Origin of the sequence: Cupriavidus sp. 2KB_3 (genome assembly GCF_052115685.1) — a bacterium.
Lineage (GTDB): Bacteria > Pseudomonadota > Gammaproteobacteria > Burkholderiales > Burkholderiaceae > Cupriavidus > Cupriavidus campinensis.
The window spans coordinates 1-57671 of record NZ_JBFRHD010000011.1; the positions used below are offsets into that span (position 1 = coordinate 1).

Below are 57671 nucleotides of genomic sequence, written 5' to 3' on the forward strand. Positions count from 1 at the left end.
CGCAGCGCCTGCTCCATGTTCAGCTTCGGCTGCCAGCCCAGCTCCTCGATCGTGTTGTCGATCTTCGGCACGCGGTGCTGCACGTCCTGGTAGCCCTTGCCGTAGAACTCGCCGGAGGACGTCTCCACGATCTTCGTCTTGCGCGCCTCGTCGGCGTACTCGGGGTAGTCGGCRGCCATCTTCAGCATCATCTCGGCCAGCTCGCGCACCGAGTGGATATTGGCCGGGTTGCCGATGTTGAAGATCTTGCCGCTGGCCACGCCGTTCTTGTTCTCGATGATCTGCATCAGSGCCGAGATGCCGTCCGAGATATCGGCAAACGCGCGCTTCTGGGCGCCGCCGTCGACCAGCTTGATCGGCTCGCCGCGCACGATATGGCCCAGGAACTGCGTCACCACGCGCGAGGAGCCTTCCTTCGACTCGAAGATCGAATCCAGCCCGGCGCCGATCCAGTTGAACGGGCGGAACAGCGTGTAGTTCAGCCCTTCCTCCATGCCGTAGGCGTGGATCACGCGGTCCATCAGCTGCTTGGAGCAGGCGTAGATCCAGCGCGGCTTGTTGATCGGGCCGTAGACCAGCGGGGAGGCTTCCGGGTCGAAYTCRTCGTCGGCGCACATGCCGTAGACCTCGGAGGTGGACGGGAACACCAGGTGCTTCTTGTACTTCACGGCCGCGCGGACCATCGGCAGGTTGGCCTCGAAATCGAGCTCGAACACGCGCAGCGGGTGGCGCACGTAGGTGGCCGGGGTGGCGATGGCCACCAGCGGCAGCACCACGTCGCACTTGCGGATGTTGTACTCGATCCACTCCTTGTTGATGGTGATGTCACCCTCGAAGAAGTGCATGCGCGGATGGCTCACCAGGTCGCCGAGGCGGTCGGAGGCCATGTCCATGCCGTAGACCTCCCAGTCGGTGGTCTCCAGGATGCGGCGCGTGAGGTGATGGCCGATGAAGCCGTTGACACCAAGAATCAGGACGGGGGGCAGCGGGGCGGTCGATGGCAGGGCGGGCATGCGGCGCGCGGCGGCCACGATGAGGCGGTGGCCGTCCAGCTCGGTGAACGCGCCCGGGTAGGGCGGCGCCACCGCGCGAATCAGGTTGTAGACGGCAGATGCCGGCTGGCGCCAGTCGATACGGCCGTCCTCGGGCTTGCGGCCCGAGAAGTAGCTGCCATCGGCGAGCCGGTTGGGACGCTTGGGCGTATGGCCGCTCATCATGGCCGGCAGGGCGCGCCAGAGCGTCTGCTCGGCGGCGACGGTGACCTTCTCGAAGACCTCGCCGGCGGTGTCGTCGGGCAGGATCGGCACGGCAGTCTGGTCGACGATATAGCCGGCGTCGGGCTTGGCTTCCATCGCGTGCAGCGTGGCCCCGGTCTCGGTCTCGCCGTGCAGCACGGCCCAGTTCACCGGCACGCGGCCACGATACTTGGGCAGCAGGGAACCATGCATGTTGAACGCGCCGTGCGGCGCGATGGCCAGCACCTCGGCCGGAATCATCGCCCGGTAGTAGAACGAGAAGATGACATCGGGCCGGGCGGCGCGCACGGCCTCGGCCAGGGCCGGGTCGGTCGGGTCCTCGCCATGCAGGAAGGGGATGCCCAGCTCCACGGCGGTATCGGCCACGCGGCGGAACCAGATGTTCTCGTCGGGCCGGTCACGATGGGTGATCACCAGCGCCACGTCCACGCCCCGCGCGTGCAGCACGCGCAGGCAGCGGTCACCGACGTTGTGGTACGCAAAGACTACCGCGCGCACGATTCCTCCACGGTGTTCTGGTCCTCCGGAGCCCGGAGCGGATCGCGCTCGAGCACGGCCTGGATGCGGTAGCGCGGGCGGTCGCGCACTTCCTGGTAGATCCGGCCCACGTATTCGCCAAGCAGGCCAATGCCGAACAGCATGATGCCGACGAGGAAGAAGTTCAGGGCGAACAGGGTGAACACACCCTGCACTTCCGAGCCGAGCAGGAAGCGCCGAATCAGCAGCACGACGAACAGGCCCGCCGACGAGATCGAAAGCAGCGTGCCGATGGCCGAGAACCACTGCAGCGGCACGATCGAGAAGCCGGTGACGAGGTCGAAGTTGAGGCGGATCAGCTGGTAGAGCGAATACTTGGACTCCCCGGCGAAGCGCTGCTCGTGGCCCACCTCGATCTCGACCGGATTGGACGAGAACGTGTACGCCAGCGCCGGGATGAAGGTGTTGACCTCGCGGCAGGCGTTGATCGTGTCGATGATGTTGCGGTCGTAGGCGCGCAGCATGCAGCCCTGGTCCGTCATCTTGATCTTGGTGATGCGCTCGCGCAGCTGGTTCATCGCGCGCGACGCATAGCGCCGGAACGCCGTGTCGTTGCGCTGGCGGCGGATGGTGCCCACGTAGTCGTGGCCCTGGCGCATGGCGGCCACCAGGCGCGGGATTTCCTCGGGCGGGTTCTGCAGGTCCGCGTCCAGCGTGATGACGATGCGTCCGCGCGTGTGCTCGAACCCGGCCAGGATGGCCATGTGCTGGCCAAAGTTGCCGTTGAACAGCACCACGCGCGTGACGTCCGGCCGCTTGTGGAACTGTGCCGCCAGGATCTGCGGGGAGCGGTCATGGCTGCCGTCATTGATGAAGATCAGCTCGTACGACTCGCCCATGGCGTCCATCGCCGGATAAAGGCGGTCGAACAGCGCCTGCAGGCCGTCCTCCTCGTTGTAGACGGGGACGACGACCGAGACCTCGACGGGGCTTAGAGAGAAAGGCGTTTGCATGTTTCGCTGAGAGTTGCGCATACCCGCTCCACGTCGGTGGCATGCATGGCAGGAAACAGCGGCAGCGTGACGATGCCGCGTCCGATGCGCTCGGCGTGGGGCAGCATGCCTTCGCGCCAGCCGAGTGAGCGGTAGTGGGTAAACAGGTGAACTGGCGGATAGTGGACGCCTGTGCCGATGCCTTGCTCGCGCAGCGCCTCCATCACATGACTGCGCGCTTGCGCCGGGCCGCCGCGCAGGCGGTCCGTGGGCAGTACCACCTGGAACATGTGCCAGTTGGTGGTGGCGCCGACGGGGTCCAGCGGCAGCGGCAGCTCGATGCCAAGCTCGGCCAGCCCCGCGTCAGCGGCGCAGCGGAAGTAGGTCTCGGCCAGCGCGGCGCGTTTGGCGGTGATGGCGGCCAGCTTCGGCAGCTGCGCCAGCCCGATGGCGGCGTTGACGTCGGTCAGGTTGAACTTGCCGCCTGGCTCCTCCACGTCCATGCCGTCCATGCCCGTGCGGATCACGCCTTGCAGGCGCAGGCGCTCGGCGCGCAGGGCTTCCTCTGGCGAGTTCAGCACCAGGCAGCCGCCTTCGACGGTGGTGATGTTCTTGTTCGCCTGGAAGCTGAAGCTGGCCAGGTCGCCGAACGCGCCGATGCGCTGGCCGTGCCAGCGGGAATCGATGGCCTGGGCGGCATCCTCGATCACGCGCAGCTGGTGCTTGCCCGCGATGGCGTAGAGCCGGTCCATGTCCACGGGCAGGCCGGACAGGTAGACCGGCATGATGGCCCGCGTGCGCGGCGTGATGGCGGCCTCCACGGCGTCCAGGTCGAGGTTGCGCGTGCGCGGGTCGATATCGACGAACACCGGGCGGGCGCCCACGGCGAGCACCACGTTGGCCGTGGCCACCCAGGTGATCGGCGTGGTGATGACTTCGTCGCCCGGGCCGATATTGGCCACGCGCAGGGCGATCTCCATCGTGGCGGAGCCGTTGGCAAACGTGCGTACTGGCCGGCCGCCGAACAAGTCAGACAGTGCCGCTTCAAACGCCTGCATCTTGGGGCCGGAAGTGATCCATCCGGAGGCCAGCACCTTGCCGACCTCGGCAATGGTCTCGGCGTCGATCTCGGGCCGCACGAACGGCAGGAAGGGCTGGGCTGAGGTAGCGGTCATGGTTCTTTGTGAGGCACGTGGGCGCTGGGCGCGCACGCTCAGGATCGGGCAATCAGGAAGACTCCGGCCAGTATCAGCAGGATGCCGGCCACGCGCAAGGGCCCGATCATCTCGCCAAACAGCCACCAGGCCGCCAGCGCGTTGACCACGTAGCCCAGCGAGAGCATCGGGTAGGCGATGGACACGTCCACGCGCGACAGCCCGACGATCCACACCGCCACGCTGACCACGTACAGCGTCAGGCCGCCGATCACCGGCCATTGTGTCAGCACGCGGAATGCGGTGGTGAGCAGCGTGGCGCGGTCCAGGGTGATGGCCCCCACGGCATTGGTGCCTGCCTTGAGCAGCAGCTGCGCGGCGGCGTTGAGCAGCACGCCGGTCAGGATGAAAGCAAAAGTCGAAAGCGTCATGACGCGGGCTTGGATTCCGGAGCGCCTGCCGGGGCCGGGGCACCGGACGGCGAAAAGTTGCTGACCACGACGCGCCGGCTATCGCGCGCCACCACATGCATCGGGACCTGCCGGGCCGACAGTTCGGCATAGAGGCCCGGGTCCATGATGCCCAGCGCGGGCTGGCCGTCGCGCCAGCGCGCGATGAACTGGTCCAGCGTGGGAATCCACTGGTCCGGGGCCTGCTGCACGCCAAATTCCAGCTCGTCGGGCTCTTCCACCATCGTCAGCGTATGTCCCAGGTAGAACGGCAGGGTATGGTCGAGTACCCGCACGCCGTACAGGGGCATATCGTCTTTCAGCACGGCGCGGATGGCGGGCACCAGGTCCACGCCGGACGCGCGCCGTCCCATGACTTCATGGCCCATCAGCCCGATGGTGCAGGTCAGGAACATCGCCAGCGCGCCCGCGGTAATGCTCGGAAACAGGCCGCGTGACTGCAACAGCTTGCGCGCCAGTATCGTGCCGCCCAAGAGTACGGCAAACGCGACTCCCGTGTACACGGCAAACGTGCGGAACACCTCGTTCGGGTTGGAGGGGCGATCCAGCGTGGCCACATATGGCGTGGCCAGCAGCCCTGCCACGGCCAGCACCATCAGCGCGTTGATCTGGCGCTGCCAGGAGCGCTCGGTGATGTCGTCCAGCGCCACGCCGGCCAGCATCGCCAGCGCAGGGAAGACCGGCACGATGTAACCGGGCAGCTTGGAGCCGGAGAGGCTGAAAAACACGAAGATCGCCACGGCCCAGATCAGCGCCATCAGCGCCGGCTGGAATGGCTTGCCGCCGGCCCCGCGTTCGGCCCCGGCGCGCTCGCGCACGGCGGTCCACATGCGCGGCGTCAGGCCCAGCCACGGCAGGAAGCCCAGCAGCAGTAGCGGCACGAAGTACAGCGAAGAGCCCTTGCGCGCATGCACGGTGGACGTATAGCGGTCCCAGTGCTCGTGGATGAAGAAGAAATGGGGGAATTCCGGATTGCGCGACGAAATCAGCCAGAACCAGGGCACCGTAACGACCAGCATGGCGACGATGCCGGACACCAGATGCAGGCGTCGCCACAGCCCCAGATCGCGCGTCACCAAGGTGTAAACCACGAGGGCGAGGCCCGGCAGCGCGATGCCGACCAAACCCTTGGTCAGGATGGCGACGCCCATGGCGACCCAGCAGGCCAGCATCCAGCCACGACGGGCGGCGGGCGTGGTGCCCGGATGCTGGGCAAGCATCATGCAGGCCAGCACGCACGCGAGCGCGCCGGACAGCGTCATGTCGAGGGCGTTGAAGTGGCCGGCGATGCTCCACATCGGTGCCGCCAGCAGGGCCAGCCCGGCCAGCAGGCCGGCGCGTGCGCCGAACCAGCGGGTAGCAGCGAGCACCGTGGCGCCCAGCCCGAGGATGCCGGAGAGCGCCACACACAGCCGCGCCTGCCAGTCGCCCACGCCGAAGGCCTCGTAGGCCAGCGTGGTCACCCACATGTGGAACGGGGGCTTCTCGAAGTACTTCAGATCGTTGTAGCGGATGGTCACCCAGTCACCGCTGGCGAACATCTCGCGGGAGATCTCCGCGTAGCGGCCTTCGTCCGGCTTGAGCAAGTGACGGGCGTCGAGCGTGCCGAACCAGACCAGCAGGATTGCGATGACGACCAGGGCAATCATGCCGACGGGCAGCCCGGCATAGCGCGAGGGCGTGGAACTACGCATAACTCTCCTGAGATTGCCGGCGAACCGGAAGCGATCTGGGCCTCTGGCTGTGCAGCAGACACCACACAACGCTGCAGGGCCGGATTCGGTGGACACGTATTCCCCGCCGCGGTGAGAACCTCGCGGTGGGGCGGCGGTTCCCCTGGAACGACCGGCCATGGCCGATTTGCTGCGCCGTCTGGCCACCAATTTGGCGCGCAATGTTAGCACGGCGTGCCGGTGCCGCCGCCGGCCAGGATTCCCCATGTGCCGGATTCGCGTAATACTGGCGGCTGTACCGCGCCACGGTCAGTCCTGCCAGGCCGGTTTGTCGAATACTCAGGAAACTACGATGAAAACGGCCCTGATGTCCGGTCTCTGTTTCAGTCTGCTAACAGTGGCGAATGGAGCACATTCACAGGCATCGGAGCCAACCGTCCAAGTTGCCCAGGCCACCGATGCCGCGCCCGTCGCCGGCATCTCCCCCGTGCCCATGCCCGCCGGCGCAGCGTTGTGCGACGCCCCCTGGTTCCGCTCCGGCTCCCGCGTGCAGATGGAGGGCGACGGCGAGATGCCGATGTCGATCACCATGACGCTGCGCGACGTCATGCGCACGGCACGCGGCTGCAGCGCCCAGCTTGAAGTGCGCTCCAAGTCAGCGCTGTCGGCGCTGATGGGCCCCCCGGTGGTAATGGACCAGGTGCACGAGATCAATATCGACCGCAGCAGCGCCACCATGCGCACGCGCATCGACAGCCGCAACGCGGTGATCAACGCCCGGGCGCGTTATGCGCGGATGTTCGGCGAGGCGTCCTTCACGGGCAGCGGCGTCTTCAACTATGCCGGCGTGGAGATCAAGGAGGGGGCGATGCTGGAGGGCGAGACCTTCCAGTCGAGCGTCTCGCTGAAGGTCTACCCGCTCGGCGCCGACGAAGTGGTGGGCACGATGCAGGCGCTGCATGCGTCGATCATCGTCGGCTCCCGCACGGTGGGGCGCCGCCAGATGATCAATACCGCGATGGGGCGCAAGGAGTGCATGCCCATCACGTATGAGAAGCGCACCTCGCTGGGCCCGCTGATGGTGGGCGACGAGATCCTGCAACTTGAGCCGAGCGTGCTGCACGTCACCGACTGGTACTGCCCGATGGAGGCCTTCGTGCTGCGCACCGAAGTCCGCCAGAACAACAAGGTCCAGCGCGTTGACGTGACCTCGCTGGAGATGCTCGACCCCGAGGCCACGGCGGGGCGCTGAGGCCCGCGTCCGGCCAATAAAAAACCCCCCAATGCCTTGGGGGGTCTGCTTCCGCACGGGAGGATCCGTGGCCAGCGTGGCCTGCAAGCGGCCAGTCAGTTGCCCTGCGTGGGCTTCTTGGTGGTCTTCTTGGCCTTGTCCTTCTTCGGCTGGCCCGACTGGTCCACCAGATCCGCGCGCGTGCTCTTGTTCGCGCCCTGGCTGTACGGGTCGAACTTGTCGCCGGACTTCGCACCCTGGCTGTAGGTGTCGAATTTCTCGCCAGCCTTCGCGCCTTGCGAGTACGGGTCGAACTGCTTCTTGTCCTGTGCGATGGCCGCCACGGAGGCGGTAGCCAGGCCCAGCGCAACTGCGGTGGCGATGATCTTGTTCATGGGATCTCCTGAATGGTGCCGCCTTCCGGCGGTTCGCGTTGTGCGGGCTTACCGGCCAGTAAACGGCATGTCAGCCACGCTCGGGGCAGTGTGTCCAAGCCCGGCGAAGCCGTCAACTCAGGGGTTTTCCGGGGGCGGCAGCAGTGTGCCGCCCCGTGCTGAATGGCCGAAAGTGCTTATTCGGTCACAGCATCAGAGGGGTGCTTCCAGGCCTGGATGACCTCGGCGGAGGGCGCCAGCGCGAGGTTGGTGCCACGCGCGCCGATCGGCTGCTGGAACCAGCGCTTTTGCAGCGCGGCGGCGTCCGGCGAGGCGAACGTGGCGGCCAGCGCCTGATCGACCAGCCGCTTCCACTCCGGGTCAGCCTTGGACATCATCAACGCGTTCTGCTCCACGGACAGCGCCGGGCCGACGATCACGAACTGCGACGGGTCCTTCGACTTGGCGCGCAGCCCGGCCAGCAGCACATCGTCCATGACGAAAGCCTGGGCGCGGCCCGTCTCCAGCAGCAGGAATGATTCGCCGTGATCCTTGGCGTAGACGTCCCGATAGCCATAATCGGCCTTCAGGCGCCGCACGTGGCGGTCGCCGGTGGAGCCGGCGCTGGTCACCACGGTCTTGCCGCGCAGATCTTCGAACGACTTGATGCCCGAATCGGCCCGCACCAGCATCCGCACGGTAGATACATAGTGCGAGACGCTGAACGCCACCTGCTTCTGGCGCTCCAGCGTATTGGTATTGGGCGCGCAATCGAGGTCCACCAGCCCGTTGACGACGGCCGGAATGCGGTTCTGCGGCGTCAGCGGCAGCCAGCGCACCTTGATGTCCTTCAATCCCGCCTTCACCCGCGCGGCCTCGGCAGCACGCAGGCACAGATCCACCGCATACCCGGCCGGCTGCCCCTTGTCATCGGCAAACGAGAACGGCAGCGCCGACTCGCGATAGCCGAGCGTAATCGTGCCGGTCTCGCGAATCTTGTTGAGGACCGGGCTATCGGCATGGGCGACGGCAGGCGCCACCACCCCGGCGAGCAGGGCAGCAGCGGCAATCAGGCGTTGCAGGGACGAAAACGAGGCAAACGGCGACATGGGTGGGATTGGGGTGCTGACGAAAGCGGCAAGGGTATACCCGGGACTGCGACGCAGGAAGGATATTCTCGTCATAAGCAAATGCCCGGTTTTGGGGAACGGGTTGCCCTAGGTCAGCTGGGAGCCGTCGTAGGCCATCAGCGCCCAGACCACGGCAAAGGGGAGCGCGCACAGGATGCGGGTCCGCATTCGGGCGCGCCTGGCAAGCAGGGACCAGAGGGCGAGGGTGCTGGTGGTCCATGTGGCGACGCACGCGATCAGGTAGTTTTGCTGTGATTTATACGCCCACATCGAAGCCGCCGGGCCTTCTGCGCCAAATGGGTACTCATGCGGCACGGTCCATGCGCTCCATATTTCGAAGGGCTCGATAAAGGCGATGAACCCGAGAATAGTCCCCAGCACGCATTTAATAGCGAACTTCCAGTTCCATGTTTTTGGCATAATACATAAACTCTTTTGCGAACGAATCCATCGAACTGGTCAGATCAAGGCAGCCCGCTGACCCTGGAAACCACCCGCCATGAATGGTGAAGCCGCTGCGTCCGTGTAACACCGTTCCCGGCAACGGACGCAGGCCTACACGTCTTCGCCCCCAGGCTATCGTGCAGCCTGGCCACCGTCCCTTGTCCCAGTTGATGTATTTCAAAACGCAAGCCGCGCGGTTAAAGATGTTGGTTTCCTCCCATTTCTGGAAGTCGCTTTGGAGGGCCAGATATCGTCCTTTGGGAATGGGTCCGCTATACCCGTCCGCCTGGTACTCCTTGGTATTGAATCCGGATTTCCCCGATGTGGCGGACCACCGCCTGCCATTCCCGTTTTCGATCCATTGCAGCACTCTCCCGTCGAATAACAGTCTGGCCCGCCTCATATCGATGCGTCGGGCAGTTCCTTCGAGATCCAGAAGTTCGATGATTTGCCGCGGTGTCGGCGTTTTGCCAAGCAGCCGATAACCAGATCTTTCGCGAACGAGATCTTCGAGGTCCCGCCGCAGAAAATGATTGTTTCTGATTTCGTTTTCCATGCGCTGGTCTCTAACACTAGGGTTGAACCAGCAGACGTTCTACCCCCGCCCTGCCTGAGCGGTCTATCAGACGCTCCCAAAACCCGTGCGTGGTTTGACTTCCATCATGGCCGGCGCGACGGATCGCCTAACCTTGTTACACCCGTAACCGTTCACCCTCATCCATCCCTGCACCAACAAGGTACAATCCCGCACCTTTGTATCGTTCTCATAACAAATGGGCACCCGTCCTTCTCGTTTGGCGTGCATAGACGCGCTGAAGGCGGTCAGCTCACAGCTGATCGTGTTGCACCATCTGGCCTTCTACGGGCCGATGTCCGATGCCGCGCAGTCCCTCGCCCCGGGGCTGATCGGCTGGCTGGCGGACTATGCGCGCATTGCCGTGCAGGTCTTTCTTGTCGTCAGCGGCTTCCTGGCCGCGCGCAGCCTGGCGCCGGGCGGCTTCCTGACCGCCGCGAATCCGCTGGGGACGATCTGGCGCCGTTACCAGAAGCTGGTGGTGCCGTTTGCCGTTGCCATCCTCGTGGCGATTGCCGGGGCCGCGCTCGCGCGCACCTGGATGACGCATGACTCCATTCCGGCCGCCCCGCATCTGGCGCAGTTCGTCGCGCATCTGCTGCTGCTGCACAACATTCTCGATGTGGACGCGTTGTCCGCCGGCGTCTGGTACATCGCCATCGACCTGCAATTGTTCGCGCTGCTGGTGATCGTGCTGTGGATCGCGCGCGCCGCGCCGGGCCGGCTCCTGCCGTGGGGCATGGTGCTGGTGGGCGCGCTGGCCGTGGCGTCGCTGTTCTGGTTTAACCGCGATGCCAGCTGGGATATCTGGGCGATCTATTTCTTCGGTGCCTATGGCATGGGCACGCTGGCGTACTGGGCGTCGAACCCGGCGCGCTCGCCGATGGCGTTGATTCTGCTGGCCTCGGTAGGCGTGGCGGCGCTGGTGGTGGACTTCCGGCTGCGCATCGCGGTGGCGCTGGCCGTGGCGCTGCTGCTGGCCATTTCCCGGCGCGGGGACTGGCTGGAGCGCTGGCCCGGCGGCCGTCTATCGGGTCTCTGGGCCTATTTCGGCAAGATTTCCTATTCGGTCTTCCTGGTCCATTTTCCGGTCTGCCTGGTCGTCAACGCGGCGGTTTCGCACCTGGCGCCGGGCCAGCCTGTGCTGAACGCACTGGGCATGGGGGCCGCCTGGGCCGCCAGCAATCTGGCTGGCGCGGTATTCCATCGCTATGTGGAATCGGTCGATGTCCTCCAGGTGCTGCGCGAGGCGATCTGGCCGGCGCGCGACAAGTCGGTCACTTCCGAGGCCTGATCCGGTCCTTCAGCTGTAAGCAGGCACCAGTGCCTTGCGGGTGGCCGGGTCCCCGATCACCCGGTTCCAGTCAGCGGGCGCACCGAGCGACATCCCGCCCATGGGCGCCATGCCCGACGCCATGCCCGGCACCTTGCCCGACGGGAGTACGCACCGCACGCGCCCCGCGGGTGCCCGCTGGGCCTCGCCGGCCTGCGCCGGCACCGTCACGCAGGAAGTGGGCAGCGGGGTAGCCGAGGCCCCCGCCGCGTGCGCCGCCACGGGCGCCAACACGCTGACGGATGCGGCGATTGCCGCAATGGCGGATAGTAGTTTCACGATGTTCTCCATGCTGTGGCTGGCCCCATCTGGGGCGCGACTCAGCCAGTATGGAAAATGCGCATCGACCTCGACATAGCCGAAATACGAATTTGATCCATCGCCCTGATGGTGCCCGCCGCCTCGCCTTGGCGCGCGGGCGCGCACTGCCACGGTGCGTTCGGCGCAACACCTACCGTAACAACCCCACTTGGGCGATGGCACGAACGTTGCCTAGTATGGAGATACAAACCTGACCATTTGGTCAGGATTCCTGATACCGGGGCATCCGGGGAAGAGGCTGTCATGTCCGATCACATCGTCCTGACCTCGCACGCGCGCCGCGACAAGCCGGCCGAGCCGATCCACTGGGGCGCCCCCACGGCGGCCGAGCGTGGACCGGTCATCGCCAGCCTCACGGACCCCACGCGCCGCAATGTGATCGGCACCCATGCCGGGGCCTATGCGATCTATCGCGCGCTGGCGGTAGCCTCGGGCAGCCTGCAGCGCGCGCACCGGCCAGACCTGACCGATACCGCGCCGGCCGAGTCCATCGGCCCCCATGCCCAATGGGGCGATCCGGACAAGATCGTGTCGCTCGACCCCTGGGGCCACCTCGTCTCCACCGTCTTCGCAGACCGCATCGCCGCCGGCGTGGACATCCGCCCGACCATTGCCGTCACGCGCGCCCATATCAATATGCCGGAGCTGACGGCGGCCATTGCCGCCGGCCGTCTGGTGCCCGATGGCGAGATCCTCTATCCGAATGGCGATGTGCGCGTGACCAAGGCCGCCGTGGACCCGGTCTGGTACCTGCCGGGGCTGGCGCGGCGCTTCGATATCAAGGAAAGCATCCTGCGGCGCAGCCTGTTCGAGCAGACCGGCGGCATGTTCCCGGAACTCGTGACGCGGCCCGACCTCAAGGTCTTCCTGCCTCCCATCGGTGGCATGACGCTCTATTTCTTCGGCGATGTGGCCAAGCTGGGCCAGCCGGAGACCCGCGTGGCCTGCCGCGTGCACGACGAATGCAATGGATCGGATGTCTTCGGGTCCGATATCTGCACGTGCCGGCCCTATCTGGCGCACGGCATCGAGGTCTGTATCGAGATGGCGCAGCAGGGCGGCGTGGGCCTGGTGGTCTATAACCGAAAGGAGGGCCGCGCGTTGGGCGAGGTGACCAAGTTCCTGGTCTACAACGCGCGCAAGCGCCAGGTGGGCGGCGACCGTGCCGAGACCTACTTCGCGCGGACCGAATGCGTGGCGGGGGTGCAGGACATGCGGTTCCAGGAACTGATGCCTGACGTCTTCCACTGGCTGGGCATCCGGCGGATCGACCGCTGGGCGTCCATGAGCAATATGAAACATGGCGCGCTGACCGCGCAGGGCATCGAGGTGGTGGAGCAGGTGGCCATCCCCGAGGCGCTGATCCCGGCCGACGCGCGCGTGGAAATCGATGCAAAGGTGGCGGCGGGGTACTTCACGCGGTACACGCCGCCTGACGCCGACGAACTCGCCCTGGCAAAGGGCAGGGGGTTGAACGAATGAACCAGCATCCCGAAGGCGGGCAGGACGCACGGATCGATGACGATGGCAGCGGCTGGCACACCCCGGTGCCGCCCGGCCATCCCGCCTCGGCCCTGTTGTGCGCGGAGGCCGTGCGCAGCCGGTGCGCCGTTGTGACGGAGTATGTGGCGTCGGGCGAGTCGGCGCTCTTTACGTGGCATCCAGACCGGGTGCACGCCGTGGCGGACTACGTGGCAGCCACCATCCGGCGCCGCTACCGCGACCTCAAGGTGCCGTACCACAGCCGCTGGCGCCATTTCGAGAGCGGCGGCCCGGGCGAGGAGAAGCTCGACCGCTGGCAGATCCTGTGCGAGCGGGCGGGCATGTCCGGCGCCGACCATTGCGAGGAACGCGCGCGCATCGGCATCGACCTGGTCATCCCGAGCGTGCTGCTCGATGCCGGTGCCGGCCCGGACTGGCGCTACCGCGACCCGGCCAGCGACCTGATGCTGACCCGCTCCGAAGGGCTCGGCGTGGCCAGCTTCGATCTCTTCGCGCGGGGCGGTTTCTCCGCCGAGCATGGCGATCCGCTGCGCGCCGATGGCGAACGGCTGGCGCGCATGGATGCGTCGACCATCGCCACCGCCTTCCAGGTGGCCGCGCACAACCCGCTGGTGGGCCTGGAAGGCCGCGCCGGCCTGCTGCGCCGGCTGGGCGAGGTGGTGCAGGCCACCCCGGCCGTCTTCGGCACGCCGGCCCGGCTTGGCAATCTGTACGACTACCTGGCCAAACATGCCGTCGATGGCCGCATCGAGGCCAGCTTCGTGCTGCGCGCGCTGCTGGTGGCGCTCGGGCCGGTCTGGCCGGGCCGCGTGCAGCTGGACGGCATCTCGCTGGGCGACTGCTGGCGCCATGAAGCCGCGCCGGACGGGCTGGTGCCGTTCCACAAGCTGACCCAGTGGCTGACCTATTCGCTGCTGGAGCCGCTCGAGGATGCCGGCCTCACCGTCACCGGCCTCGATGCCCTGACCGGCCTGCCCGAGTACCGCAACGGCGGGCTGCTGTTCGACTTCGAGCTGATGGTGCCGCGCAACCCCGATTTCGCGACGGGCACGCACACGGTGGACGAGCCAGTGATCGTGGAATGGCGCGCGCTGACCGTGACCGGACTCGACCTTGTGGCCGAAGGGGTGCGGCAGGCGCTGGGCGTCACCAAAGAGGATTTCCCGCTGGCGCGGGTTCTGGAGGGCGGCACCTGGGCGGCGGGCCGGCGCATTGCGGCGCAGCGCAGGCCGGGCGGCACGCCCCCGTTCGCAATCCAGAGCGACGGTACGGTGTTCTGACAGGAACCGGTTTTCACCAACATTTTTGCAGGCAGCCGGGCGCGGCGGGCCTGTGGCCCGTCGTGCCTGATAACACCAGCGAATCGACCCAAGGAGCGCACCATGAATGACCTGTCCGCCGTGCCCACGGCCGCGCAAGCCATTGCCGATACCGATGCGGAGTCTTCGCCGTCAGCCATGGTGATGGTGGTCAATCACCCGCTGGTGCAGCACAAGGTCACGCTGGTGCGCAGCGAGGACACCACCACCGACAACTTCCGCCGCCTGGTGCGCGAGATCAGCCAGCTGCTGACCTACGAGGCCACGCGCGACCTGGCGATGGAGACCATCGCCATCAAGACGCCGATCGCGCCGATGGTGTCGCCGGTGCTGTCGGGCAAGAAGCTCTGCCTGGTGTCGATCCTGCGCGCCGGCAACGGCTTCCTGGACGGCATGCTCGACCTCCTGCCCGCCGCGCGCGTCGGCCATATCGGGCTCTACCGCGACCCCGAGACGCTGGAGCCCATCGAGTATTACTTCAAGATGCCGGAAGACATCCACGAGCGCATGGTGATCGTGGTGGACCCGATGCTGGCCACCGGCAATTCGGCCATCGCGGCGCTGAACCGGCTCAAGGAGGCCGGCGTGACGACCATGAAGTACGTCTGCCTGATTGCCTCCCGCCCGGGGCTCCAGGCGCTGCGCGCGGCGCACCCGGATGTGGCGATCGTCACGGCGGCCATCGACGAGCAGCTCAACGAGCACGGCTACATCGTGCCGGGCCTCGGCGATGCCGGCGACCGGCTCTACGGCACGAAATAATGGACGCGCTGGTCGCGCCCGCCGCCCGCGAAGCGGCCGGCCGCATTCGACAGGAGAACGAGGCGCTGATCCTGCGCGCGGCGGAGTATGTGTTCGCCCGCGCGGGCTTCGCCGGGGCGACGATGGCGGACATCGCCCTGCGCGCCGGCGTGCCGAAGTCGAACCTGCACTACTACTTCCGCACCAAGCAGGCGCTGTATCGCGCAGTGCTGGCCCATACGCTGCAACTGTGGCTGTCCGAGACCGACATCATCAGCGTCGACTATCCGCCCGAGGTGGCGCTGGAGCATTACATCCGCGCCAAGATGCGGCTCTCCGCCAGCCACCCGGACGCCTCGCGCGTGTTTGCCAACGAGCTGCTCCATGGCGCGCCCGAGATCGGCGGTGTGCTGCGTGAAGCACTCCGTGAGTTAGTTGCGCGCAAGTCGGGGGTGATCCGCGCCTGGATCGCCGGCGGGCAGATGGCGGCGGTGGACCCGCAGCACCTGTTTTTCACGATCTGGGCCGCCACGCAGACCTATGCCGACTTCGAAACCCAGATCTGCGCCGTGCTGGGGGTGAAGCGGCTGGACGCCCAGGACTTCCAGCAGGCCACCGAGCATCTGGTGGCCTTGCTGTTGCGCGGCTGCGGGCTGGAGCCAGCGTCCGCCCGCGCGCATGGCATGGCCTGAGGCCCGATGCCGACACAGAGAACAAGAATTCCAACGCAGTACTCGATCACGCGCAACGACGCGAAAGGGGAGTGAAGTCATGCCTATTGAAAGCTATCGCCGCACCTGGCTGAAAGTGGCGGCGGGGGCCGCGCTGGCGGGTATCGTGGCCCTCGGCGTCACGCCGCTGGCCCATGCCCAGACAAAGGTGAAGGTGGCCGCGGTGTACACGGTGCCGGTGGAGCAGCAGTGGGTCTCGCGCATCCACAAGGCGCTGAACGAAGCCAAGGCGCGCGGCGAGATCGATTATGTGTTCTCGGAGAGCGTGTCGAATGCCGACTACGAGCGCGTGCTGCGCCAGTACGCGGAGCAGGGCTCGGGGCTGATCGTAGGCGAGTCGTTCGCCGTGGAGGCCGCCGCGCGCAAGGTGGCCAAGGACTACCCGAAGGTCGGCTTCCTGATGGGCTCCTCGGGCAAGCCGCAGGCGCCGAATTTCTCGGTGTTCGACAACTACATCCAGGAGCCGTCCTACCTGACCGGCATGATCGCGGGCGGCATGACCAAGACCAACCACATCGGCATGGTCGGCGGTTATGCCATTCCCGAGGTGAACCGGCTGATGCACGCGTTCATGGAAGGCGCGCGCGAGGTGAACCCGAAGGTGAAGTTCACGGTGAGCTTCATCGGCTCCTGGTTTGATCCGCCCAAGGCCAAGGAAGCGGCCTTCGCCATGATCGACAAGGGGGCGGATGTGCTCTACGCCGAGCGCTTTGGGGTTTCCGACGCCGCCAAGGAGCGCGGCAAGCTGGCCATTGGCAACGTGATCAACACCCAGCCGCAGTACCCGGCCACGGTGGTGGCCTCGGCGCTGTGGAACATGGAGCCGACGATTGGCGCCGCGCTGGCCAAGGTCAAGGCCGGCCAGTTCAAGAACGAGGACTACGGCCAGTATTCCTTGATGAAGGTCAAGGGCGCCGAGCTGGCGCCGCTGGGCACCTTCGAGGGCAAGGTGCCGGCTGATGTGATGGCCAAGGTCCGCGCCAAGGAGCGGGCCATCCTCGATGGCAAGTTCACGGTCAAGGTGGTGGAAACGGAGCCGAAGTCCACGCCGTAACGCCCGGATCGCGCCCCTCTCCCATTGGGGGAGGGGCATCACACGCACAGAATAACTAGATGTCGATTCCCCCTCCCGTCCTCCATCTTTCCCATATCACCAAGCGGTTCGGCCCGCTGACCGCCAACGACGACATTTCGCTCGATCTCCAGCGCGGCGAGGTGCTCGCCCTGCTCGGCGAAAACGGCGCCGGCAAGAGCACGCTGGTCAATATCCTGTTCGGCCATTACGTGGCCGACGCCGGCACCGTCGAGGTGGATGGCGTGGCGCTGCCGCCGGGCAATCCGCGCGCGGCGCTGGCGGCCGGCGTGGGCATGGTGCACCAGCACTTCACGCTGGCCGACAACCTGACCGTGCTCGACAACATCCTGATTGGCACCGAGCCGCTCTGGCGCTGGCGCCAGCAGCGCACCGCCGCGCTGGGGCGCGTGCAGGCCATCGCCCAGCGTTTCGGCCTGGCCGTGCACCCCAACGCACGGGTCGGCGCGCTGTCCGTGGGCGAGCGCCAGCGCGTGGAAATCGTCAAGGCGCTGTATCGCGGCGCCCGGGTGCTGATTCTCGATGAACCCACGGCCGTGCTGACGCCGCAGGAGGTAGACAGCCTGTTCACCACGCTGGCGCAGTTGATTGCCGAAGGGCTGTCGGTGATTTTCATCAGCCATAAGCTCGATGAAGTGCTGCGTGTGTCGCATCGCGTGGCGGTGCTGCGTGGCGGCAAGCTGGTGGCCATGCGCGCCGCAGGCGAGACCAGCAAGCAGGAGCTGGCCGAACTGATGGTGGGGCGGCGCGTGGAGATGCCCCGGCGCGAGGCCGCCGAGGCGCCCGGGGAACTGGTCGCCACCCTGCGCCGCGCCAACGTGGCCGCGGCGGACGGGCGCGTGGCGCTGCACGATGTCACGCTGGCCCTGCATGCGGGCGAGATCGTCGGCATTGCCGGCGTGTCCGGCAACGGGCAGGTCACGCTGGCCGAGCTGATGAGCGGCATGCTGGCACCATCGTCCGGCACGGTGACCGTGGAAGGCATCGACCTGCCGGCCGTGCCCCGGCGCTGGATTGCCGCCGGTGTGGCGCGCGTGCCCGAGGATCGCCATGCCGAAGGTGCCGTGGGCGACCTGGCCGTGTGGGAGAACGCGATTGCGGAGCAACTGGGCAACCCGGCGTTCGTGCGGTGCGGGGTGATCCGCAGCGGACCGGCGCGACGCTTTGCGGCGGCGCTGGCCAGGAAATTCGACGTGCGCGGCGGCGGCATCGACGCCCCCACGCGCACGCTCTCCGGCGGGAATATGCAGAAGCTGATTCTGGGGCGCGCGCTGTCGGTACGCGGCGCGCAGACGCCCCGGCTGGTCATCGCCAGCCAGCCCACCTGGGGGCTGGATATCGGCGCGGTGGCCTACGTCCATCGCCAGTTGCTGGAAGCCGCGGGGGCTGGCGCCGCCGTGCTGCTGATTTCCGAGGATCTCGACGAACTGCTGTCGCTGGCGGACCGCATCGCCGTGATCCATGGCGGACGGCTGACGCCGGCCCGCGCGACGTCCGGCTGGACGCTCGGCACGCTGGGACTGGCCATGGCCGGCGCGGACCACGCCGCGATGCGCGGGGAGGTGGCCCATGCGGCTTGAAGCGCGCACCACGGTCTCGCGCACCGCGCTGGTGGCCGCGCCGTTCGGGGCCATCGTCGCCACGCTCGGCATTTGTGCTGTATTGGTTGCCTGGGCCGGCGCGCCGGTCGGCAAGGCGTATTGGCTGTTGCTCGAAGGGGGCTTCGGCTCGCGCTTCGCGTGGTCGGAGACGCTGACCCGCGCCACCCCGCTGATGCTGACCGGGCTGGCCGTGGCGGTGGCGTTCCGCACGCGGCTGTTCAATATCGGCGCGGAAGGGCAGTTGTACCTGGGCGCGCTGGCGGCGGTGGCTGTCGGCGGGCAGGTGGATGGGGGTGCCGCGCCTTGGGCGGCCGCGCTGCCGAATGGGCTGCTGTTCGGCCTGATGGTGGCGGCCGGCATGCTGGCCGGCGCGTTGCTGCTGCTGGTGCCGGCGCTGCTGAAGCTGCGGCTGGGGGTGGACGAGGTGGTCACCACGCTGCTGCTGAACTTCATCGTCCTGCTGGGCGTGTCGATGATGCTGGATGGGCCGATGAAGGACCCGCTGGCGATGGGCTGGCCGCAGTCCGTGGCGCTGGTGCCGGAACTCGAACTGTCGCGGCTGCTGGAGCGCTCGCGCGTGCATAGCGGGCTGCTGATCGCCGTGGCGCTGGCCGTGATCCTGTGGGCGGTCAACCGCTTCACGGTGTTCGGCCTGCAGATGCGCGCGGTGGGCGCCAACGCGCGCGCGGCGGCCTTCGCGGGCATGCCGGTGACGCGCGTGACGCTGCTGGCGGCGATGCTGTCCGGCGCGCTGGCGGGGCTGGCCGGCGTGGTCGAGGTGGCGGGGCGCACCGGCTACCTGACGCTGGACATCTCGCCCGGCTACGGCTACGCCGGGGTGGTCATCGCCATGCTGGCGGGGCTGCACCCGATCGGCGTGATTGCCGCGTCGGTGTTCGTGGCGGGCGTGCTGGTGGGCGCGGACGGCATGAGCCGCGCCGTGGGCGTGCCCAATGCCATCGCCGACGTGATTGTCGCCGTGGCGCTGCTGAGCATGCTGGTGGCCACGATGCTCACGCGCTACCGCGTGCGGCTCGACCGTATCGGGAGGGCCGCCTGATGGAACTGCTCGATATCGTGAGCGCGGCGCCGTTCTGGATCGCCGTGCTGCGCGTGGCCACGCCGCTGATCTTCGGCACGCTGGGGGTGCTGCTGTGCGAGCGCGCCGGGGTGCTCAACCTCGGCATCGAAGGGATCATGGTGGCCGGCGCGTTCTCCGGCTGGCTGGCGGTCTACCTCGGCGCGCCGCTCTGGGGCGGCGTGGCGGTGGCGGCCGGCGTGGGGCTGGCCTTCGGGCTGCTGCACGGCTGGCTGACGGTGTCCCTGGCGCTGTCCCAGCACGTGGCGGGGCTGGGCGTGACGATGCTTGCCACCAGCGTGTCTTACTACGCCTATCGGCTGAACTTCGCGCAGGTGTCGTCGCCGCCGACGATCACCCCGTTCGCGCCGATGACGTGGTGGGCGGAGGTTCCGCTTCTCGGCCCCCTGATCGGCCCGGTGATGGCCGCCGAGACCGCGCTGACGCTGCTGGCGCTGTGCATGGCGCCGCTGATCGGCTGGCTGCTCTATCGCACGCCGCTGGGGCTGGCCCTGCGCATGGTCGGCGAGAATCCGGCGGCGGCGGAGGGGCAGGGCATCCGCGTGGCGGCCGTGCGGATTGGTGCGATCATGGCCGGCTCGGCGCTGATGGCCGTGGGCGGGGCGTTCCTGACGCTCTCCGCCTTCAACGCGTTCTTCTTCAACATGATTAACGGGCGCGGCTGGATCTGCGTGGCGCTGGTGGTCTTCGCCTCCTGGCGGCCGGGCCGGGCGCTGCTTGGCGCGGTGCTGTTCGCCGCGTTCGACGCCCTGCAACTGCGCCTGCAACAGGGCGGGGCGAGCCTGCCGGGCCTGCCGCCGCTGCCGTACCAGGTGTACCTGATGCTGCCTTACGTGCTGTCGATCCTGGCGCTGGTGCTGGTGGCGCGCCGCGCGGCCTATCCGCAGGCGCTGATGAAACCGTACCGCAAGGGCGAGCGGTGATCCAACCCCATCGCCCCTATATATAAGAGAGAGATTCCACATGTTCGACCTGATCCTGCGCCGCTGCAGCCTGCCCGATGGCCGTACCGACATCGACATCGGCATCGCCAATAGCAAGATCGCCGCCGTGGAGCCGCGCCTGGCCGCCACGGCGGGCGAGGAGATCGACGCCGCCGGCCAGCTCGTCACGCCGCCGTTCGTCGACGCGCACTTCCACATGGATTCGACATTGTCCTATGGGCTGCCGCGCGTGAACCAGTCCGGCACGCTGCTCGAGGGCATTGCCCTGTGGGGCGAGCTGAAGCCGCTGCTGACGCAGGAGGCCATCGTGGAACGCGCGCTGGCCTATTGCGACTGGGCCGTCGCCAAGGGGCTGCTGGCCATCCGCTCGCACGTGGATGTCTGCGATCCGCGCCTGTTGGCCACCGAGGCGCTGCTGCACGTGCGCGAGCGCGTGAAGCCGTACCTCGACCTGCAACTGGTGGCCTTTCCGCAAGATGGCGTGCTGCGGGCGCCCGGCGCGCTGGACAACCTGCGCCGCGCACTGGACATGGGCGTGGATGTGGTCGGCGGCATTCCGCACTTCGAGCGGACCATGGCGGACGGCGCGGCGTCCGTGAAGCTGCTGTGCGAGGAAGCCGCCACGCGCGGCCTGCGCGTGGACATGCATTGCGACGAGAGCGACGACCCGATGTCGCGCCATATCGAGACGCTGGCCAGCGAGTCCGTCCGGCTCGGGCTGCAGGGGCGTGTCACGGGCTCGCACCTGACGTCGATGCATTCGATGGATAACTATTACGTGTCCAAGCTGCTGCCGCTGATGCGCGAGGCCGGCGTAGCGGCCATCGCCAATCCGCTCATCAACATCACGCTCCAGGGGCGGCATGACACCTACCCGAAGCGGCGCGGCATGACGCGCGTGCCGGAGTTGCTGGCGGCGGGGGTGCCGGTGGCCTTCGGGCACGACTGCGTGATGGATCCGTGGTACGGGCTGGGCACCGGCGACATGCTGGAGGTGGCCCACATGGGCCTGCACGTGGCCCAGATGACCGGGCAGGACGCCATGCGCGCCTGCTTTGCTGCCGTGACCGAGACGCCGGCCAGGATCCTTGGCCTGGGCGGCTACGGCCTGGCCCCAGGCTGCCGCGCGGACCTGGTGCTGTTGCAGGCGCGTAATCCGGTGGAGGCCCTCCGCCTGCGCGCCACGCGGCTGGCCGTACTGCGCGCCGGCAAGGTGGTGGCGCGCACCCCGGCCGCCACCGCCACGCTGGCGCTGGATGGCCGGCCTTCACAGGTGGATTTCCGGCTACGGTAAGAATCGCCAAGATTTTTTCGGTGACCTGTTGACAGAGGGCAATCATCGCAGCATAATCTCTTTCTTCGCATCGCTGCAGACATGCAGCGAGACGAAGCCCAGATGGCGGAATTGGTAGACGCACTAGGTTCAGGTCCTAGCGGTGGCAACACTGTGGAGGTTCGAGTCCTCTTCTGGGCACCAATATTTAAGTGGCCCCGCGCAAGCGGGGCCACTTCTATTTGTACATCCGGAAAGACAGGCCCCCCTCGGGGCCTTTTTCGTTTTCGGCGCTTGTACGATCTCTGCGGGTTTTGGCTTGCGCGGCAAATCACACAGGCGTTCACCATCCCCGGATGTTTGACCTATGCTCAAGTCTGATCGGGCATGGTTCAGAAACGCCCGGCAAGGTGGTTGCCATGAGAAAGCTGGCGTTGCGTGAGAGAGAGGAACGGTCTGGGAGCCATCCCGGATGGAAACCTTGTGCCGCGACAGACTGGGCACATCATCCGCCGCTCCGATGGTGGCTGCTCATGGCGCTGATGGCCGGCGCGGTCGTGGCCCATGCGGAGGAGGCGGACAGCTGGTTCTTGTCGGCTGTCGCGTCCGCGTCCGCGCCCGTGCCCACCGCCGAGGGCGCTGCGCCGCCCGACCTCGCCGCGGGGCATGCCAAGCCCCCCGGCCATCCCGATGCCCTCGCGCCACCACGCATGGTGGATGACGATGACGGTCCGGGGCTGCCCCGCCCGCACTATGCCTCGCTGTCCGCGCAGTCGCGGCCCGTGGACGATGCGCCGGGCCCAGGCGCCATCGATCGCCAGGTCGAGACCTATCGCGGCGCGCCCCGTCCTGCCCGGTTGCATCTCGACGACGTGACCTCCGCCACCGGCTTTGTCGACAGCAGCGTGCGCAGCATGGCGTTGGCGATGAACACACCGCTGTCGCGCAATGCCGAAGGGCTGACGCTGCAGTCGCGCGTGGAAATGGCCTATCGCCCCGGCATGTCGCCCGTCGCCAACAACTGGGACGCCGCGCCCGGCGAGGCCAGCGCCACCGGCCTGGCCGTCCGCCTCTACGGTTCCCGCCCGACGCGCATCTCCGGCGTCTATCCCTATGTGGAAGCCGACTGGTGGCAGGATAACCGCGCCAAGACCATCAACATCAACGGCACCCGCATCGACACCGACCTGCTGCGCGGACTGCTGTCTTTCAACGTCGGCGCCCAGCGCAATTCCATCACCGGCCTGAAGGTCTGGATGAAGGCGCGCGGCGGCCGTAACCCAGGCGCTACGCTGGGCGCGCGGTACCGCTGGTAGCTATGTCGATTTTTTTCATCAAACGCTTGCACGAAAGGCGAATTGCGATACAATTGCGGCCTCGCGTGCGGCTGTAGCTCAGTTGGATAGAGTACTTGGCTACGAACCAAGGGGTCGTGGGTTCGAATCCTGCCAGCCGCGCCACCTATACTGGAAGTCAATTGACGGCCTAGAGAGGACAGCCTCTCTAGGCCGTTTTTGTTTTCTGTGGGCGCCCCCTTGCAGCGCCTCCAGCGCGCTGCGCAACGCATAGTGGCTGTGGGCTAGGGGTCGACCCCCTCTCCATTGCGACCCTCGCTCCCGCATATCTAGAAATGCAGCAGCTAAATCGGACGGAGCCCACTTCGCCAGGAAGAAGTACTACGAGGCGCTCTCCGAAAAATTTGGGCGGTCCGTTAAGTCCCACCGGCTTGCCTTCCACCTCGGCGACCAACTTCTCGATCTGGGCCGCGACGTTTGCTCCCACGTTCTTGGCTGGCTTAAGACCGGATAACCAGTCCCTTCCCATGAGTGCCATGACGTAGGAGATATTTTGCATCCGGTACTCAAAGGGAGGGCCCTCTAATCCCGGCTTGACGAGGGCGCCGGCAAGCAGATAAATTCGCCAAACTATGCGCCGGTGCCTCGTTTCCCCCCGTCCTGACCTCGATGCGAACGCGTCGCAGCCGGGCTCGCGCGCCAAATCCAAAAAACAGTCGCTCACCTGACCGGAGCGCGCTGTTCCGTCAGTTGAGCGACGGAACAGCATCTGTGCCGAAGACGGTCTGCCAAATCCTTCCTGACTGTCTCGAGCGCGTCCCACTCTGTCGCTTGCCTGCGCGGTTTCCGAATCGGTCGATCCGGAGTATGCAATGCAAGAAATGGAATTTCTCTTCCGTGGAATCTGGCTACCGCTGGTCACGCCGTTTCGCGCCCATGAGGTGGATTACGTCGCGCTGCGGCGGCTGGTGGGTCATTACCGGAATAGTGGTCTGGCGGGGCTGGTGGTGTGCGGCAGCACCGGCGAAGCGGCCGCGCTGGACGAGGCGGAGCAACTGGCCGTCCTGGATACCGTGCTGGCCGAGGCCGGGGACTTGCCGGTCGTGATGGGTCTGGCGGGTAATCATTTGCGGAATGTGCTAGCTCGCCTGGACAGGCTTCGTGAACGTCCGCTGGCGGGCGTCCTGACGCCGGCACCGTATTACATCCGACCATCGCAGGAAGGTTTGCAGGGATATTTTCGAGAACTTGCTGACAGATCTCGGGCACCGCTACTGATATATGACATTCCCTACCGGACCGGCGTGACGCTCAGTCTCGAAACGCTGCTCATGCTCGCGGGCCACGGCAATATCCGGGGTATCAAGGACTGCGGCGGTAACGCCGAAACGACTCAGGCACTCATTGCAGATGGCCGCCTGGCCATGCTGGCAGGCGAGGATCATCAACTGCTTGCCACCCTGTGCATGGGCGGTCAGGGGGCGATTATCGCGTCCGCGCACATTCGGCCTGATCTCTTTTCGGCGCTGTGGCAGGCAGTGGCCGACCAACGCCTGAGTGACGCCCAGCACCTCTTTCATACCTTGACGCCGCTGATCCGGCTGATGTTCGCACAGCCCAACCCTGGCCCGGTCAAGGCATTGCTGGCCAGACAGGGCTGGCTCTCTGACGAACTACGGTTGCCGATGACCCCGGCTTCAGCCGCGCTCGCTGGGCAATTGGCAGCGGTCTGCGAAGCCCTAGAGACGGTGCGACCGGATTCCTTGTCACAGCGCCAATAACGGTCAATGCCATAGTCCACAAATAATATGTATTGAAATTAATAGCTTACGAGTCGTTTTGAAAGTCGAGAAAAGGGGGGCAGGCCAACCCCCTTTTTTCGTTCACACAATCCCGAAATCCTTCACTTCCTGCCGATCCGTCGCGTCGCTACACTGGCCGCGTAGGAAATTTCTCAGGCAGTCCCAGACACCAAGGAGATAGGCATGGAGGCACGGAAGTGGGCGTTCCCGATGGCGGCGATGGCGACGGCGGCGGGGCTCTTGATGGGGCAGGTGGGGGTAGCGGGTGCCGAGGGCGGGACGATCCGGTTTGAGGGTGCCATCGTCGCATCGACCTGTGACATGGTGCCGCAGGCCGGGGCGCGGCCGACGCTCCAGTCGCGCTGTCCCGTGCCGGGCGGTGCCGTCGTGCGGACCCTGGCATTGCCGGCGGCTGGGGAGGGCGCGTCCGTGGGCCGTTATCACCTCGATGTCCGGCCGGCCGATGGCCCCGTCGCCCCTGTCGGCACCCCCGCGGGCTATGTCGTGATCGCCACCTACCTCTAGCGCCGGGCCCCGGACCCGGCAGCCCTTGCCGCTGTTCGCCCGCAGCGTGTTCGGTTCCACCCTTAATCGGGCCGCCGGGACATTGACACGGGCGGATCGGCGGGCACATCATTCGTCCGGAAGAGATGCGCCTCCGGGGCGACAAGCGACGTTTACCCGTCCGTTTGCCCGTCTATCCGGAAGGCCGCCAGTCCAAAGGGAAACGGGGTCATGAATCCTTCGATACGCAATCTGGCCAGCGTGGTCGCGCTGGCCGTCCTGCTCTCCGCATGCTCGTCCACCAACGAGCGTGCGACCACCGCCACGGCCGTGGAGCAGCCGCCCTCCGACCAGGCCATGAAGGCCCTGTCCGCGGAGGTGTTCACCTACGGCTATCCGCTCGTGCTGATGGACGTGACGCGCGAGGTGATGACGGCCCGCACGCCGGCCAACACCTTCGTTCACAAGCGCAGTTTCCCGGATGCCATGTTCACCGACGTGGTCAGCCCCAACGCCGATACGCTGTATTCGACGGCCTGGCTGGACCTGACGAAGGAACCCGTGGTCCTGTCCGTGCCCGATACCGCCGGCCGCTACTACCTGATGCCGCTGATGGATGCGTGGACCAATGTGTTCGCGTCGCCGGGCAAGCGCACCACCGGCACCAAGCGCGGCGCGTTCGCCATCGTCGGACCGGACTGGCAGGGCACGCTGCCCAAGGGCGTGAAGGAAATCCGCTCGCCGACCGCCATGGTCTGGCTGATTGGCCGCACGCAGACCAACGGGAAGCAGGACTTCCCGACCGTGCACCGCCTCCAGGACCAGTACCGCCTGATTCCGCTTTCCGCCTGGCAGAAGGGCGCCCGCGTGGCGCCGCCGGCCGCGCCGCCGCGCGCCACGCTGATCGACACCCAGACGCCGCCCGTCGAGCAGGTGGCCGCCATGGACGCGCAGGCGTTCTTCACGCGCATGGCTGATTTGCTGGAGGCCAACCCGCCGGCGCCCGAGGATGCGGCGATGGTCGGGAAGATGCGCCGCATGGGGATCGAGGCCGGCGAGCCGTTCAAGACCACGGTGCTGGAGCCGTCCACGGCGCGCGCCGTGCAGGAAGGCGCCACCGCTGCGCTGGCCGGGATTGCCGCCGAAGCGCGCAAGGGCGCAGCCGGCAGCACCGGCTGGCGCGTCTCGCGCGACCTCGGCAGCTACGGCACCGACTACACCAGGCGCGCCGCCGTCGCCATGGTGGGCCTGGGCGCGAACCTGGCCGAGGACGCGGTCTACCCCGCCACGCGCGCCGATGCCACGGGCCGGCCGTTCGATGGCGGCAGCCGCTACGTGCTGCATTTCGAGAAAGGGCAGTTGCCACCGGTCAAGGCGTTCTGGTCGCTCACGCTCTACAACAACAAGCAGGCGTTTGTCAGCAACCCGATCCAGCGCTACGCGCTCGGCAGCCGAGACCGCCTGCGCTACAACCGCGACGGCTCGCTCGACATCTATATCCAATACGAGCGCCCGGACGGCGCGCGCGCGGCCAACTGGCTGCCGGCGCCGCCCGATGGCTTCAACCTCGTGCTGCGCGCCTACTGGCCGGACCAGGCCATGCTGGACGGCAAATGGGCGCCGCCGGCGGTGCAGCGCGTGAACTGACGCGTGACCTGCCGAGCAACCTGACGGCGCCCCGCCGTCAGAACTTGAACTTCACGCCAGCGTAGAACGCGCGCCCCACGCCGGGGTAGAACACCGAGGTGTTGGCGGTGCGCGCATCGGCCACGGTGCCGAAGTCACTGATGTAGCGCTTGTCGGCCAGGTTGCGGGCGTCGAGGAACAGCGTGACGCCGCGCTGGAATTCGTAGCTGGCCTGGATCCCGAACAGCACGTAGGCCGGCACCTTCATCGTGTTGGCGTAGTCCACGTAGGCGCCGGTCGGCACCCAGTCGATCGTTCCCGCCACCCGCAACCCCGCAGCCTGGCTATACGCGAGCGTCGTGCGGAGCACGTGTTTCGGGATGCCGGCGATGCGGTTGTTGCCGTACACCGGGTCGTTGTCGAAGCGGAAATCGCTGAAATTCCACAGTTGCGACACGGTGATCTTGTCGCCGGGGCCGGCCACGTTGCGCAGCACGTCGGCGCTGGCGCCCAGCTCCACGCCCTGCAGGATGGTGCGATTGGCGTTGAAGGTGGAAGCCGGCACATCCGGGCTGACCGTGTATTGCAGCAGCTGGTCGCGCACGAGGGAGCGGTACACCGTCAGATCCCAGCCGAAGCGGTCCACCTGGCCGCGCGTGCCGGCCTCCAGCGTCCAGCCGCGCTGCGCGGCCAGCGGCACGAACTGGTTGGTCGCCCCGATGGTCTGGTTCAGATCGGAAAAATCCGGGACATCGGCGCTGCGCGTGATGTCGAGGAAGGCCTGCACGTCCTTGCGCGGTTCCCAGAGCACGCCGAACTTCGGATTCACGCCGCTATAGGTGGCGCCGTCCGACTTGGGCGTGGGGCTGGCGGGCAGGCCGCCGTAGTCCTGGTATTCGCGCCGGTTGCGGTACGCCTTGGCGCCGGCCATCAGCGCCACGGTGGGCACCACGTAGAGCCGGTCTTCCAGGTACGCCTCGTAGTTATACGCATCCTGCGCCGCGTTCAGCGTTTGCGCGCCCCGGCTGCCGTTCACGTTCACGTACTGGCGCGCGTCGTTATTGCCGCCGAAGAAGCGCGCACCCGCGATCAGCTGGTTGCGCATGCCGCCCAGCGTGAAATTGCCCGTGTAGCGCGGCGCGAAGCCGTAGGTCCAGTAATCCTGGTCGATGACCTGGAAGATCGGGTGGTACAGGCTCTTGTGGATGACCCAGGTGCTGAAGTCGAGCTGGCCGTTGTCGAGCTTCACGGTCGTCACGTTGGCCAGCCGCTCGGTGCGCGTGTTGCGGGCCTGATCGCCCGCCAGCGCGCTGGCGGAGGCCATGCGCGGGTTGTTCAGCGCGTCGTTCAGGCTCAGGGTGCCGGGCAGCAGCTGGTCGACGATGTACGCGCCGAAGTAGAAGCGCGTTTCCACGGACGGGCTGAAGCGGTAGCCGAGGTTCGCGTTGAGCTGCTCGTACTGGCCGCGTTCGTGGTTCCGGTAGCCCTCCGAATGGTTCACGGTCAGGTTGGCCAGGAAGTCCCACGCGCCGATCTGGCGCGACACCTGCCCGCTCGCGCGGATCGTGCCGAAGCTGCCGCCGTCCACGCGCGCCATGTTCGGCGCCTCGGCGTTCAGGGCGGTCGGGGTGGTGAAGTTGATCGCGCCGCCCAGCGTGGTGCTGCCATAGGCGAGGCCGTTGCCGCCCTTGTAGATCTCCGCCGCCGACAGGCCAATCGGATCGATCTGATAGAAGTCGCCGCTGCCATCGGCGAAGTTGGTCGGTACGCCGTCCTGGAGGATGTCGATGCCGCGCGTGTGGAAGCCGCGCGCCACGCCCGAGCCGCGCACCGATAGCCGCAGTTCCTGGCCGTAGCGTTCCTGGACGTAGATGCCGGGTGCATCTTTTAGCACATCTCGCAGATCGCTGGCGTAGGTGTTGCTATATGACGCCGCGTCGACGAACCCCACCGAGCCAGCGGATTCGAACAGCGACCGACGCTGCTGGCCGATGTTCGGCGCGGTCAGCGATCCCGCTGCCGGCGCCGTCGCGGTGACGGTTGGCAGCACGGTTTCGGGTGCGGGTTGGGGCGCGCTGGCAGCCTGGCCCAGCGCAGCCGTGGACAAGGCGGCCGCGGGCAGGACTGCCACGCGGCGCCAAGGATTGGCTCGTTTCATGACTTCCTCTTGGAATTTTTCCCGAGAGGATACGGGCTGGCCAGCGCGCGCACCATGTGACACAAGGACACAGCTGCGCGCGCAGGGCGCCGTTTTTCCAGCCGATTTCCTGACCTAGCTCTGACCTCGCTCTGGCCCTAACTCCGGCCTAAACCGCCGCTTGCCCCGCGCACGCCGGGCCGCATGCCGCCGTGTGCGTATGGCCGACAGCCGCGCCGACAACCCCGCCGACAGCCGCGCCGACAACCCCGCCGGTCGGCGCGCTGGCCGGGCGATCCACCCGCTTCCACGACACCGGCGTCTGCCCGGCCAGCTTGCCGCGCAACTGCCGCGCCGCCGTCACCATATTGGCCAGCGCCGCCTCGGTCTCCGGCCAGCCGCGCGTCTTCAGTCCGCAGTCCGGGTTGACCCACAGCCGTTGCGGCGGAATGACCTCGCAGGCGCGCTCGAGCAGCCGCGTCACGGCTTCCACGGTCGGCACGCGCGGGGAGTGGATGTCGTAGACGCCCGGGCCAATCTCGTTCGGATAGTCGAATTCGCCGAAGCCCTCCAGCAGTTCCATGGCGGAGCGCGAGGTCTCGATGGTGATCACGTCCGCGTCCATGGCGGCGATGGCCGGCAGGATGTCATTGAACTCCGCATAGCACATATGGGTGTGGATCTGCGTGGCGTCGGCCACGCCGGCGGCCGACAGCCGGAAGGCGTTGACAGCCCAGTCCAGGTAGGCCGCCCAGTCCGCGCGGCGCAGCGGCAGGCCCTCGCGCAATGCCGGTTCGTCGATCTGGATCACGCGGATGCCGGCCGCCTCCAGATCACGCACCTCGTCGCGGATGGCCAGCGCCAGTTGCCGCGCCGTGGTGGCGCGCGGCTGGTCGTCCCGCACGAAGGACCATTGCAGCATCGTCACCGGGCCGGTGAGCATGCCCTTCATCGGCTTGTCGGTCAGCGACTGCGCGTAGCGGGCGGTCTCCACCGTCATCGGTTCGGGGCGGTACACATCGCCATAGATCACCGGCGGCTTCACGCAGCGCGAGCCGTAGCTCTGCACCCAGCCGTTCTCGGTAAAGGCGTAGCCGCATAGCTGTTCGCCGAAATATTCGACCATGTCGTTGCGCTCGGCCTCGCCGTGGACCAGTACGTCCAGCCCCAGCGCTTCCTGCTTGCGCACCGCCAGTTCGATCTCGCCGCGAATCCGTTCGAGATATTCCAGCGCGCCGATGTCGCCGCGCTTGTAGGCCGCGCGGGTCTGGCGGATGGCCGGCGTCTGCGGGAACGAGCCGATGGTGGTGGTCGGCAGCGCCGGCAGGGCCAGCGCGGCGCGCTGGCGCTCGATGCGGAGGTCGAAGGCACTGGCGCGGTCGGCCATGCCGGCGGTCACGTCGGCCAGCCGCTTCTGCACCTGCTGGTTCACCACGCGGCGCGAGGTGCGGCGCGCGGCCTGGGCTGCATCGCTGGCCGCGAGGGCTTCGGCGACGGCTGGCTCGCCCTGGTTCAGCGCCGTGGCCAGCGTATGCAGTTCATCGAGCTTCTCGGTGGCGAAGGCTAGCCAATTCCTGAGTTCCGGGTCGAGCCGCTGTTCGGCATCGAGCGAAACCGGCACGTGCAGCAGCGAGCAGGACGGGGCGATCCACAGCCGATTCCCCAGTTGCGCGTGCAGCGGCTTCAGGGTGTCCAGCACGGCGCGCAGGTCGGCCCGCCAGATATTGCGGCCATCGATCACGCCGACGGACAGCACGGCGTCAGCCGGCAGCACGGCTTGCCACGCGGCCAGTTGCTGCGGCGCGCGCACCAGATCGATATGAAAACCGTGCACCGGCAGCGCGGCGGCACGGGCGGCGTGGGGCGCGGCGGTGTCGAAGTAGGTGGCCAGCAGCAGCTTGACCCCGGCAGCGGCCAGCGTGGGGTAGGCGGCGTCGAAGGCGTCGAGCCAGGGCGCGTCGAGGTCCAGGCACAGGGCCGGCTCGTCGATCTGCACCCATTCGATGCCGCGCGCCTTGAGCTGGGCGAGGATGCGGGCGTAGGCCGCTACCACCTTCGGCAGCAGGCTCAGGCGGTCGAACCCTGCCACGTGGGATTTAGACAGCCACAGGTAGGTCACCGGCCCGATCAACACCGGACGCGTGGGCAGGCCCAGCGCCAGCGCCTCGTCGATTTCGTCGAGATACCAGGACGGACCGCCGTCGAAGGCGGATTCGGCATCGAGTTCCGGCACCAGGTAGTGGTAGTTCGTATCGAACCACTTGGTCATTTCCATGGCCGGCTGGCCCGCGTTGCCGCGCGCCAGTTCGTAGTATTGCGAGAGCGTCAGCGCGGCCGGGTCGAAGCCGAACCGCCGGGGCAGGGCGCCCAGCAGTGCGGTGGTGCCGAGCATCTGGTCATACCAGGCGAAGTCGCCGGCGGCCACGGTGGCCAGGCCCGCATTGGCCTGCAACTGCCAGTGGCGGCGGCGCAGCGCGGCGCCGGTCTCGCGCAGCGCGGCTTCGGGCGTCTCGCCGCGCCAGAACGCCTCCTGCGAGAATTTCAGTTCACGGCGCGCGCCGATGCGCGGAAAGCCGAGGATGTGGGTGCGTGCCATGTGTGGGCTCCAGAGATGGGAAATGTTCGATCTGGCGCACAGTCTCTGATGGCGAGTAGAATGAATCAAGCGACATGTTTTAAACAATGTATGAATTTCATTCAAGTTACAGGGTGTAGTCAACGCCAATGATCGAAGTCCGCCATTTCCGCTCTCTCGTGGCGATTGCCGAGTCCGGCAAGCTGGCTACGGCGGCCGAGCGCGTTCATGTGAGCCAGTCGGCGCTCTCGCACCAGATAAAAGCCATCGAAGCCCATTACGGCATGCCGCTGTTCGACCGCACGCGCCAGGGTCTGCGCTTCACGCCGGCCGGCGAACGGCTGCTGGCACTGGCGCGCGAGGCGCTGGCCGCCATCAGCGCGGCCGAACGCGACCTGCTGCGGCTCAAGGGCGATACCCGGGGGGAGTTGCGCGTGGTGCTGGAGTGCCACACGTGTTTCGACTGGCTGATGCCGGTGATGGACGAGTTCCGCCGCCGCTGGCCCGAGGTGGAGATCGACCTCGTGGCGGGCTTCCACGCCGATCCGCTCGCACTGCTGGCGAACGGTAAGGCGGACATGGTGATCGGCTCCAAGCCGCCAGCCAAGCGCGGGTTGGAGGTAGCGCCGCTGTTCCGCTTCGAGATCCTGGCCGTCATCGCCAACGAACACCGGCTGCGCAACAAGCGGCGCCTGGATGCGGCGGACCTGGCCGGCGAAACGCTGATTACCTATCCGGTGCCGGAGCAGCGCATCGACCTGATCCGCGAGGTGCTGGAGCCTGCCGGCATCCATCTGCAACGCCGCACGGCCGAACTGACCGTGGCCGTGCTACAGCTCGTGGCCAGCCGGCGCGGGGTGGCTGCACTGCCGAACTGGGGCGTGAAGAACTACGTCGATCACGACTACGTGCTGGCCAAGCGCATCGGCGCCAAGGGCCTGTGGAGCGAGCTGTACGCGACCGTACCCGCGGCGATGGCCGACCGGCCCTATGTGGCGGACTTCGTCACCATCGTGCGCGACACCTGCGCGGCGGAACTCGACGGCATCGAACTGCTGGCGCCGGCCTGACGGGCCTGATCCGCCTTCGCCATCCTAAGCGGGCAGCGCTACCGCCTCGGGCAGCGTGACGGACATCAGGCCGTCGAGCCCATCGACGTCATCGCCGAACTCTGCATCCACGATCCGCACCTCCACGCCATGGCCGATGCGGCGCACGAACACGTGCAGCAGTTCCGGCACCGGCGCGCTGGCGGAGAACCGCACGCCCTGCGCGGCGTCGGCGTCGAAGCGCAGCGCCTGCAGCGTCAGGCCCGTGCGGCGGGCATTGGCGAGCACCCATTCCAGGCTGCCGAAGACATCGGCGGGATCGAGTTCAAGGGCGAGGTCGAGAGTGGGCAGCGACATGGCAGGCGGTCCGGATGTGATGCAGAAGATGTCCGGTAAATTTACCAGCGCGGGCGGAAAATGAGCTTCTGATTTTTCTCCAATGTTTGTGGAAATGGAGAAGAAATCGCGGTTTCGCATATAATCTGAGGAAAATTCTTCTTACGGAAGCGAATCTGCCATGTCGAACCTCCCCAAGCTCGATGACATCGACCGCCGCATCCTGCGCGAACTGCGCCGCGACGGGCGCATCTCCAATGCGAAGCTGGCCGAGCTGGTCGGCCTGTCCGCCACGCCCTGCTGGAACCGCGTGCGGGCGCTGGAGGAGGCGGGCGTGATCGAGAGTTACGCGGCGCTGCTGAATCAGAAGGCGCTGGGCCTGCCGGACACCGTGCTGATCGAAGTCACGCTGGACCGCCACGACGACGACATGTTCCGCCGCTTTGGCGAGGCGCTGGCTGAACTGCCCGAAGTGCTCGAGGCCCATCTGCTGACGGGCGAGTACGACTACCTGATCAAGGTGGCCGTGGCCGGCACCGAGGGCTACGAGGAATTCCTGCGCCACAAGCTCTACAAGCTGCCCGGCCTGCGGCACAGCCATTCGACCTTCGTGCTGCGCACGCTGAAGCGCGAACCCTCAGTCCAGCCGTAGTTACCTGGTCGCCTGGTCGATTTCCGAAAAATCAGCGCGGCGTGGCCAGTTTGCCCAGGCGGGGCGCCAGCGCCGTGGTAATGACGCCGAGCCCGATCAGCGCGAGGCCAATCGAAAGATCCGCGGAAATGCGCTCGTGCCAGGCCACTGCCGAGAGCAGCAGGCCGAGCAGCGGCACGCCGAGCATGGCGATGGACGTGGCGGCCGGCGGCAGCGACTGCGTGACATTGAGCACGACGATAAAGGTCAGCGCCGTGGCGAGCGGGCCGGTGTAGAGGATGACCGGCCAGATGTCCGCCATGGCGCCGAGGTCCGGCGTGCCATCGCGGAACAGGGCTAGCAACAGCAGCGGCACCGTGGCCACCGCGCATTCCCACGGAATCATGTCCGCGCCGAGCCGTACCGCGCGGTGCGCGCGCAGATGGATGATGCTGACCGACCACGCCAGCGACGCGCCCAACAGCATGGTCAGCCCCATCACGGTATGCAGTTCCCAGCCGCCCAGCGCGGGCGCCACGATCACGGCGATGCCGGCGTAGCTGAACGCCGTGGCCAGCCATTGCAGCCGCGAGGGCCGCTCGCCCAGCACCAGCGCGGACAGCGGAATCACCCAGATCGCCGTGGCGTAGGCCACCACCGAGGCCCGCCCCGGCGCCACGTATTGCAAGGCCCACAGCGCCAGCGCCGTGAAGGCGCCCATCTGCAACAGCCCCACGCTGACCACCAGCGGCCATTCCTGCCGCGTTGGCAGGCGCAGCCGGCGCAGCGCGCCGAGCACCACCACGCTGATCAGCGCTGCCGAGCCGAAGCGCAGCGCCGCGAACCACAGCGGGCTGACGTGGGTCAGGCCGAGCTTCATCACGGGCCAGTTGCCGCCCCAGATGGCGACGGCCCCGATCAGGGGCAGGAATTTCTTGAGTCCGGCGGCCGGAGCGGCGCCGGCGGGAGCTTGGGCAGACATCGGGAACGGGTTTCCGGGGCGGGTGCGGGTGCTGAAAAGTCTACGTCTGGTTGCGCCGCAGCAATTACCGGATTCGACTGCGCCGACCGCCGATTCCAGCATAGAATGCCGTTTTTTCACGAACGGGAAGCGCAACATGCTGGACATCGATCTTGACGCCACAGATATCCGGATCCTGAGCGAATTGCAGCGCGACGGCAGTCTCACCAATGTGGAGCTGGCCAGCCGCGTGAACCTGTCGCCGTCGCCCTGCCTGGCGCGGGTAAAGCAGCTGGAGAAATCGGGCGTGATCGCGCGCAAGGTCACGCTGCTGGACGCGCGCCGGCTCGGCCTCAAGGTGGTGGTCTTTATCTCGATCTCGCTCGACAAACAGCGCCGCGAGACATTGGACGAGTTCGAGCGCCGCATCGCCGCGCTGCCGCAGGTGATGGAGTGCTACCTGATGTCGGGCGATGCCGACTACCTGCTGCGGGTGGTAGTGCCCGATGTGGATTCGCTGGAGCGTCTGATCATCGATCAGATCACGCGCATTCCGGGCGTGGCCAGCATCCGCTCCAGCTTCGCGCTGAAGCAGGTGTTGTACAGCACGGCGCTGCCGCTGGGGTAGACATTGATGCGGCTGGGCCCCTGCTGCAATTTAAGGAAATGCCCATAGAAACAGGAAATTTGACTCGTGAGAATGCGCGGGCCCCCGGAAAGCCTCGCTCACAAGGCGGGGCGGACCGGCCCTTCCTTCTTACTCTTCGAGTCCATCCATGCAGGTGCTACCTCCAGTGCAGGCCCGCCGACAGTGCAGGGCAGTCAGCACGCCCTTGTCCGTGATTGCCACGGCTTGTCTCGTTTTTTCCCATTCCTCGTTCGCCCAGCAGGTCATTGCCAACGGCGTTCATGTTCAGATCGATGATGGCCGCTCCATCGACACCGGCAGCACGGTCGGGCGGGCAGGCGTCGCGGTCCTGGCCCAGGACGGGGGCTCCGTCAACATCCTCGACACCGGCGGCGCGGTCGCCATCGCCACGCATGGCGGCAACGGCCATGGGCTGGTGGCCGAGCGCGGCGGCATCATCACCATGCGTGGCGGCGGCATCAACGCCGAGCAAGGCATGGGCCTGTTTGCCAATGACGCGGGCAGCCGCATCGACCTCGACAACGTGCAGGTTTTCGCGGGCCAGACCCACGAAGGCGTCCGGGCCGACGACGGCGCGCGCATCGGCGTCACGGGCGGCACGGTGACCGCTGAAGCCGGCCATGGCGTGATGGCCTTCGCCGGCGGCGCCCGGATCGACGTGCGCGGCACTACCATCAACACCAGCGGCGACAATGTGAGCGCGGTGGAAGCCAACAGCGAGGCCACCGTCACCATCACGGGCGGCGTGATCAACACCAGCGGCCAGCGTGGCTACGGGCTGGAGGCGATTGGCCTGAGCAACGGCACCCTTGTTGAGGCCACCGGCACGCGCATCCGCACCACCGGCAGGGGGGCGCACGGCGCCCATGCCATGTCCGGCGCCATCCGGGCGGAGCAGGCCGATATCGTGACGACCGGCCAAGGCGCTGCCGGCATCTGGGTGGAGGGTTTCAACGACCAGCACGGCTACATCAGCAGGGTCGATGTCCTGGGCGGCAGCGTGCAGACGCAGGGCGCGCACGCCCACGGCCTGGGCGCGCTGTCGGGCGGCCAACTGCTGGTTAGCGACGTAGATGTGACGACCAGGGGGATGCGCGCCGCAGGCACCTTCGCCATGCACGGGGCGCACGTCGCGCTGGCCGGCGGTGCCGTGACCACCGAGGGCGCGGAAGCCTACGGGCTGGTGGCGATGGGCCAGCATCCCGTCAAGGCGCGGCACACCACGCTGGCGACGCACGGTGTCGACATCACCACGCACGGCGCGGGCGCCCATGGCGTGGTCCTGGCCGGCGCCGCCGATCTCCATCTGCTTCACGGTCCGGTCACGACACATGGTGCAGGCGCGGCGGCCCTGGTCGCCACGCCATACGGGCAGGGTACCGGCACCGCACTCGTGTCCGACGCGCAGCTGGTGGCGCACCAGGGCGCCGGCATCCTCGTGGAAGGCACCACGCTGGACGCCACGCTGCGGCGCGCGTCGGTATCCGGCGGCACGCGTGCCATCGACCTGATGAACGGCACCGCTGGCGCGCCGGCAACGCTGAACCTGGCGCTCGAATCGTCGACGCTGGACGGCGCGTCGCACCTCGAAACCGGCAGTACCTTCAACCTCTCGGTGGACGCCCAGTCGACCTGGAACACCCGGGGCGATGCCGTGGTGTCCAGCCTCGCCAACGGCGGTACGGTCAACCTCGTCACCGGCACGACCCCCGGCCACACGCTGACCGTGACGCGCGACTTCACCGGCACGGGCGGCACGGTAAGGCTCGCCACGCAGATGGGCGGCGATGCATCGGCCACCGACAAGATCGTGCTCGACGGCGCACGCGCCTCGGGCGATACCAGCCTGCTGATCCAGCATGCCGGCGGCGAAGGCGCGCAGACCGTGCAGGGCATTCGCCTTGTGCAGACGCGCAACGGCGGCGCCACGGACGCCACGGCATTCCGCCTGAACCCGGGCTCGGACGGCTACCGGCAGGGCGTGGGATCGATTGCCGCCGGCGCCTATGACTACCAACTGGTGCGGGGCGGCGAGGGTGGTCAGGCCGAAGACTGGTATCTGGTGGCTAATGTGCGATCCGACGGCCGGCCTGACGATGTCACGCCGCTGCCACCGCTGCGCCCCGAAGTGGGCGCCTATCTCAGTAACAAGCTCGCCGCCAGCACCCTGCTGTTCCACACCCTGCGCGACCGGCAGGGCGAGCGCACCGCCGCCGCCAGCACCGGCGACGCCAACCGCGCAGGCCGCCACGCCTGGCTGCGCACGGTCGGCACCACGGCCAGCCGCAACGGCGCGCTGGGCCTGACCGGCAGCGACAACCGCTACCTCGTGCATGCCGGCAGCGATGTGTTCAGCTGGCCGGTGGGCAAGGGCAGCATCCATGTGGGGGCGATGGGCGCATACGGCGGCAGCCGCAACGCCTCCCGCAACGGCCCGCTGGCCGCGCACGGCAAGGTCGATGGCGTCAGTGGGGGGATCTACGGCACCTGGTACGGCAACCGCCACACCGAAACCGGCCCTTACGTGGACACGTGGGTCATGTATGGCGCCTATGACAATGAAGTGAACGGCGCGGGCCTGCCCTCGGAGCGCTATCGCTCGTCGAACCTCGTGACCTCGATCGAAACCGGCCATGCCTTCCCGCTCCACCGTTCGGCGGACGTGCGTACCTATCTGGAGCCGCAGCTCCAGATCCTCTACGCAAACTACTGGGCGGACCGCCATGTCGAGCAGGGCGGCACCGTGGTCAGCCAGCTATCCGAGAGCAGCGTGACCACCCGCCTGGGCCTGCGCCTGCATGGCGATGTCAGCCATCCCGAGACCGCCGGCAGCCCCATCGGCGTGATGCGGCTGCTGCCGTTTGCCGAAATCAACTGGTGGCATGGCCCGGCGACCCAGACCGCGCAGTTCGACAGCCTCGTCGTCCGCGAGGAACTCCCCGCCAACCGTCTCGAAGCGCGGGTCGGCATGCAGGGCGATATCACGCGGCGCCTGACCGTGTGGGGCAGCGTCGGGTTCGAGGCAGGCGCCCAGGACTACACGGTCGGCAAGGCGCAACTGGGCATGCGCTACCGCTGGTAAGAAGGCCCCGCTGATGGCGATGGCTGTCCGGCGGGGTCAGAATCCCACCGGATAGCCATCCTTGCGGGAGTCCGATGCCGCCGCATAGCCGTGCGGCATCTTCATCGCCATCTGGGCTCCGCCGAAGTCGAGACTGTCGGCGGGCGCCTGTTCCACCTTGTGTCCCATGGCGCGCAGCCCCTCTACGGTGGCGGGCGGGCAATGGGCTTCCACGGCCACCCCCACGTTATCGTCCATCACGCGCCAGCGCGGCGCGTCACTGGCCGCCTGCGGGTTCTGGCCGAAATCCGCCAGCCGGCTGGTCATCTGCACGTGGCCCTGCGCCTGCATCGACCCGCCCATCACGCCGAACGACGCCAGCGGCGCACCGTCGCGCATCAGGAAGCCCGGAATGATGGTGTGGAACGGGCGCTTGCCCGGCGCCACCTGATTCGGGTGGCCGGCTTCCAGGCTGAAGCCCCAGCCCCGGTTGTGCAGCGCGATGCCCGTGCCGGGCACCACCACGCCTGAGCCGAAGCCTTTGAAGTTCGACTGGATGTACGACACCATCATCCCGTTGCGGTCGGCCGCGGTCAGGTAGACCGTGCCGCCCGTGTGCGGCTTGCCCGGGCCGGGATACGACGCCTGGTCGGGGCGAATGGCGCGCGCGCGTTCAGCCAGGTAGGCGGGATCGAGCAGCGCCTCGGGCGGCACCGCGTCGGGCCGGCGCATGGCGTCGATATCGCCCACATGGGCTTGCAGGTCGGCGAAGGCGAGCTTCATCGCCTCGATCTGCAGGTGCATGGTGCGGGCGCTGTCAAGGCCGGACCCGGCAATGTCCCAATGTTCGAGCATGCCCAGCGCCATCAGCGCGCCAATGCCCTGGCCGTTCGGGCCGATTTCATACAGTTCCAGGTCGCGGTAGGCCATGCGGATCGGCTCGACCCAGTCCGCGCGGTGGGCGGCGAGATCGGCTTCGTCGATGCGGCCCCCGGTGGCGCGGGCGTGGTCCGCAATCTTGCGTGCCAGTTCGCCGTGATAGAAGTCCTCGCCGCCGGAGCGGGCGATGCGGGTCAGCGTCTCCGCCTGCCCCGGGCAGATAAAGCGCTCGCCGGGCAGCGGCGCCCGGCCACGCGGGGCGAAGGATTCGGCAAAACCGGGCTCGTTGCGCAACACCGGCACCTGGGCCTGCCACTGGCGATGGACCGTATGCGAGACCACGTAGCCATGGGTGGCGTACTCGATGGCCGGCTCGAACAGGTCCTCGAACGGCAGCGAGCCGAAGCGTTCCCACGTGGTGCGCCAGCCCGAGACCGCGCCGGGCACCGTCACGCTGTCCCAGCCGGTAAAGGGCATGGCGCTATGGCGGGCGAACGATTCGGGCGTCCAGGCGCGCGGCGCGCGGCCGGAGGCGTTGAGACCGTGCAGCGTCTCGCCGTCCCAGATCAGCGCGAAGGCGTCGCCGCCAATGCCGTTCATGCATGGTTCCACCACAGTCAGCGCGATGGCGGTGGCCAGCGCGGCATCCACGGCATTGCCGCCCCGCGCGAGCATGCGCAAGCCGGCGGCTGCTGCCAACGGTTGCGACGTGGCGATCACATTGTCGGCAAGCACCGGCAAGCGGCGCGCCGTGTACGGAAAATCCCAGAAAGCGGTCATGAACGGCTCGGACAAATTCGAAAAAATGGGCGGCGCCAGCCAGGCTGGGGACGAATCGGGCCGCCGCCCCGGGAGGGTTGCTGAACAGCGGTGAGACCGGGCGGGGCTCAGTCCACCTTGACCTTCGCGGCCTGCGCCACCTTGGCCCAGTCGCGCATTTCCTCGTTGATCATGCGGCCGAACTTGTCCGGCGCCGAATAGACGATCTGCACGCCCTGCGCGTCCATGGTGTCGACCAGATCGGGCTGGGCCAGCACGGCCTTGGTGGCGGCGGCCAGCTTCTCGATCACCGCCGGCGGGGTGCCCTTGGGGGCCACCAGGCCGAACAGGTTGTTGGCGCGGAAGTCCTGGATGCCGGCTTCGCCCATGGTCTGGGCCTCGGGCAGGGACTTCACGCGCTGGTCTGACGCCACCGCCAGCAGGCGCAGCTTGCCCGCCTTCACGTGCGGCAGGGCCGACGGAATGCTGTCGAACATCATCGCGGAACGGCCCGCCATCAGGTCCGGCAGCGCGAACGAGCTGCCCTTATAGGGCACATGCACCACGTCCACCCCGGTGCGCAGCCGGAACAGCTCCGACTCCAGGTGCGACAGCGTGCCCGACCCCTGCGAGGCAAAGTTGTACTGCCCCGGCGAGGCCTTGAGGTACTTCACCAGTTCCGGCACGGTTTTCACGGGCAGCGTGGACGGCACCACAAGGATGTGCGGCACATTGCCGATACCGGCGATCGGCACGAAATCCTTGGCGAGGTTGGCCGGCTGGTTGCTATAGGTAACCGCGGCGATGGCGGCGTTGCTGACGGCGGCCATGTAGAGCGTGTAGCCGTCCGGCGCGGCCTTGGCGGCGTAGCCCATGCCCAGCGCGCCGCCGGCCCCCGGGCGGTTTTCCACCACCACCGGCTGCTTGAGCACCTGCGAGAGCCGCGTACCCACGGCGCGGGCCAGCACGTCGGTGGCGCCGGCGGGCGGGAACGACAGCACAAGCTGGATCGGACGATCCGGATACTCGGCCAGCGCAGCCGGTGCAGCCAGGGCGCCCGAGAGGCCGGCGGCGGCGGCGAGCACGGGCAGGGCGCGGCTCAGGATGGTGCGCGCATGCGCCGGAGCGGTGCGGGCGGGCAGGAGAGACGACTTCAACATGATGGAGAGACTCCGAGGGCGATGGGTTGCGGAACATCTGACGCACCGGCCGCTGTCTCGCGGGCTCTGTCGCGCCTGTCATGCCAGGGGCCGGGCCCCATGGGGCGGCCTGCTGTTGGGAGTGGGATCGATTCTAGGCACGGTCCGTGCATCGTGGGATGCAAATTGGCCATGAACCTATGCGAAACCGGAATAGGGCTTGCGCATCCGGGCGCCGCAGGAGTCCGTGGCCCGGTCATGGGGTTGCATCATGCAGTTGAAATGGATTGAAGACCTGCTTGTGCTGGAACGCACGCGCAGTTTCTCGCGTGCCGCCGAGTTGCGGCACATCACGCAGTCGGCGCTGTCGCGCCGCATCCGCTCGCTGGAGGACTGGGTGGGCGCCGAACTGGTGGACCGCAACACCTACCCGCTGGCGCTGACGCGGGCCGGTGCGGCCTTCTGCGAGACCGCCGGGCAGGCTGCGGACCTGCTGCTGGACGCCCGCGCCGCCTTGCGGCGCGAGGCGTCGCTGCCGGGCAATGCCATCGACATCGCGGCCGGGCACACGCTCTCGCTGGCCTTCCTGCCGGCCTGGCTCAAGCGCTGCCAGCAACGCTTTGGCGACTTCCACGCGCGCGTGGTGGCGGCCAATGTGCTGGATGCGGTGGTGGCCCTCTCCGAAGGCCACTGCGACCTCATGCTCGGCTACAACCACCCGCGCGTGCCGGTATCGCTCGATGCGGAGCGTTTTCTGAGCCTGACCGTGGGCGCCGACACGCTGCTGCCGGTCTCCGCGCCCCGGCCCGATGGCCGCCCGCGCTACGCCGTGCCCCCTGCCGTGCCCCCTGCCGTGCCCGCCGCCGTGCCCCCTGCCACCCGGGGCGACGCGCCACCCATCCCCTTCCTGGCCTACACGCCCAACACCACGCTCGGGCGCGTGCTCGACACCGTGCTGGAGACGCACAACGCGCACCGGGGGCTGGTGCGCTGCTATGAGGCCGACATGGCCATGCTGCTGCTCAAGATGGCCACCGAGGGCCATGGGCTGGCGTGGCTGCCGCTGAGCACCGCCGCCGAGGCGCTGGCCGATGGCACGCTGGTGCATGCCGGCGATGCCTCCTGGTACGCGGAACTCGAGATCGTCGCCTATCGGCCCGTCATCAGCAGCAATCCCACGCTGCTGGAGTTCTGGCGGATGCTGGAGACACCCGGGTCGGCCACGCCCCGGCTGGTCTCGTCGCGGGCAGAGGTGTCGGCCGTGCTGGCTTCCGCCGCGTAGCTATCGTCGCTATCGTAGCGAATCGACGAGTTTTTCCCGTACGGCGGCTTGCAGCGCCGGCAGCAGCTCCGCTTCGAACCATGGATGCTGGCGCATCCATCCCACCACCCGCCAGGACGGATGCGGCAGCGGGAACACATGCGGCCCGGCCGCGCGGAAGTTGAGGACGGCATCCGTCATCGATCCGCCGGAACCCTTCGGCAAATAGCGCGCCTGGGCGTAGCTGCCGACCAGCAGCGTCAGGCGGTCCGGCGGCAGGTGCTGCAGGATGGCTTCGTGCCAGAGCGGCGCGCATTCGCGGCGCGGCGGCAGGTCGCCGCTCGCGCCTTTGCCCGGATAGCAGAACCCCATCGGCATCAGGGCCACGCGGCTGGCATCGTAGAACACGTCGGGGGTAAGGCCGGTCCAGGCGCGCAGGCGGTCGCCGCTGGAGTCGTCGAATGGCACGCCGCTGGCGTGCACGCGTGAGCCCGGCGCCTGCCCGATGATCAGGATGCGTGACGTGGCGCTGAACTGCACCACGGGGCGCGGCCCGGCGGCGAGGTCGGCCGCGCAGCGCGTGCAGGCGGCGATCTCGTGGCGCAGGCGCTGCACGGCATCGGCGGCGAAACCCGGGGAGGAGGGTGGAGAAGAGGGGGCGGACGAGGGTGGGGACGGCATGGCCATTCTGCGAAATTCCTGAGGCATGCGTATATTACTGGTCCATGCGCCGGCGCTCTGGCCGGCCGCCAGAATGAAAGGATCAGACGTATGACGACGCAAACCGAAACCGCCATCCTCGCCGGCGGCTGCTTCTGGGGCATGCAGGACCTGCTGCGCCGCTATCCGGGCGTGCTCTCCACGCGCGTGGGCTACTCCGGCGGCGATGTGCCGAACGCGACCTATCGCAACCATGGCACCCATGCGGAAGCCATCGAGATCGTGTTCGACCCGAAGCAGATCAGCTATCGCCAGATCCTCGAATTCTTCTTCCAGATCCACGATCCGACCACCAGGAACCGGCAAGGCAACGATATCGGCACCAGCTACCGCTCCGCCATCTTCTATATGGATGACGAGCAGAAGCAGGTGGCCGAGGACACCGTGGCGGATGTGAACGCCTCCGGGCTGTGGCCGGGCAAGGCGGTGACGGAGATCGTCCAGGCCGGCCCGTTCTGGGAGGCGGAGCCCGAGCACCAGGACTACCTGGAGCGGATTCCGAATGGCTATACCTGCCACTTCGTGCGCCCCAACTGGAAGCTGCCGGCGCGCGTGTAATCCCCCCGCTGCCACACGGCCGGTGTGCCGATGAGGAGGCTGTATGTCGGATTCCCCTGAACGCTTCGACGCCATCATCATCGGCACCGGCCAGGCGGGCCCGTCGCTGGCGGGCCGGCTGACGCAGGCCGGCATGACCGTGGCGATCATCGAGCGCCATCAGGTGGGCGGCACCTGCGTCAACGTGGGCTGCACGCCAACCAAGGCACTCGTCGCCAATGCCTATGCGGCCCATCTGGCGGCGCGCGCGGCGGACTACGGCGTGATGCTGCCGGGGCCGGCCCGCATCGACATGGCGCGGGTCAGCGCCCGTGTGGCGGAGATCAGCGGCAAGTCCCGCGCGGGGCTGGAGGGCTGGCTTGGCGGCATGCAAGGCTGCACGCTGATCCGTGGCCACGCCCGGCTGGAGAGCCCCCGCACCGTGCGCGTGGGCGACCGCCTGCTACGCGCGAACAAGATTTTTCTCAATGTGGGCGGCCGCGCGCTGGCACCGAAGGAAATCGGCGGGCTCGCCGACGTCCCCTATCTGACGAATACGAACATGGTGGCGATGACCGAGGTGCCCGGGCACCTGATCGTCATCGGCGGCAGCTATGTGGGACTGGAGTTCGCGCAGGTGTTCCGCCGGCTCGGCGCGCAGGTCACGGTGGTGGAGCGCGGCAAGCACCTGATTGCGCGGGAAGATCCTGAGGTCTCCCTGCAAGTGCGGGAGATCCTGGAAGCGGAAGGCATCCGCATCCGCTGCGGCGCGGAGTGCATCCAACTGCACCCGCATGCCGACGGCGCGGCGGTGGGCGTGAACGGCCCGGGTTGCCCGGCCGGCGCGGAGCAGATCGCCGGCACCCACGTGCTGCTGGCCGTGGGCCGCCGGCCGAACACCGACGACCTGGGCCTGGACAAGGCCGGCGTGGCCACCGATGCGCGCGGCTATATCGATGTGGACAACCAGCTGCGCACCAGCGTGGAAGGCATCTGGGCACTGGGCGACTGCAACGGGCGCGGCGCCTTTACCCACACCGCCTACAACGATTTCGAGGTGGTGGCGGCCAATCTGCTCGATGGCGCCCAGCGCTCGGTGGGCGACCGGATTCCCGTCTACGCGCTGTTCACCGACCCGCCGCTGGGCCGCGTGGGCATGACCGAAGCCCAGGCGCGGCAGGCGGGCCACCGGGTGCGCATCGGCATGCGGCCCATGACGCGCGTGGCGCGGGCCGTGGAGAAGGGCGAGGCGCAGGGCTCGATGCGGGTGGTGGTGGATGCCGACACCGACAAGATCCTCGGCGCTGCCATCCTCGGCCCGGGCGGCGACGAGGCGGTGCACATGGTGCTGGCCGCGATGGCGGGCGGCATGACCGCCACGCAGATGACCCAGACCATGGCCATCCATCCCACGGTATCGGAGTTGATTCCGACGATATTCGGGGAGTTGTCGAAGCCGCGCTGAGCTTCGCCGACGCCCGACTATTTTCATATCTGCCGCAAAAAGTCTAACTACAAGACCGCAAATCGCTGCGATAGAGTCACACAGGCTGTTGCGCCCCGAGCGCTGAATACAACACAACCTGGGAGACATCCATGACCTCGAAACTCGTAGCTGCCGCGTGCCTTGCGGCGATTGCCGCTTTCACGTCCACGGCCGCCAGTGCGCAGCAGCAAAAACCGGCCAACGCGCAGGAGGCCAAGGCCGCCTTCGCTGCGAAATTCAAGGCCGCCGATACCAATCAGGACGGCAAGCTGAGCCGCGAGGAGGCTGAGGCCGGCATGCCGGAGGTCTACAAGAACTACGACAAGATCGACACCAAGAAGACCAACGGCATTACGCAGAAGCAGATCGGCGCCTACTTTGCGGCGAGAGCCAAGCAGCAGCGCGCAGCGAAGGATCCGGGCAGCCTGAACTGATCCCTTCCCGGCCATCGTCCAATGACCTGCGTCACCAGGCATCCGGCCATCCTGTTCCTCGCCATGATCGTGCTCATGGCGCTGGCGGCGGGGATCGGATTCCGGGTGCTGCGCCGCATCAGGCCGATGGCGGACGATAGCCGTGAACAGCCCATCGTTGACTACCGCACGCGCGACACCGGCGCGCTGCGGCAAATCGTGCGGGCCACCGGGCAGATCGGCGACGAGATGTGGAAGATGGTGCGCGGTGTGGCGCGTGACGCTGGTCGCCGACATCGACAGCCCGCGCGGCGGATTGATTCGCGTGCCGCCCCGGAACCTGCACAACGTGGAGGCCGCGCTGAAGCGCTAGGGCCGATGCGTTGACGCTGTTCGTCTTGAGTTGTCCTAACCGGGAGTACCAGCAATGAAGTTCGCCCCTCTCCTCATCACTGCGATGACGTTGGCCTGGACATCATCAGGGTGGGCCCAGGCCCAGCCGATCGGTGGCAAGCCAGCGACGGCCGCCACCAAGGCAGCGAACGCGGCCGTGCTGAACGAACTGCCTTTCAACGACAAGGCCGACTTCGAGGACGCCCAGCGCGGATTGGTAGCCAAGCCCGATACGCTGACCATCCGCAATGCCAAGGGCGACGTTGTCTGGGACCTAGAAGCCTACAAGCAATACATCGGGCTCGACAAGCCCGCGCCGGACACGGTCAACCCGAGCCTGTGGCGCAACGCCCAGTTGGGCATGCAGAACGGCCTGTTCAAGGTGTCCGACCGGATCTACCAGGTGCGCGGCTTCGATCTCTCGAACATCACGTTCGTGCAGGGTGACACCGGATGGATCGTGCTGGACCCGCTGATCTCTGCCGAGACGGCCAAGGCGGCGCTGGAATTCGTCACAAAAACCCTCGGGCAGAAGCCTGTGGTGGCCGTGGTGTACAGCCACTCGCACGTGGATCACTACGGCGGCGTGCGCGGCGTCGTGAACGAAGCCGATGTCCGGTCCGGGAAGGTCAAGATCTTCGCGCCGGAAGGCTTCACGGAGCATGCGGTCAGCGAGAACGTCATCGCCGGCAATGCCATGGGGCGCCGCGCCATCTATATGTATGGGGCGCTGCTGCCCCGCAACGCGCGCGGCGGCGTGAATGGCGGACTGGGGCAGACCGTGTCGACGGGCGACGCGGGGCTGATCGTACCCACGGACATCATCAGCAAGACCGGCACGGAGGTGACCGTGGATGGCGTGAAGATGGTGTTCCAGATGACGCCGGGCACCGAGGCGCCGGCGGAGATGAACACCTTCTTCCCGCAGTTCCGGGGCATGTGGATGGCCGAGAACACCACCAATACGATGCACAACATCCTGACGCTGCGTGGCGCCCAGGTGCGCGATGCGCTGAAGTGGTCGAGCTACCTGAACGAGACCATCGACACCTACGGCAAGGATGTCGACTTCAAGTTCCAGGCCCACCACTGGCCGATGTGGGGCAACGCCAAGATTATCGACTACTGGAAGAAGCAGCGCGACCTGTACAAGTACACCCATGACCAGTCGGTCAACCTGATGAACAACGGGTACACCGGGGAAGAGATCTCGGAGATGATCAAGCTCCCGCCGGAACTCGACAAGTTCTGGCCGAACCGGGGCTACTACGGCACGCTGCGTCACAACTCCCGGGCGGTCTACCAGCGCTACATGGGTTGGTACGACGGCAATCCGTCCGACCTCAACAACCTGCCGCCCGAAATGGCCGCCAAGAAGTACGTGGAGTACATGGGCGGCGAAGCTGCGGTGCTCAAGCGCGCCAGGGGCGATTTCAACAAGGGCGACTATCGCTGGACGGCAGAGGTCCTCAAGCATGTGGTATTTGCCAACCCCAACAGCAAGGCCGGCAAGGATTTGCTGGCCGATTCCCTCGAGCAGCTGGGATACCAGGCCGAGAGCGGGCCGTGGCGCTCGGTCTATCTGATGGGCGCCTATGAGCTGCGCAATGGCGTACCCAAGGCTGGCGGGACGACCACCGCCAGCCCGGACACCATCAAGGCGATGCCGCCGGAGATGCTGTTCGACTATCTGGCGGTTCGCTTGAACGGGCCGAAGGCCGCCGGCAAGAAGATCGGGCTGAACCTCGACTTCACCGACCTGAAGAAGCAGTACGGCCTGGCCGTGGAGAACGCCGTGCTCAACTATGGCAAGCCGCTGGCGCAGCCCGATGCGAAAGTCACGCTGTCGAAGGCGACACTCGATGCGATCCAGCTCAAGGAGACCACCATCGAGAACGCCATCGCCAAGGGCGATCTGAAAGTGGAGGGCCGGCGTGAGGCACTGAGCGAGTTCCTGGCCCTGCTCGACACCTTCCCGTTCTGGTTCAACATCGTGACGCCATGAAGACGACAGCCGCAGTGTTGATCACCACGTTGATGGTCGGACTGGGTTCCATACCGGCGACGGTGTCGGCGTGTGGCTCCGACTTCGTGCTCGGAGACGAAGTCGGCGCCGCCCATCCGGCCTCCATTGGCGTAGCCTTCGCGCTCCACGATGCCGTGGGCGCGGGCCGGTTGCCGGCTGCGGAGGGCGATACGGGCGAGCAGATGCGAGGGCGTGCGGACGATGCCGCACACGCGCTGGAACGGCGGCTTGCATCTGCCGGGCCGAAGCTGCCGCCCGTGGCGCTGCTGCAGGTGGAGTCGCGGCTCTGGACGCGGTATGGCGTCGCGGGCAGCCGGCACGCCGCCCGCGATGCGCATCACGAAGGGGGCCCAGTCGCTGGCGACGTGGTCGTGGTGACGGGGGAACCCGTCCTGCGCGCGCTGCTGGACGGCCGCATCGGCTGGGCGCAGGCCGTGGATGCCGGATGGGTCGTTGTCGTAGGCGAGCCGGCCGCCAAAACCCGCGTGGCGATGGTGCTGGCGGCTCGATTTGCCATGGCGGGCGGATCGTCGCTAGCGAGCCATGTAGCGAGCAGCCGGCCCTAGCCGCCCCCGAAGCGCAGTTGTCGCGCGGCGAGCGCTGCAATCGCCCGTCGCGGGAGAGGTCACCATGCAATGTTCGGTCGGAGTCTTCAACGACGTGCCCATGGCGGTCCTGTTCGTGACCGTCGGGCTGGGCTATGCGGTCGGCAAGCTCAAGATCGGGCCGATCGGGCTCGGCGGGGTGTGCGGCACGCTGATCGTTGCGCTGCTGATCGGGCAGACCGGCTGCCAGCTCCACGGCGAGCTGAAGGAGGTGGCCTTCGCGCTGTTCATCTTCGCGATGGGCTATTCCGGCGGCCCGCAGTTCTTCGCCAACCTGAACCGCTCCAGCCTGCGGTTCATGGTGCTGCCCCTGATCGAGGCGATTGCCGTCATCGCGATCGTGCTCACTGCCACGCGGATGATGGGCCTGGACCCCGGTACTGCGGCAGGGCTCGCGGCCGGCGCCGCGACCGAATCGGCCGTGGTCGGCACGGCGGCCGAAGCGCTCAAGCACCTCGGCCTGGGCGAGGCGGAAACGACGCGGATGGAATCGAACATCGCCACCGCGTACACGCTGACCTATCTGGTCGGCCTCGTCAGCATTGTCTTCTTCACCAGTCAGGTTGCGCCCGCGCTGCTGCGGCTCAACCTGAAGACGGCGTCCCGCGAGCTCGCCACCCGGCTGGAGGCCGCCTCGGACGACGACGTGGCCACGCAGCCGGCGCTGCCGCGCCTGGTGGGGCGCGCCTATCGTGCCGAAGGGGCGGCCGGGCTGACCGTCGGCCAGCTCGAAGGCCAGATTGGCGGGCGCACCCTCGTCGCGGGTCTGTTTCGCGGCGATGAATCCCTCTCAGCGGATCCGGACCAGAAGATCGAGGCCGGCGACATCGTCGCCCTGATCGGCGTGCGCGAGCGGCTGGTCAATGCGGGCGAACGGGTTGGCGTGGAGGTGTTGCCGCCGGCGGCCCACCACGATGTGCTCCAGCTCGACGAGCGCCAGGTGATCGTCAACAAGCCCGGTCTCAACGGCCGCACGCTGGGCGATCTCGCCCGGATGGCCACGCAACGGCACCTTCGCTTCGTCTGGGTCCAGCAGATCATGCGCTCCGGCATGAGCCTGCCGATCACGCCGGCGACGCAGCTGCTGCATGGCGATCGCCTGACCCTGGTGGGCACGGATCCGGCGCTGGGCGCGGCGGCGCAGGAACTTGGCACGGCCGTGCGGCACGTGGACACCACCGATCTCGTCTTCCTCTGCACGGGGATTCTGCTCGGCTTGCTGGTGGGCATGCTGTCGGCGACGGTGTACGGGGTTCCGATCTCGCTCGGCAGCGGTGGCGGGGCACTGCTGAGCGGGCTGGTGTTCGGCTGGATCAACTTCAAGCGGCCCGGGCTGGGTGACATGCCGCCGGCGGGCGTCCAGTTGCTGAAGGACCTTGGGCTCGCGGTATTCGTCGCCAGCGTGGGCTTGTCGGCGGGCCCCGATGCCATGACGCTGGTGCGCGAGCATGGCGCGATGCTGCCGCTGGTGGGCCTTGCCGTGTCGCTGGTGCCGGCTTGCCTGTCCCTGTGGATCGGCCACATGTTCCTGAAGATCGAGGGCCCGTTGCTGATTGGCGCCATCGCCGGACAGCACGTCAGCACGCCGGCGATCAGCGCCATCCTGGCGGCCAGCCAGAGCTCGGTGCCGCTGCTTGGCTACACGGTGACCTATGCCATCGCCAATGTGATGCTTCCCGTACTCGGCCCGATCATCGTCGCGCTGGCCTACCGGCTGGGTTAGCCATCCCCCGCCCGGATTTCCCATCGCCCGCCGCTGCGCACTCTGCCGCAGCCACCGCGCTCCACGCACTGTACGTTTATACAGTATAGTAGCGCCACACGAGACCCTGCCGGGACCCGCCAAGCCATCGTAAATCGCCGAGCCGATCGGAGTACGATGGTGGGCTCTGGCTGTCCAATCGCCCCCTGCATTGCGCTTAACTCATTGATTTGCGAGGCAAAATTGTCCGACCATGGCCTGATCCGCATCCGCGGCGCCCGTCAGCACAATCTCAAGAATATCGACCTTGACCTGCACACGGGCCAGATGACCGTGGTGACGGGCCCCTCGGGCTCGGGCAAGTCCAGCCTGGTCTTCGATACGCTCTACGCGGAAGGCCAGCGCCGCTACGTGGAGACCTTCAGCGCCTACGCGCGCCAGTTCCTGGACCGCATGGACCGCCCGCAGGTGGACAAGGTGGACGGCGTGCCGCCGGCCATCGCCATCGACCAGACCAACCCGGTGCGCAGCTCGCGGTCCACCGTCGGCACGATGACCGAGCTGAACGACCACCTGAAGCTGCTCTACGCGCGGGCCGCCGAACTGTTCGACCGCCAGACGGCCCTGCCGGTGCGGCATGACTCGCCCGAGACCATCTACGCCGAACTGGCCGCCCGCACCGCGCCCGGTGCGCCGTTTGCCGATGCCCGGCTGGTGGTGACCTTCCCCGTGGAACTGCCGGCCTCGGCCACCGAGGAAGAGGTGGCGCAATGGCTGTCCGTCAGCGGCTACACGCGCGTGCACGGCCAGCGCGTGGTCGAGTCCGCCACCGGCAGCCGCAAGGTGCTGGATGTGGTGGCAGACCGCTTCCGCATCGCCAATGTAGAGAAGGCCCGCGCCGTGGAAGCCATCGAAGCCTCGCTCAAGCGCGGCGGCGGGCGCGTCAGCGTGAACGTGGTGACGGATGCCGGCGATGGCCCGGTCTGGCGCTTCTCCACCGGCCTGCACAGCCCGGAAAGCGATATCCGCTACGCGGACCCGCAGCCGGCGCTGTTCTCGTTCAATTCCGCCTATGGCGCCTGCGAGACCTGCCGGGGCTTCGGCCGGGTCATCGGCGTGGACCTGGGCCTGGTGATTCCCGATAGCCGCAAGTCCCTGCGCGACGGCGCGATCAAGCCGATGCAGACGCCGGCCTGGAAGGAATGCCAGGACGACCTGATGCGCTACGCCGCCCGCGCCGGCATTCCGCGTGACCTGCCGTGGAACCAGCTCAGCGAGGCCGAGCAGCACTGGGTCATCCACGGCTCGCCGGACTGGAACGGCCAGTGGAACAAGCAGTGGTACGGCGTGATGCGGTTCTTCAACTACCTGGAGTCGAAGGCGTACAAGATGCACATCCGCGTGCTCTTGTCGAAGTACCGCAGCTACACACCGTGCGAAACCTGCGGCGGCGCCCGCCTCAAGACCGAATCGCTGCTCTGGCGCCTGGGCGACAAGGCCAATGCCGACGCCGTGCTCCAGCCGGACCACCGCTTCCTGCCGCGCGGCGTGGACTGGGACCGCACCCAGCTGGAGGCCCTGCCGGGCCTGACCGTGCACGACCTGATGCTGATGCCGATTGCCCGCATCCGCCGCTTCTTCGACGATCTGACGCTGCCGAGCGCCTTGCTCGACGACGCCCTCAAGCTGCTGCTGGCCGAGGTGCGCACGCGGCTGAAGTACCTGTGCGACGTGGGCCTGGGCTACCTGACGCTGGACCGCCAGAGCCGCACGCTGTCTGGCGGGGAGGTGCAGCGGATCAACCTGACCACGGCGCTGGGCACCTCGCTGGTCAACACGCTGTTTGTGCTCGATGAGCCGAGCATCGGCCTGCATCCGCGCGACCTGAACCGGATCGTGGAGGCGATGCACCGCCTCCGCGACGCCGGCAACACGCTGGTGGTGGTGGAGCACGACCCCTCGGTGATGCTGGCGGCCGACCGCCTGATCGATATGGGCCCCGGCCCCGGCGAGCGCGGCGGCGAGATCGTCTTCGACGGCACGCCGGCGGCCATCCGCCATGAACGCACGCTGACGGGCGACTACCTCGGTGGTCGGCGCCTTGTGACGGATGCGTCGCACTGGCAGCCACGCAAGGTCGATGCGGACACCCCGCGCCTCCGGCTGGAAGGCGCCACCGAGCACAACCTGCGCGATGTCAGCGTGGAGATTCCGCTAAACCGGCTGGTGTGCGTGACCGGCGTGTCCGGCTCGGGCAAATCCACGCTGCTGCAGGACGTGCTGTACCCGGCCATGGCGCGCCATTTCGGCAAGGCCACCGAGTCCCCGGGCGCATTCCGCGACCTGATTGGCGCCGAGCAGGTGGACGACGTGGTCTTCGTGGACCAGTCGCCCATCGGCAAGACCGCGCGCTCCAACCCGGCCAGCTACGTGGGTGCGTTCGACGAGATCCGCAAGCTGTTCGCCCGCGCGCCGCTGGCGCTCCAGCGCGGCTACACGGCCGGCACCTTCAGCTTCAATTCGGGCGATGGGCGCTGCCCAACCTGCGGCGGCTCCGGCTTCGAGCACGTGGAGATGCAGTTCCTGAGCGACGTTTACCTGCGCTGCCCCGATTGCGACGGCACGCGCTACCGCGCCGAGGTGCTCGAGGTGAAGATCGCCCGCGCCGTGCGCGGCCAGCCACCGCGCCAGCTCAGCGTGGCCGACGTGCTGGAACTGACCGTCAGCGAGGCCACGGCGCTATTCGCCGACGATGCCGCGGTGTTGCGCGTGTTGGCGCCGATTGCCGACGTGGGCCTGGAATACGTGAAGCTGGGCCAGCCCGTGCCGACGCTGTCCGGCGGAGAGGCCCAGCGGCTCAAGCTGGCCGGCTTCCTGGCCGAGACCGCGCAGGCCCAGCCGGTGAAGAACCGCAAAGCGGTGATCCTGCCCCGGCGGCTGTTCATGTTCGACGAACCGACCACCGGCCTGCATTTCGACGACATCGCCAAGCTGATGCGCGCGTTCGGCAAGCTGCTGGACGGCGGCCATTCGCTGATCGTGATCGAGCACAACCTGGACGTGATTCGCGCGGCGGACTGGCTGATCGACCTTGGGCCGGAGGGCGGCGACGCTGGCGGCGAGGTGCTGTGCGTGGGCACGCCCGAGGACGTCAAGGGTTGCGAACACTCGCATACCGGCCATGCGCTGATCCAATATGACCAGGCGATGGGCGAGGCCGGCACGCTGGCCGCCGAGCGCGCCGAAATGGCCGGGCACGGCCTGCCGTTGCAAGCCGCGTTGCAGGCCAAACGCGCGCGCCGGGCCATCGAGGGCGAGGGGGTGGTGCGCATCGTCAACGCGCACGAGCACAACCTGAAATCGTTGAATGTCGATATCCCACACGGGAAGTTCAACGTGATCACGGGCGTCTCGGGGTCGGGCAAGTCCACGCTGGCCTTCGACATCCTGTTCCACGAGGGCCAGCGCCGCTATCTGGAATCGCTGAACGCCTATGCGCGGTCGATCGTGCAGCCGGCCGGGCGGCCGGAGGTGGACGCGGTCTATGGCATTCCGCCGACGGTGGCCATCGAGCAGCGGCTGTCGCGCGGTGGCCGCAAGAGCACGGTGGCGACCACGTCCGAGGTCTGGCACTTCCTGCGCCTGCTGTACGTGAAGCTCGGCATCCAGCACTGCGTGCATGACGGCGCGCCGGTGACATCGCAGAGCGCGGCGTCCATCGTGGCGCAGCTGCTGCGCGACCATCGCGGCCAGCACGTGGGCCTGCTGGCGCCGCTGGTGGTGAACCGCAAGGGTGTCTATACGGATCTGGCCAAATGGGCCAAGGCGCGCGGCAACACCCACCTGCGCGTGGACGGCGAGTTCCTGCCCGTGGACCCCTGGCCGCGCCTGGACCGCTTCCGCGAGCACACCATCGAGCTGCCGGTGGGCGACATCGTGATTTCGGCGGATAACGAGGCGGCGCTGCGCGCGCTGCTGGACCAGACGCTGGAGGTGGGCAAGGGCGTGATGCACCTGCTGGCACCGCTGGACGGGCTGCAAGACGCCATCCACGGTGGCCGTGGCACGGGCCACGTCGGCGAAACCAAGGTTTTTTCGACGAAGCGCGCCTGCCCGGTCTGCGGCACGAGCTACCCGGAACTCGATCCGCGCATGTTCTCGTACAACAGCAAGCACGGCTGGTGCACCACCTGCGTGGGCACGGGGCTGGCGCTGACACGCGAGCAGCGCGCGGCCTTCGACGACACGGTGCTTGGCGCCGACGACAACCGTGGGCGCGAGCAGAGCCTGCCGTCCGAGGAGCAGGAACCGGAAGGCGTGGGCGATACGCCGTGCGCAGATTGCAGCGGCACGCGGCTGAACCCGGTGGCGCGCGCGGTGACCTTCGAGGCCAGCGCGATTACGGACGTCGCCCAATGGACCGTGTCCGATACACGGCGTTGGGTGGACGGCCTGCGGCTGAAAGGCCGCGACGCCGAGATTGCGCGTGACGTGGTGTCGGAAATCGCCAGCCGGCTGCAATTCCTGGAGGAAGTGGGGCTGGGCTACCTGAGCCTGGACCGGGCCGCGCCGAGCCTTTCGGGCGGCGAAGCGCAGCGCATCCGCCTGGCGGCGCAACTGGGCAGCAACCTGCAGGGCGTGTGCTACGTGCTGGACGAACCGACCATCGGCCTGCATCCGCGCGACAACCAGATCCTGCTGGACGCCCTGCGCAAGCTTGGCGACAAGGGCAATACGCTGGTCGTGGTGGAGCATGACGAGGACACCATCCGCCGTGCCGACCACATCATCGATATTGGCCCCGGCGCTGGCAAGCGCGGCGGCCATCTCGTGGCGCAGGGCGGCGTGGCGGCGCTGGCTGCCGCGCCGGACTCCACCACGGGCCAGTTCCTGGCGCGGCCGATCATCCACCCGCTCCAGCCGCGCCGCGCGGTGCGGCCGGCGCGTGCGGGCCGGGAAGCCGAGCCGGCGCAATGGCTGACGGTGGAGGGCGCCCATCTGCACAACCTGCGCCATGTCACGGCGCGGATTCCGCTGGCGCGGCTGGTGGCGATTACCGGGGTGTCAGGCTCGGGCAAGTCCACGCTCGCGCGGGACGTGCTGATGACCAACCTGCTGGACGCCGTGGGGCGCTCGGTGATGTCGTCGCCAGCCACGCGCCGGGCGCGTGCCGCCGCCGAGAAGGCGGGCAAGCCCACGGCGACGCGTACGCTCAATGTGGAACATGCGTGGCATGGTTGCGCGTCGATCACCGGGTGGGAGTCCATCGACCGCGTGCTGGAGGTGGACCAGACCCCCATCGGCAAGACGCCGCGCTCGTGCCCGGCCACCTATATCGGGGTCTGGGACGCGATCCGGAAGATGTTTGCGGAAACACTGGAGGCCAAGGCGCGCGGCTACAGCGCCTCGCGCTTCTCGTTCAATACCGGCGAGGGGCGCTGCCCGGCCTGCGAGGGGCAGGGCGTGCGTACCATCGGCATGAGCTTCCTGCCCGATGTGAAGGTGCCTTGCGATGTTTGCCACGGCCAGCGCTTCAACCCCGAGACGCTGGCGGTGACCTGGCGCGGCAAGAACATCGGCGAAGTGCTGACCATGGAGATCGACGAGGCGGTGGAGTTCTTCGGCGCCATCACGCAGATCGCCCATCCGCTGCAACTGATGAAGGATGTCGGCCTGGGCTACCTGACGCTGGGGCAGCCATCGCCCACGCTGTCTGGCGGGGAGGCACAGCGGATCAAGCTGGTGACGGAGCTGTCGAAGGTGCGCGACGACATCACGCGCCGGGGCCAGAAGGCGCCGCACACGCTGTACGTGTTGGACGAACCGACCGTGGGCCTGCATATGGCCGATGTGGCGCGGCTGATTCGCGTGTTGCACCGGCTGACCGATGGCGGCCACAGCGTGGTGGTGATCGAGCATGACCTCGACGTGATTGCCGAAGCGGACTGGATCATCGACCTCGGCCCGGAAGGCGGGGCGGCCGGCGGGACGATCGTTGGTGCGGCGGACCCGGAGGCGCTGTCGCGAATCGCGGCGAGCCACACGGGCGCGGCGCTTGTGCCAGTGCTGGCGCGCGAACCACAAGAAGGCGCCGAGCGGGAAAAGCGGGGGATTGCGGTCTAATGACGGTCGAATAAGGTCGAATAAGGTCGAATAAGGTCGAAAGTGACGAAAGCGACGTCATCCGGGTTGCTCCCACTGCATTCCTGGCATAGAGTCGTTCCGATATCCCCGTCATCCGACGGTCCGTAGTCGATACCGGAACCGACCCGATGCCCCGTTTTTCGTCACGCTTTTTCTCCCGCTTCTGTTTCCGTTCCTCTGCTTTGCCGGCGGCCAGCCTGGGGCTGGTCACGGTCGCCTTGCTGGCGGCCTGCACCACGCCGCCTCCGGCGCCACCGCAGCGGATGCCGGCGCCACCCGCCACCACGATCACGCCAGCGCCGGGCGGCGCCTATGGCGCTGCCGGTGGCCTGAGCCGGTCGCAGATGGAAGCCGCCGGCAACGCCTGCGAAAAAGCCGTGACCAGCGCGGTCAAGCAGCGCTATCCGAAGCCCGGCAGCGTGATGATGATGCCGGACCGCGAGCGGATCTATCAGCAGAGCAGTACGCAGACCGGCGTTAACGGCGAGGGCACCTTCGAGCCCGATGCTTCCGACGCGGCCATGTCGTTCCGCTACACCTGCCTGTTCAACACGCGCACCAACCGCGTGGACGACGTGCAGATGCGGTACTGATTCGTTGGTGCTGATTCGTTGACTTATCCAGTATCTCGCTGACATCGCGTCCGTAACGGTGGGGAACCCCTCCCCATCGGCTGCGATCTCCCGGCAACTTCCCCCTGATCTATTAAGCGGACGCTGAGGCGCCTTCAGCAGGCCCGCGCGTTTTCCCGTATTGTCTCGATTTGGCGACAAGGACGGCCCCCGATGGGGTCAAGCCGGTCCGGCGCCTTCGCCCCCGATCGCCCCTACTGGTATCCGACCGTGCAGACCCCCGCCAGCCAGCCGTCCTCCGCGCAGCCCAATCCCGCCACGCAGCCCCCGCTCGACAACGCCATGACGCCGCGCGAGAAGCGCGGCATGGCGGCGATCATGATCGCGGTAGCGCTGGCCACGCTCGATACGGCCATCGCCAACACTGCGCTGCCGGCCATCGCGGCGGACTTGCGCAGTACCCCGCAGGCCTCGGTCTGGATCATCAACGCCTACCAACTGGCGATGGTGGCCACGCTGCTGCCGTTTGCCGCATTGAGCGGCATCGTCGGTCATCGGCGCATGTACCTGAGCGGGGTCATCGTCTTTGTCATCTCCTCGGTGATCTGCGCGATGGCGTGGTCACTGCCGTCGCTGGCTGCCGCGCGGGCGCTGCAGGGCATCGGCGCCGCCGCCA

The 57671-nt window shown here is 67.4% G+C and carries 47 protein-coding genes, 2 tRNA genes and 1 pseudogene (1 of these 50 running past the window's edge); 32 read left to right on the top strand and 18 right to left on the bottom strand.

All coding sequences use genetic code 11. The annotated features are described in order from the left end of the window. The 6 genes and pseudogenes from AB4120_RS13360 to AB4120_RS13385 all read right to left on the bottom strand — a co-directional run. Nucleotides 1-986: bifunctional UDP-4-keto-pentose/UDP-xylose synthase (locus AB4120_RS13360; protein ID WP_441642449.1), on the bottom strand; the 986-nt coding region annotated here is incomplete at its 3' end. Then, a pseudogene (locus AB4120_RS13365) lies at nt 987-1754 on the bottom strand (formyltransferase); the annotation flags it as partial. Then, nucleotides 1742-2746 carry a glycosyltransferase gene (locus AB4120_RS13370; RefSeq protein ID WP_149139222.1) on the bottom strand — a complete coding sequence of 335 codons (1005 nt, stop codon included), beginning with the start codon at nt 2744-2746 and terminating at the stop codon, nt 1742-1744. The pseudogene AB4120_RS13365 and the gene AB4120_RS13370, both read right to left, overlap by 13 nt. Beyond that, nucleotides 2725-3900: a DegT/DnrJ/EryC1/StrS family aminotransferase gene (locus tag AB4120_RS13375; protein WP_149139223.1), complete on the bottom strand. Its 1176-nt coding sequence runs from the start codon at nt 3898-3900 to the stop codon at nt 2725-2727. The genes AB4120_RS13370 and AB4120_RS13375 overlap by 22 nt, the downstream gene beginning before the upstream one ends. Nucleotides 3901-3938: 38 nt before the next feature. Next, nucleotides 3939-4310: a DMT family transporter gene (locus tag AB4120_RS13380; RefSeq protein WP_144202352.1), complete on the bottom strand. Its 372-nt coding sequence runs from the start codon at nt 4308-4310 to the stop codon at nt 3939-3941. Then, a complete protein-coding gene (locus AB4120_RS13385) occupies nt 4307-6043 on the bottom strand; it encodes a glycosyltransferase family 39 protein (protein WP_149139224.1) in 1737 nt (578 codons plus the stop codon). The genes AB4120_RS13380 and AB4120_RS13385 overlap by 4 nt, the downstream gene beginning before the upstream one ends. A gap of 331 nt (nt 6044-6374) precedes the next feature. On the opposite strand from AB4120_RS13385, the gene AB4120_RS13390 reads away from it, so the two are divergent. After that, on the top strand, nt 6375-7274 hold the full coding sequence (locus AB4120_RS13390) for a hypothetical protein (RefSeq protein ID WP_441642366.1): 900 nt from the start codon (nt 6375-6377) through the stop codon (nt 7272-7274). Between the two features lie 95 nt (nt 7275-7369). On the opposite strand, the gene AB4120_RS13395 is transcribed toward AB4120_RS13390, so the two are convergent. The 4 genes from AB4120_RS13395 to AB4120_RS13410 all read right to left on the bottom strand — a co-directional run bounded on the left by AB4120_RS13395 (nt 7370) and on the right by AB4120_RS13410 (nt 9757). Beyond that, complete coding sequence (locus tag AB4120_RS13395; protein WP_144202345.1) at nt 7370-7648, bottom strand: amino acid ABC transporter permease; 279 nt, start codon at nt 7646-7648, stop codon at nt 7370-7372. A gap of 176 nt (nt 7649-7824) precedes the next feature. Further along, nucleotides 7825-8736: an amino acid ABC transporter substrate-binding protein gene (locus AB4120_RS13400; RefSeq protein WP_149139225.1), complete on the bottom strand. Its 912-nt coding sequence runs from the start codon at nt 8734-8736 to the stop codon at nt 7825-7827. 108 nt (nt 8737-8844) lie between these two features. Next, nucleotides 8845-9177: a hypothetical protein gene (locus AB4120_RS13405; protein WP_144202341.1), complete on the bottom strand. Its 333-nt coding sequence runs from the start codon at nt 9175-9177 to the stop codon at nt 8845-8847. After that, nucleotides 9143-9757, bottom strand: coding sequence for a hypothetical protein (locus AB4120_RS13410; protein WP_149139226.1), 615 nt, complete (start codon nt 9755-9757; stop codon nt 9143-9145). The genes AB4120_RS13405 and AB4120_RS13410 overlap by 35 nt, the downstream gene beginning before the upstream one ends. A 217-nt stretch (nt 9758-9974) precedes the next feature. Here AB4120_RS13410 and AB4120_RS13415 point away from each other — a divergent pair, with 217 nt between their 5' ends. Then, complete coding sequence (locus AB4120_RS13415; RefSeq protein WP_149139227.1) at nt 9975-11069, top strand: acyltransferase family protein; 1095 nt, start codon at nt 9975-9977, stop codon at nt 11067-11069. Between the two features lie 9 nt (nt 11070-11078). Here the strand turns inward: AB4120_RS13415 and AB4120_RS13420 are convergent, their stop codons facing one another. Then, nucleotides 11079-11387, bottom strand: coding sequence for a hypothetical protein (locus AB4120_RS13420; protein ID WP_149139228.1), 309 nt, complete (start codon nt 11385-11387; stop codon nt 11079-11081). A 285-nt stretch (nt 11388-11672) separates the two neighbouring features. Here AB4120_RS13420 and AB4120_RS13425 point away from each other — a divergent pair, with 285 nt between their 5' ends. The 15 genes from AB4120_RS13425 (at nt 11673) to AB4120_RS13495 (ending at nt 26981) form a co-directional block, all read left to right on the top strand. Then, the gene (locus AB4120_RS13425; protein WP_144202333.1) at nt 11673-12911 is read left to right on the top strand and encodes a GTP cyclohydrolase II; all 1239 of its coding nucleotides are present in this window, start codon (nt 11673-11675) and stop codon (nt 12909-12911) included. Further along, nucleotides 12908-14212 carry a URC4/urg3 family protein gene (locus AB4120_RS13430; RefSeq protein ID WP_149139229.1) on the top strand — a complete coding sequence of 435 codons (1305 nt, stop codon included), beginning with the start codon at nt 12908-12910 and terminating at the stop codon, nt 14210-14212. Before AB4120_RS13425 ends, AB4120_RS13430 begins: the two co-directional genes overlap by 4 nt. A 102-nt stretch (nt 14213-14314) precedes the next feature. Beyond that, nucleotides 14315-15013: a uracil phosphoribosyltransferase gene (upp, locus tag AB4120_RS13435; protein ID WP_149139230.1), complete on the top strand. Its 699-nt coding sequence runs from the start codon at nt 14315-14317 to the stop codon at nt 15011-15013. Further along, complete coding sequence (locus AB4120_RS13440) at nt 15013-15684, top strand: TetR/AcrR family transcriptional regulator (protein WP_092300696.1); 672 nt, start codon at nt 15013-15015, stop codon at nt 15682-15684. The genes upp and AB4120_RS13440 overlap by 1 nt, the downstream gene beginning before the upstream one ends. Before the next feature lie 79 nt (nt 15685-15763). After that, a complete protein-coding gene (locus tag AB4120_RS13445; RefSeq protein ID WP_149139231.1) occupies nt 15764-16777 on the top strand; it encodes a BMP family protein in 1014 nt (337 codons plus the stop codon). 59 nt (nt 16778-16836) lie between these two features. Beyond that, nucleotides 16837-18396: an ABC transporter ATP-binding protein gene (locus AB4120_RS13450; protein WP_149139232.1), complete on the top strand. Its 1560-nt coding sequence runs from the start codon at nt 16837-16839 to the stop codon at nt 18394-18396. Further along, nucleotides 18386-19477 carry an ABC transporter permease gene (locus tag AB4120_RS13455; RefSeq protein ID WP_441642367.1) on the top strand — a complete coding sequence of 364 codons (1092 nt, stop codon included), beginning with the start codon at nt 18386-18388 and terminating at the stop codon, nt 19475-19477. Before AB4120_RS13450 ends, AB4120_RS13455 begins: the two co-directional genes overlap by 11 nt. After that, nucleotides 19477-20439 (top strand): ABC transporter permease, encoded by a 963-nt coding sequence (locus AB4120_RS13460; protein WP_186296967.1) that lies wholly within the window; start codon nt 19477-19479, stop codon nt 20437-20439. Before AB4120_RS13455 ends, AB4120_RS13460 begins: the two co-directional genes overlap by 1 nt. Before the next feature lie 40 nt (nt 20440-20479). Beyond that, nucleotides 20480-21754 carry an amidohydrolase family protein gene (locus AB4120_RS13465; RefSeq protein ID WP_149139233.1) on the top strand — a complete coding sequence of 425 codons (1275 nt, stop codon included), beginning with the start codon at nt 20480-20482 and terminating at the stop codon, nt 21752-21754. A 96-nt stretch (nt 21755-21850) separates the two neighbouring features. After that, nucleotides 21851-21937 (top strand) — tRNA-Leu (locus tag AB4120_RS13470). 329 nt (nt 21938-22266) lie between these two features. Then, nucleotides 22267-23049, top strand: a complete 783-nt coding sequence (locus AB4120_RS13475) for a hypothetical protein (protein ID WP_262389802.1) — start codon at nt 22267-22269, stop codon at nt 23047-23049. Between the two features lie 67 nt (nt 23050-23116). Further along, nucleotides 23117-23193 (top strand) — tRNA-Arg (locus tag AB4120_RS13480). A gap of 707 nt (nt 23194-23900) precedes the next feature. Then, nucleotides 23901-24809, top strand: coding sequence for a 4-hydroxy-tetrahydrodipicolinate synthase (gene dapA / locus AB4120_RS13485; RefSeq protein ID WP_149139235.1), 909 nt, complete (start codon nt 23901-23903; stop codon nt 24807-24809). Between the two features lie 204 nt (nt 24810-25013). Next, the gene (locus tag AB4120_RS13490) at nt 25014-25355 is read left to right on the top strand and encodes a hypothetical protein (protein ID WP_149139236.1); all 342 of its coding nucleotides are present in this window, start codon (nt 25014-25016) and stop codon (nt 25353-25355) included. Between the two features lie 210 nt (nt 25356-25565). Then, nucleotides 25566-26981, top strand: a complete 1416-nt coding sequence (locus AB4120_RS13495) for a DUF1254 domain-containing protein (protein WP_149139237.1) — start codon at nt 25566-25568, stop codon at nt 26979-26981. Between the two features lie 37 nt (nt 26982-27018). On the opposite strand, the gene AB4120_RS13500 is transcribed toward AB4120_RS13495, so the two are convergent. Next, complete coding sequence (locus AB4120_RS13500) at nt 27019-29118, bottom strand: TonB-dependent receptor family protein (RefSeq protein ID WP_149139238.1); 2100 nt, start codon at nt 29116-29118, stop codon at nt 27019-27021. A gap of 148 nt (nt 29119-29266) precedes the next feature. After that, entirely contained in the window at nt 29267-31693 is a 2427-nt protein-coding gene (gene metE, locus AB4120_RS13505) for a 5-methyltetrahydropteroyltriglutamate--homocysteine S-methyltransferase (RefSeq protein ID WP_149139239.1), read from the bottom strand. A gap of 128 nt (nt 31694-31821) precedes the next feature. Between metE and AB4120_RS13510 the strand changes: the two genes are divergently transcribed. Next, the gene (locus tag AB4120_RS13510; RefSeq protein ID WP_441642368.1) at nt 31822-32742 is read left to right on the top strand and encodes a LysR family transcriptional regulator; all 921 of its coding nucleotides are present in this window, start codon (nt 31822-31824) and stop codon (nt 32740-32742) included. A 24-nt stretch (nt 32743-32766) separates the two neighbouring features. Here AB4120_RS13510 and AB4120_RS13515 read toward each other — a convergent pair whose 3' ends face one another. Continuing rightward, nucleotides 32767-33078 (bottom strand): AsnC family transcriptional regulator, encoded by a 312-nt coding sequence (locus AB4120_RS13515; protein ID WP_149139240.1) that lies wholly within the window; start codon nt 33076-33078, stop codon nt 32767-32769. Nucleotides 33079-33238: 160 nt separating this feature from the next. Here AB4120_RS13515 and AB4120_RS13520 point away from each other — a divergent pair, with 160 nt between their 5' ends. After that, nucleotides 33239-33709: an Lrp/AsnC family transcriptional regulator gene (locus tag AB4120_RS13520; protein WP_092300665.1), complete on the top strand. Its 471-nt coding sequence runs from the start codon at nt 33239-33241 to the stop codon at nt 33707-33709. Between the two features lie 31 nt (nt 33710-33740). On the opposite strand, the gene AB4120_RS13525 is transcribed toward AB4120_RS13520, so the two are convergent. Then, nucleotides 33741-34670 (bottom strand): DMT family transporter, encoded by a 930-nt coding sequence (locus AB4120_RS13525; RefSeq protein WP_441642369.1) that lies wholly within the window; start codon nt 34668-34670, stop codon nt 33741-33743. A 136-nt stretch (nt 34671-34806) separates the two neighbouring features. Between AB4120_RS13525 and AB4120_RS13530 the strand changes: the two genes are divergently transcribed. After that, nucleotides 34807-35277, top strand: coding sequence for an Lrp/AsnC family transcriptional regulator (locus tag AB4120_RS13530; RefSeq protein ID WP_149139241.1), 471 nt, complete (start codon nt 34807-34809; stop codon nt 35275-35277). Nucleotides 35278-35425: 148 nt separating this feature from the next. Continuing rightward, nucleotides 35426-38380 (top strand): autotransporter family protein, encoded by a 2955-nt coding sequence (locus AB4120_RS13535; RefSeq protein ID WP_441642370.1) that lies wholly within the window; start codon nt 35426-35428, stop codon nt 38378-38380. Between the two features lie 36 nt (nt 38381-38416). Here AB4120_RS13535 and AB4120_RS13540 read toward each other — a convergent pair whose 3' ends face one another. Together AB4120_RS13540 and AB4120_RS13545 are read right to left on the bottom strand one after the other, a co-directional pair. Beyond that, nucleotides 38417-40018, bottom strand: a complete 1602-nt coding sequence (locus AB4120_RS13540) for a gamma-glutamyltransferase family protein (RefSeq protein WP_149139244.1) — start codon at nt 40016-40018, stop codon at nt 38417-38419. Nucleotides 40019-40125: 107 nt separating this feature from the next. Further along, nucleotides 40126-41157 carry a Bug family tripartite tricarboxylate transporter substrate binding protein gene (locus tag AB4120_RS13545; protein ID WP_149139245.1) on the bottom strand — a complete coding sequence of 344 codons (1032 nt, stop codon included), beginning with the start codon at nt 41155-41157 and terminating at the stop codon, nt 40126-40128. Between the two features lie 250 nt (nt 41158-41407). On the opposite strand from AB4120_RS13545, the gene AB4120_RS13550 reads away from it, so the two are divergent. Then, nucleotides 41408-42418: a LysR substrate-binding domain-containing protein gene (locus tag AB4120_RS13550; protein WP_441642371.1), complete on the top strand. Its 1011-nt coding sequence runs from the start codon at nt 41408-41410 to the stop codon at nt 42416-42418. Nucleotides 42419-42427: 9 nt separating this feature from the next. Here AB4120_RS13550 and AB4120_RS13555 read toward each other — a convergent pair whose 3' ends face one another. Next, complete coding sequence (locus AB4120_RS13555; protein ID WP_441642372.1) at nt 42428-43084, bottom strand: uracil-DNA glycosylase family protein; 657 nt, start codon at nt 43082-43084, stop codon at nt 42428-42430. A gap of 84 nt (nt 43085-43168) precedes the next feature. On the opposite strand from AB4120_RS13555, the gene msrA reads away from it, so the two are divergent. The 10 genes from msrA to AB4120_RS13605 form a co-directional block, all read left to right on the top strand. Next, nucleotides 43169-43675, top strand: a complete 507-nt coding sequence (msrA, locus tag AB4120_RS13560) for a peptide-methionine (S)-S-oxide reductase MsrA (RefSeq protein ID WP_144202292.1) — start codon at nt 43169-43171, stop codon at nt 43673-43675. 43 nt (nt 43676-43718) lie between these two features. Continuing rightward, entirely contained in the window at nt 43719-45119 is a 1401-nt protein-coding gene (locus tag AB4120_RS13565; RefSeq protein ID WP_441642373.1) for an FAD-containing oxidoreductase, read from the top strand. Between the two features lie 131 nt (nt 45120-45250). Beyond that, on the top strand, nt 45251-45574 hold the full coding sequence (locus AB4120_RS13570) for a calcium-binding protein (RefSeq protein WP_149139247.1): 324 nt from the start codon (nt 45251-45253) through the stop codon (nt 45572-45574). Between the two features lie 21 nt (nt 45575-45595). After that, nucleotides 45596-45940 carry a hypothetical protein gene (locus tag AB4120_RS13575; RefSeq protein ID WP_262389804.1) on the top strand — a complete coding sequence of 115 codons (345 nt, stop codon included), beginning with the start codon at nt 45596-45598 and terminating at the stop codon, nt 45938-45940. Between the two features lie 40 nt (nt 45941-45980). Beyond that, nucleotides 45981-47951, top strand: coding sequence for an alkyl sulfatase dimerization domain-containing protein (locus AB4120_RS13580; RefSeq protein ID WP_149139248.1), 1971 nt, complete (start codon nt 45981-45983; stop codon nt 47949-47951). Next, a complete protein-coding gene (locus AB4120_RS13585) occupies nt 47948-48538 on the top strand; it encodes a hypothetical protein (protein WP_149139249.1) in 591 nt (196 codons plus the stop codon). Before AB4120_RS13580 ends, AB4120_RS13585 begins: the two co-directional genes overlap by 4 nt. Before the next feature lie 64 nt (nt 48539-48602). After that, nucleotides 48603-50300 (top strand): aspartate-alanine antiporter, encoded by a 1698-nt coding sequence (aspT, locus tag AB4120_RS13590; RefSeq protein WP_149139250.1) that lies wholly within the window; start codon nt 48603-48605, stop codon nt 50298-50300. A 222-nt stretch (nt 50301-50522) separates the two neighbouring features. Further along, on the top strand, nt 50523-56402 hold the full coding sequence (gene uvrA / locus AB4120_RS13595; RefSeq protein WP_441642374.1) for an excinuclease ABC subunit UvrA: 5880 nt from the start codon (nt 50523-50525) through the stop codon (nt 56400-56402). A gap of 149 nt (nt 56403-56551) precedes the next feature. Then, a complete protein-coding gene (locus AB4120_RS13600; RefSeq protein ID WP_262389805.1) occupies nt 56552-57016 on the top strand; it encodes a short-chain fatty acid transporter in 465 nt (154 codons plus the stop codon). Between the two features lie 321 nt (nt 57017-57337). Then, nucleotides 57338-57671, top strand: partial view of an MFS transporter gene (locus tag AB4120_RS13605; RefSeq protein ID WP_149139435.1) — the beginning only. 1043 nt of this gene lie beyond the right edge of the window; 334 of the gene's 1377 nt are visible here — the first part of the coding sequence; its start codon is at nt 57338-57340; its stop codon lies beyond the right edge, outside the window.

Bases quoted from the DNA above. Each gene is read 5' to 3' on its own strand.
- AB4120_RS13475 (WP_262389802.1), top strand. From the start codon at position 22,267: ATGGCGCTGATGGCCGGCGCGGTCGTGGCCCATGCGGAGGAGGCGGAC.
- AB4120_RS13545 (WP_149139245.1), bottom strand. From the start codon at position 41,157: ATGTTGAAGTCGTCTCTCCTGCCCGCCCGCACCGCTCCGGCGCATGCG.
- AB4120_RS13380 (WP_144202352.1), bottom strand. From the start codon at position 4,310: ATGACGCTTTCGACTTTTGCTTTCATCCTGACCGGCGTGCTGCTCAAC.
- AB4120_RS13530 (WP_149139241.1), top strand. From the start codon at position 34,807: ATGCTGGACATCGATCTTGACGCCACAGATATCCGGATCCTGAGCGAA.
- AB4120_RS13555 (WP_441642372.1), bottom strand. From the start codon at position 43,084: ATGGCCATGCCGTCCCCACCCTCGTCCGCCCCCTCTTCTCCACCCTCC.
- AB4120_RS13400 (WP_149139225.1), bottom strand. From the start codon at position 8,736: ATGTCGCCGTTTGCCTCGTTTTCGTCCCTGCAACGCCTGATTGCCGCT.
- AB4120_RS13580 (WP_149139248.1), top strand. From the start codon at position 45,981: ATGAAGTTCGCCCCTCTCCTCATCACTGCGATGACGTTGGCCTGGACA.
- AB4120_RS13415 (WP_149139227.1), top strand. From the start codon at position 9,975: ATGGGCACCCGTCCTTCTCGTTTGGCGTGCATAGACGCGCTGAAGGCG.
- AB4120_RS13405 (WP_144202341.1), bottom strand. From the start codon at position 9,177: ATGCCAAAAACATGGAACTGGAAGTTCGCTATTAAATGCGTGCTGGGG.
- AB4120_RS13410 (WP_149139226.1), bottom strand. From the start codon at position 9,757: ATGGAAAACGAAATCAGAAACAATCATTTTCTGCGGCGGGACCTCGAA.
- AB4120_RS13600 (WP_262389805.1), top strand. From the start codon at position 56,552: ATGCCCCGTTTTTCGTCACGCTTTTTCTCCCGCTTCTGTTTCCGTTCC.
- AB4120_RS13395 (WP_144202345.1), bottom strand. From the start codon at position 7,648: ATGAACAAGATCATCGCCACCGCAGTTGCGCTGGGCCTGGCTACCGCC.
- dapA (WP_149139235.1), top strand. From the start codon at position 23,901: ATGCAAGAAATGGAATTTCTCTTCCGTGGAATCTGGCTACCGCTGGTC.
- AB4120_RS13445 (WP_149139231.1), top strand. From the start codon at position 15,764: ATGCCTATTGAAAGCTATCGCCGCACCTGGCTGAAAGTGGCGGCGGGG.
- AB4120_RS13390 (WP_441642366.1), top strand. From the start codon at position 6,375: ATGAAAACGGCCCTGATGTCCGGTCTCTGTTTCAGTCTGCTAACAGTG.
- AB4120_RS13425 (WP_144202333.1), top strand. From the start codon at position 11,673: ATGTCCGATCACATCGTCCTGACCTCGCACGCGCGCCGCGACAAGCCG.
- AB4120_RS13525 (WP_441642369.1), bottom strand. From the start codon at position 34,670: ATGTCTGCCCAAGCTCCCGCCGGCGCCGCTCCGGCCGCCGGACTCAAG.
- AB4120_RS13510 (WP_441642368.1), top strand. From the start codon at position 31,822: ATGATCGAAGTCCGCCATTTCCGCTCTCTCGTGGCGATTGCCGAGTCC.
- AB4120_RS13550 (WP_441642371.1), top strand. From the start codon at position 41,408: ATGCAGTTGAAATGGATTGAAGACCTGCTTGTGCTGGAACGCACGCGC.
- msrA (WP_144202292.1), top strand. From the start codon at position 43,169: ATGACGACGCAAACCGAAACCGCCATCCTCGCCGGCGGCTGCTTCTGG.
- AB4120_RS13370 (WP_149139222.1), bottom strand. From the start codon at position 2,746: ATGCAAACGCCTTTCTCTCTAAGCCCCGTCGAGGTCTCGGTCGTCGTC.
- AB4120_RS13455 (WP_441642367.1), top strand. From the start codon at position 18,386: ATGCGGCTTGAAGCGCGCACCACGGTCTCGCGCACCGCGCTGGTGGCC.
- AB4120_RS13585 (WP_149139249.1), top strand. From the start codon at position 47,948: ATGAAGACGACAGCCGCAGTGTTGATCACCACGTTGATGGTCGGACTG.
- AB4120_RS13430 (WP_149139229.1), top strand. From the start codon at position 12,908: ATGAACCAGCATCCCGAAGGCGGGCAGGACGCACGGATCGATGACGAT.
- AB4120_RS13375 (WP_149139223.1), bottom strand. From the start codon at position 3,900: ATGACCGCTACCTCAGCCCAGCCCTTCCTGCCGTTCGTGCGGCCCGAG.
- metE (WP_149139239.1), bottom strand. From the start codon at position 31,693: ATGGCACGCACCCACATCCTCGGCTTTCCGCGCATCGGCGCGCGCCGT.
- AB4120_RS13495 (WP_149139237.1), top strand. From the start codon at position 25,566: ATGAATCCTTCGATACGCAATCTGGCCAGCGTGGTCGCGCTGGCCGTC.
- AB4120_RS13385 (WP_149139224.1), bottom strand. From the start codon at position 6,043: ATGCGTAGTTCCACGCCCTCGCGCTATGCCGGGCTGCCCGTCGGCATG.
- upp (WP_149139230.1), top strand. From the start codon at position 14,315: ATGAATGACCTGTCCGCCGTGCCCACGGCCGCGCAAGCCATTGCCGAT.
- aspT (WP_149139250.1), top strand. From the start codon at position 48,603: ATGCAATGTTCGGTCGGAGTCTTCAACGACGTGCCCATGGCGGTCCTG.
- AB4120_RS13515 (WP_149139240.1), bottom strand. From the start codon at position 33,078: ATGTCGCTGCCCACTCTCGACCTCGCCCTTGAACTCGATCCCGCCGAT.
- AB4120_RS13570 (WP_149139247.1), top strand. From the start codon at position 45,251: ATGACCTCGAAACTCGTAGCTGCCGCGTGCCTTGCGGCGATTGCCGCT.
- AB4120_RS13440 (WP_092300696.1), top strand. From the start codon at position 15,013: ATGGACGCGCTGGTCGCGCCCGCCGCCCGCGAAGCGGCCGGCCGCATT.
- AB4120_RS13450 (WP_149139232.1), top strand. From the start codon at position 16,837: ATGTCGATTCCCCCTCCCGTCCTCCATCTTTCCCATATCACCAAGCGG.
- AB4120_RS13500 (WP_149139238.1), bottom strand. From the start codon at position 29,118: ATGAAACGAGCCAATCCTTGGCGCCGCGTGGCAGTCCTGCCCGCGGCC.
- AB4120_RS13575 (WP_262389804.1), top strand. From the start codon at position 45,596: ATGACCTGCGTCACCAGGCATCCGGCCATCCTGTTCCTCGCCATGATC.
- AB4120_RS13460 (WP_186296967.1), top strand. From the start codon at position 19,477: ATGGAACTGCTCGATATCGTGAGCGCGGCGCCGTTCTGGATCGCCGTG.
- AB4120_RS13465 (WP_149139233.1), top strand. From the start codon at position 20,480: ATGTTCGACCTGATCCTGCGCCGCTGCAGCCTGCCCGATGGCCGTACC.
- AB4120_RS13535 (WP_441642370.1), top strand. From the start codon at position 35,426: ATGCAGGTGCTACCTCCAGTGCAGGCCCGCCGACAGTGCAGGGCAGTC.
- AB4120_RS13520 (WP_092300665.1), top strand. From the start codon at position 33,239: ATGTCGAACCTCCCCAAGCTCGATGACATCGACCGCCGCATCCTGCGC.
- AB4120_RS13565 (WP_441642373.1), top strand. From the start codon at position 43,719: ATGTCGGATTCCCCTGAACGCTTCGACGCCATCATCATCGGCACCGGC.
- AB4120_RS13540 (WP_149139244.1), bottom strand. From the start codon at position 40,018: ATGACCGCTTTCTGGGATTTTCCGTACACGGCGCGCCGCTTGCCGGTG.
- AB4120_RS13490 (WP_149139236.1), top strand. From the start codon at position 25,014: ATGGAGGCACGGAAGTGGGCGTTCCCGATGGCGGCGATGGCGACGGCG.